This window comes from Nocardia sp. NPDC003482, assembly GCF_053588115.1.
This window is the reverse complement of sequence record NZ_JBSFPI010000007.1, coordinates 170,599-227,256: the sequence shown is the minus strand read 5'-3', so window position 1 is coordinate 227,256 and position 56,658 is coordinate 170,599. Positions and strand designations below refer to the sequence as shown.

Annotated in this window: 50 protein-coding genes, 1 pseudogene and 1 riboswitch (1 of these 52 only partly in view); of the genes and pseudogenes, 22 read left to right on the top strand and 29 right to left on the bottom strand. The window is 70.5% G+C overall.

Annotation, left to right across the window (positions count from 1 at the left end; genetic code table 11):
• A riboswitch (SAM riboswitch) is annotated at window positions 1–56 on the bottom strand (it extends 59 nt beyond the left edge of the window).
• 34 nt (window positions 57–90) lie between these two features.
• Window positions 91–525 (bottom strand): Rv0361 family membrane protein, encoded by a 435-nt coding sequence (locus tag ACWDSJ_RS13410; protein ID WP_450031837.1) that lies wholly within the window; start codon window positions 523–525, stop codon window positions 91–93.
• Between the two features lie 227 nt (window positions 526–752).
• On the opposite strand from ACWDSJ_RS13410, the gene ACWDSJ_RS13405 reads away from it, so the two are divergent.
• The 5 genes from ACWDSJ_RS13405 (at window position 753) to ACWDSJ_RS13385 (ending at window position 7,419) form a co-directional block, all read left to right on the top strand.
• Window positions 753–2,144: an FAD-dependent oxidoreductase gene (locus ACWDSJ_RS13405; RefSeq protein ID WP_450031835.1), complete on the top strand. Its 1,392-nt coding sequence runs from the start codon at window positions 753–755 to the stop codon at window positions 2,142–2,144.
• A 29-nt stretch (window positions 2,145–2,173) separates the two neighbouring features.
• Window positions 2,174–3,007 carry an amidohydrolase family protein gene (locus tag ACWDSJ_RS13400; protein WP_450031834.1) on the top strand — a complete coding sequence of 278 codons (834 nt, stop codon included), beginning with the start codon at window positions 2,174–2,176 and terminating at the stop codon, window positions 3,005–3,007.
• Between the two features lie 74 nt (window positions 3,008–3,081).
• Window positions 3,082–4,182 (top strand): CaiB/BaiF CoA transferase family protein, encoded by a 1,101-nt coding sequence (locus ACWDSJ_RS13395; RefSeq protein ID WP_387369314.1) that lies wholly within the window; start codon window positions 3,082–3,084, stop codon window positions 4,180–4,182.
• 66 nt (window positions 4,183–4,248) lie between these two features.
• Entirely contained in the window at window positions 4,249–6,864 is a 2,616-nt protein-coding gene (locus tag ACWDSJ_RS13390; protein ID WP_387369312.1) for a LuxR C-terminal-related transcriptional regulator, read from the top strand.
• 189 nt (window positions 6,865–7,053) lie between these two features.
• Window positions 7,054–7,419 (top strand): hypothetical protein, encoded by a 366-nt coding sequence (locus ACWDSJ_RS13385; protein ID WP_450031833.1) that lies wholly within the window; start codon window positions 7,054–7,056, stop codon window positions 7,417–7,419.
• 26 nt (window positions 7,420–7,445) lie between these two features.
• Here ACWDSJ_RS13385 and ACWDSJ_RS13380 read toward each other — a convergent pair whose 3' ends face one another.
• Window positions 7,446–8,006, bottom strand: a complete 561-nt coding sequence (locus tag ACWDSJ_RS13380; RefSeq protein ID WP_387369309.1) for a methylated-DNA--[protein]-cysteine S-methyltransferase — start codon at window positions 8,004–8,006, stop codon at window positions 7,446–7,448.
• A gap of 37 nt (window positions 8,007–8,043) precedes the next feature.
• Window positions 8,044–8,277 (bottom strand): hypothetical protein, encoded by a 234-nt coding sequence (locus tag ACWDSJ_RS13375; protein ID WP_387369307.1) that lies wholly within the window; start codon window positions 8,275–8,277, stop codon window positions 8,044–8,046.
• A gap of 62 nt (window positions 8,278–8,339) precedes the next feature.
• On the opposite strand from ACWDSJ_RS13375, the gene yczR reads away from it, so the two are divergent.
• Window positions 8,340–9,836 (top strand): MocR-like transcription factor YczR, encoded by a 1,497-nt coding sequence (yczR, locus tag ACWDSJ_RS13370; RefSeq protein WP_387369305.1) that lies wholly within the window; start codon window positions 8,340–8,342, stop codon window positions 9,834–9,836.
• Between the two features lie 148 nt (window positions 9,837–9,984).
• Here the strand turns inward: yczR and ACWDSJ_RS13365 are convergent, their stop codons facing one another.
• Window positions 9,985–11,274 (bottom strand): adenylosuccinate synthase, encoded by a 1,290-nt coding sequence (locus ACWDSJ_RS13365; protein ID WP_387369303.1) that lies wholly within the window; start codon window positions 11,272–11,274, stop codon window positions 9,985–9,987.
• 386 nt (window positions 11,275–11,660) lie between these two features.
• On the opposite strand from ACWDSJ_RS13365, the gene ACWDSJ_RS13360 reads away from it, so the two are divergent.
• The gene (locus ACWDSJ_RS13360; RefSeq protein ID WP_387369301.1) at window positions 11,661–12,284 is read left to right on the top strand and encodes a hypothetical protein; all 624 of its coding nucleotides are present in this window, start codon (window positions 11,661–11,663) and stop codon (window positions 12,282–12,284) included.
• A 70-nt stretch (window positions 12,285–12,354) separates the two neighbouring features.
• Window positions 12,355–13,146: a site-2 protease family protein gene (locus tag ACWDSJ_RS13355; RefSeq protein ID WP_450031829.1), complete on the top strand. Its 792-nt coding sequence runs from the start codon at window positions 12,355–12,357 to the stop codon at window positions 13,144–13,146.
• 145 nt (window positions 13,147–13,291) lie between these two features.
• On the opposite strand, the gene ACWDSJ_RS13350 is transcribed toward ACWDSJ_RS13355, so the two are convergent.
• Window positions 13,292–14,443, bottom strand: a complete 1,152-nt coding sequence (locus tag ACWDSJ_RS13350; protein ID WP_387369297.1) for an FUSC family protein — start codon at window positions 14,441–14,443, stop codon at window positions 13,292–13,294.
• 11 nt (window positions 14,444–14,454) lie between these two features.
• The gene (locus tag ACWDSJ_RS13345; protein ID WP_387369295.1) at window positions 14,455–14,910 is read right to left on the bottom strand and encodes a DUF3151 domain-containing protein; all 456 of its coding nucleotides are present in this window, start codon (window positions 14,908–14,910) and stop codon (window positions 14,455–14,457) included.
• A gap of 1,447 nt (window positions 14,911–16,357) precedes the next feature.
• On the opposite strand from ACWDSJ_RS13345, the gene ACWDSJ_RS13340 reads away from it, so the two are divergent.
• On the top strand, window positions 16,358–17,509 hold the full coding sequence (locus ACWDSJ_RS13340; RefSeq protein WP_450031826.1) for an Rv0361 family membrane protein: 1,152 nt from the start codon (window positions 16,358–16,360) through the stop codon (window positions 17,507–17,509).
• A gap of 96 nt (window positions 17,510–17,605) precedes the next feature.
• The gene (locus ACWDSJ_RS13335; RefSeq protein WP_450031824.1) at window positions 17,606–18,646 is read left to right on the top strand and encodes a fused (3R)-hydroxyacyl-ACP dehydratase subunits HadA/HadB; all 1,041 of its coding nucleotides are present in this window, start codon (window positions 17,606–17,608) and stop codon (window positions 18,644–18,646) included.
• On the opposite strand, the gene ACWDSJ_RS13330 is transcribed toward ACWDSJ_RS13335, so the two are convergent.
• A complete protein-coding gene (locus ACWDSJ_RS13330) occupies window positions 18,643–20,109 on the bottom strand; it encodes a DUF4185 domain-containing protein (RefSeq protein ID WP_450031822.1) in 1,467 nt (488 codons plus the stop codon). The genes ACWDSJ_RS13335 and ACWDSJ_RS13330 overlap by 4 nt on opposite strands.
• A 185-nt stretch (window positions 20,110–20,294) precedes the next feature.
• Between ACWDSJ_RS13330 and ACWDSJ_RS13325 the strand changes: the two genes are divergently transcribed.
• Window positions 20,295–20,627, top strand: a complete 333-nt coding sequence (locus ACWDSJ_RS13325; protein ID WP_387369287.1) for an excalibur calcium-binding domain-containing protein — start codon at window positions 20,295–20,297, stop codon at window positions 20,625–20,627.
• On the opposite strand, the gene ACWDSJ_RS13320 is transcribed toward ACWDSJ_RS13325, so the two are convergent.
• Both ACWDSJ_RS13320 and fbaA read right to left on the bottom strand, forming a co-directional pair.
• Window positions 20,624–21,760, bottom strand: a complete 1,137-nt coding sequence (locus ACWDSJ_RS13320) for a BTAD domain-containing putative transcriptional regulator (protein WP_387369285.1) — start codon at window positions 21,758–21,760, stop codon at window positions 20,624–20,626. The genes ACWDSJ_RS13325 and ACWDSJ_RS13320 overlap by 4 nt on opposite strands.
• An 87-nt stretch (window positions 21,761–21,847) precedes the next feature.
• Window positions 21,848–22,885, bottom strand: a complete 1,038-nt coding sequence (fbaA, locus tag ACWDSJ_RS13315; RefSeq protein ID WP_387369283.1) for a class II fructose-bisphosphate aldolase — start codon at window positions 22,883–22,885, stop codon at window positions 21,848–21,850.
• A 292-nt stretch (window positions 22,886–23,177) separates the two neighbouring features.
• Here fbaA and ACWDSJ_RS13310 point away from each other — a divergent pair, with 292 nt between their 5' ends.
• Together ACWDSJ_RS13310 and ACWDSJ_RS13305 are read left to right on the top strand one after the other, a co-directional pair.
• On the top strand, window positions 23,178–23,876 hold the full coding sequence (locus tag ACWDSJ_RS13310) for a DedA family protein (protein ID WP_450031970.1): 699 nt from the start codon (window positions 23,178–23,180) through the stop codon (window positions 23,874–23,876).
• 13 nt (window positions 23,877–23,889) lie between these two features.
• Complete coding sequence (locus ACWDSJ_RS13305) at window positions 23,890–24,627, top strand: DedA family protein (RefSeq protein ID WP_387369281.1); 738 nt, start codon at window positions 23,890–23,892, stop codon at window positions 24,625–24,627.
• Between the two features lie 9 nt (window positions 24,628–24,636).
• On the opposite strand, the gene ACWDSJ_RS13300 is transcribed toward ACWDSJ_RS13305, so the two are convergent.
• Window positions 24,637–25,782, bottom strand: a complete 1,146-nt coding sequence (locus ACWDSJ_RS13300; protein WP_450031820.1) for a glycoside hydrolase family 76 protein — start codon at window positions 25,780–25,782, stop codon at window positions 24,637–24,639.
• A 56-nt stretch (window positions 25,783–25,838) separates the two neighbouring features.
• Window positions 25,839–26,795 (bottom strand): helix-turn-helix transcriptional regulator, encoded by a 957-nt coding sequence (locus ACWDSJ_RS13295; RefSeq protein WP_450031818.1) that lies wholly within the window; start codon window positions 26,793–26,795, stop codon window positions 25,839–25,841.
• 62 nt (window positions 26,796–26,857) lie between these two features.
• Here ACWDSJ_RS13295 and ACWDSJ_RS13290 point away from each other — a divergent pair, with 62 nt between their 5' ends.
• Window positions 26,858–29,149 carry an ATP-binding cassette domain-containing protein gene (locus tag ACWDSJ_RS13290; protein WP_450031816.1) on the top strand — a complete coding sequence of 764 codons (2,292 nt, stop codon included), beginning with the start codon at window positions 26,858–26,860 and terminating at the stop codon, window positions 29,147–29,149.
• Here the strand turns inward: ACWDSJ_RS13290 and ACWDSJ_RS13285 are convergent.
• Window positions 29,133–29,849 (bottom strand): TrmH family RNA methyltransferase, encoded by a 717-nt coding sequence (locus ACWDSJ_RS13285; protein ID WP_450031814.1) that lies wholly within the window; start codon window positions 29,847–29,849, stop codon window positions 29,133–29,135. The genes ACWDSJ_RS13290 and ACWDSJ_RS13285 overlap by 17 nt on opposite strands.
• Window positions 29,850–29,952: 103 nt before the next feature.
• Between ACWDSJ_RS13285 and ACWDSJ_RS13280 the strand changes: the two genes are divergently transcribed.
• Genes ACWDSJ_RS13280 through ACWDSJ_RS13270 form a run of 3 tightly spaced genes read left to right on the top strand, consistent with a single transcriptional unit; the run spans window position 29,953 to window position 32,471 of the window.
• The gene (locus tag ACWDSJ_RS13280; protein ID WP_450031812.1) at window positions 29,953–31,320 is read left to right on the top strand and encodes a sensor histidine kinase; all 1,368 of its coding nucleotides are present in this window, start codon (window positions 29,953–29,955) and stop codon (window positions 31,318–31,320) included.
• Entirely contained in the window at window positions 31,317–31,970 is a 654-nt protein-coding gene (locus ACWDSJ_RS13275; RefSeq protein WP_450031810.1) for a LuxR C-terminal-related transcriptional regulator, read from the top strand. The genes ACWDSJ_RS13280 and ACWDSJ_RS13275 overlap by 4 nt, the downstream gene beginning before the upstream one ends.
• 54 nt (window positions 31,971–32,024) lie before the next feature.
• Complete coding sequence (locus tag ACWDSJ_RS13270; protein WP_387369267.1) at window positions 32,025–32,471, top strand: hypothetical protein; 447 nt, start codon at window positions 32,025–32,027, stop codon at window positions 32,469–32,471.
• Here the strand turns inward: ACWDSJ_RS13270 and ACWDSJ_RS13265 are convergent.
• The 6 genes from ACWDSJ_RS13265 to clpB form a co-directional block, all read right to left on the bottom strand.
• The gene (locus tag ACWDSJ_RS13265; RefSeq protein WP_450031808.1) at window positions 32,455–33,159 is read right to left on the bottom strand and encodes a lysoplasmalogenase; all 705 of its coding nucleotides are present in this window, start codon (window positions 33,157–33,159) and stop codon (window positions 32,455–32,457) included. The genes ACWDSJ_RS13270 and ACWDSJ_RS13265 overlap by 17 nt on opposite strands.
• A gap of 4 nt (window positions 33,160–33,163) precedes the next feature.
• Window positions 33,164–34,222 carry a beta-ketoacyl-ACP synthase 3 gene (locus ACWDSJ_RS13260; protein WP_387369263.1) on the bottom strand — a complete coding sequence of 353 codons (1,059 nt, stop codon included), beginning with the start codon at window positions 34,220–34,222 and terminating at the stop codon, window positions 33,164–33,166.
• Window positions 34,223–34,320: 98 nt separating this feature from the next.
• Window positions 34,321–34,866, bottom strand: coding sequence for an orotate phosphoribosyltransferase (gene pyrE / locus ACWDSJ_RS13255; RefSeq protein WP_387369261.1), 546 nt, complete (start codon window positions 34,864–34,866; stop codon window positions 34,321–34,323).
• A 116-nt stretch (window positions 34,867–34,982) separates the two neighbouring features.
• The gene (locus tag ACWDSJ_RS13250) at window positions 34,983–35,996 is read right to left on the bottom strand and encodes a hypothetical protein (protein WP_450031805.1); all 1,014 of its coding nucleotides are present in this window, start codon (window positions 35,994–35,996) and stop codon (window positions 34,983–34,985) included.
• Between the two features lie 65 nt (window positions 35,997–36,061).
• Window positions 36,062–36,862, bottom strand: coding sequence for a DUF5666 domain-containing protein (locus ACWDSJ_RS13245; RefSeq protein ID WP_450031804.1), 801 nt, complete (start codon window positions 36,860–36,862; stop codon window positions 36,062–36,064).
• A gap of 26 nt (window positions 36,863–36,888) precedes the next feature.
• Complete coding sequence (clpB, locus tag ACWDSJ_RS13240; RefSeq protein WP_450031802.1) at window positions 36,889–39,444, bottom strand: ATP-dependent chaperone ClpB; 2,556 nt, start codon at window positions 39,442–39,444, stop codon at window positions 36,889–36,891.
• A gap of 103 nt (window positions 39,445–39,547) precedes the next feature.
• Between clpB and ACWDSJ_RS13235 the strand changes: the two genes are divergently transcribed.
• The 3 genes from ACWDSJ_RS13235 (at window position 39,548) to ACWDSJ_RS13225 (ending at window position 42,700) form a co-directional block, all read left to right on the top strand.
• On the top strand, window positions 39,548–40,570 hold the full coding sequence (locus ACWDSJ_RS13235) for an NADP-dependent oxidoreductase (RefSeq protein ID WP_450031800.1): 1,023 nt from the start codon (window positions 39,548–39,550) through the stop codon (window positions 40,568–40,570).
• 167 nt (window positions 40,571–40,737) lie between these two features.
• Window positions 40,738–41,898 carry an FAD-binding oxidoreductase gene (locus ACWDSJ_RS13230; protein WP_387369250.1) on the top strand — a complete coding sequence of 387 codons (1,161 nt, stop codon included), beginning with the start codon at window positions 40,738–40,740 and terminating at the stop codon, window positions 41,896–41,898.
• A gap of 19 nt (window positions 41,899–41,917) precedes the next feature.
• Window positions 41,918–42,700 (top strand): FAD-binding oxidoreductase, encoded by a 783-nt coding sequence (locus ACWDSJ_RS13225; RefSeq protein WP_387369248.1) that lies wholly within the window; start codon window positions 41,918–41,920, stop codon window positions 42,698–42,700.
• Here ACWDSJ_RS13225 and ACWDSJ_RS13220 read toward each other — a convergent pair whose 3' ends face one another.
• The 8 genes from ACWDSJ_RS13220 to ACWDSJ_RS13185 form a co-directional block, all read right to left on the bottom strand.
• The gene (locus tag ACWDSJ_RS13220; protein ID WP_450031797.1) at window positions 42,701–43,870 is read right to left on the bottom strand and encodes a globin domain-containing protein; all 1,170 of its coding nucleotides are present in this window, start codon (window positions 43,868–43,870) and stop codon (window positions 42,701–42,703) included. It lies immediately after the preceding gene.
• A gap of 493 nt (window positions 43,871–44,363) precedes the next feature.
• Entirely contained in the window at window positions 44,364–44,753 is a 390-nt protein-coding gene (locus ACWDSJ_RS13215; protein ID WP_450031795.1) for a heat shock protein transcriptional repressor HspR, read from the bottom strand.
• The gene (dnaJ, locus tag ACWDSJ_RS13210) at window positions 44,753–45,925 is read right to left on the bottom strand and encodes a molecular chaperone DnaJ (RefSeq protein WP_387369242.1); all 1,173 of its coding nucleotides are present in this window, start codon (window positions 45,923–45,925) and stop codon (window positions 44,753–44,755) included. The genes ACWDSJ_RS13215 and dnaJ overlap by 1 nt, the downstream gene beginning before the upstream one ends.
• Window positions 45,926–45,946: 21 nt before the next feature.
• Window positions 45,947–46,612 carry a nucleotide exchange factor GrpE gene (gene grpE / locus ACWDSJ_RS13205; RefSeq protein ID WP_387369240.1) on the bottom strand — a complete coding sequence of 222 codons (666 nt, stop codon included), beginning with the start codon at window positions 46,610–46,612 and terminating at the stop codon, window positions 45,947–45,949.
• Window positions 46,609–48,453 (bottom strand): molecular chaperone DnaK, encoded by a 1,845-nt coding sequence (gene dnaK, locus ACWDSJ_RS13200; RefSeq protein WP_450031793.1) that lies wholly within the window; start codon window positions 48,451–48,453, stop codon window positions 46,609–46,611. Before dnaK ends, grpE begins: the two co-directional genes overlap by 4 nt.
• A 198-nt stretch (window positions 48,454–48,651) precedes the next feature.
• Window positions 48,652–49,302: an endonuclease gene (locus ACWDSJ_RS13195; protein WP_450031791.1), complete on the bottom strand. Its 651-nt coding sequence runs from the start codon at window positions 49,300–49,302 to the stop codon at window positions 48,652–48,654.
• Between the two features lie 56 nt (window positions 49,303–49,358).
• A complete protein-coding gene (locus ACWDSJ_RS13190; RefSeq protein ID WP_450031789.1) occupies window positions 49,359–50,174 on the bottom strand; it encodes an RNA polymerase sigma factor in 816 nt (271 codons plus the stop codon).
• A 41-nt stretch (window positions 50,175–50,215) separates the two neighbouring features.
• Window positions 50,216–51,076: a haloalkane dehalogenase gene (locus tag ACWDSJ_RS13185; protein WP_450031787.1), complete on the bottom strand. Its 861-nt coding sequence runs from the start codon at window positions 51,074–51,076 to the stop codon at window positions 50,216–50,218.
• 112 nt (window positions 51,077–51,188) lie between these two features.
• Here ACWDSJ_RS13185 and ACWDSJ_RS13180 point away from each other — a divergent pair, with 112 nt between their 5' ends.
• Window positions 51,189–52,337 carry a zinc-binding dehydrogenase gene (locus ACWDSJ_RS13180; protein ID WP_450031785.1) on the top strand — a complete coding sequence of 383 codons (1,149 nt, stop codon included), beginning with the start codon at window positions 51,189–51,191 and terminating at the stop codon, window positions 52,335–52,337.
• A 138-nt stretch (window positions 52,338–52,475) separates the two neighbouring features.
• On the opposite strand, the gene ACWDSJ_RS13175 is transcribed toward ACWDSJ_RS13180, so the two are convergent.
• From ACWDSJ_RS13175 to ACWDSJ_RS13165, 3 genes are read right to left on the bottom strand one after another with little or no spacing between them, the layout of a single operon-like run.
• Window positions 52,476–54,047 carry a dynamin family protein gene (locus ACWDSJ_RS13175; RefSeq protein ID WP_450031783.1) on the bottom strand — a complete coding sequence of 524 codons (1,572 nt, stop codon included), beginning with the start codon at window positions 54,045–54,047 and terminating at the stop codon, window positions 52,476–52,478.
• 39 nt (window positions 54,048–54,086) lie between these two features.
• Window positions 54,087–55,916 (bottom strand): dynamin family protein, encoded by a 1,830-nt coding sequence (locus ACWDSJ_RS13170; RefSeq protein WP_387357986.1) that lies wholly within the window; start codon window positions 55,914–55,916, stop codon window positions 54,087–54,089.
• 24 nt (window positions 55,917–55,940) lie between these two features.
• Window positions 55,941–56,156, bottom strand: coding sequence for a hypothetical protein (locus tag ACWDSJ_RS13165; RefSeq protein WP_450031781.1), 216 nt, complete (start codon window positions 56,154–56,156; stop codon window positions 55,941–55,943).
• Between the two features lie 78 nt (window positions 56,157–56,234).
• Here ACWDSJ_RS13165 and ACWDSJ_RS13160 point away from each other — a divergent pair.
• Window positions 56,235–56,658 (top strand): annotated as a pseudogene (locus ACWDSJ_RS13160) (hypothetical protein); the annotation flags it as partial.

Genomic DNA, 56,658 nt, shown 5'->3' with positions numbered 1-56,658 from the left:
CCGCGGAGGAGGGTTGCCGGCCAGCGAGCCGGGGCTTGGCGCTGGCGCTCATGACCTCCGAAGCAGAGTGCCTGGTCAGCGGGTCGCATGTCAAACGTTGCAGACGAGCCAATGATCGCCCGCGCGGACCAGGTTCCAGGTCACGGTCCGCTCCCGGCCGTCGACGCGGCTGGTCACCGTGGCCCGCGCGCGGTCGCCGTCGATGACGGTGTCGCGCACGCCCGCGATCTCCACGTGCTTGCCCACCGCGTCCGGTCCGAGCGGCGACTTGGCGGCGTCGAATTCGGCGCAGGCCGTGGTGGCCCGGCGTTTCGCGTCCGAATCCGCTTGCGCGGTCGCGAAATTGCGCGCCGCGATCGCGACCCGGTCGGAATCTGTGACATTGTTCTCAGCCGGGCGCAGCACGGCCAGCAGCACGATGCCGACGATCACCAGCACCGCGAGCACGGCCGCGGCGATGAACGGGACCGGCGAGCGAGTGGTCTCGCGCTGGTCGATCGGAGTCGGCTCGACGGCATCGGTCATGCGCCCATCATCGCCGGTCGCCCCCAGTGTCCGGAATCACACTCGAATTACCCGACGCGGACCGGGAATATCGGCCATAGCTGCCACCGATAGAATCGCTGGAACCCCGAGGCAGCAACGCCGGGGACGCAGGGGCAGGATCCCGGACCGCACGTCAACTTAGCCTAAGCTAAGAAAGACGGCTAAGACATGACGACAGAGTTCTCGACCAGAGGGTGCGCGTAGATATGACCGAACACAGTGCAGCGAACCGCCCACTGCGCATCGCGATCGTGGGCGCCGGACCGGCCGGAATCTACGCCGCCGACGCGTTGATGAAGTCCGACGCCGAGGTGAGCATCGACCTGTTCGAACGGATGCCCGCGCCGTTCGGGCTGATCCGCTACGGCGTGGCGCCGGACCACCCGCGAATCAAGGGGATCATCACCGCCCTGCACAAGGTGCTCGACAAGGAGCAGGTGCGGCTGCTGGGCAACATCGACTACGGCAGCGACATCACCCTCGAGGAGTTGCGCCGGTTCTACGACGCGGTGATCTTCTCCACCGGCGCCAACGCCGACCGCGATCTGCGCGTCCCGGGCATCGAGCTGGACGGCTCCTACGGCGCCGCGGACTTCGTGTCCTGGTACGACGGGCATCCCGACGTGCCGCGCGAGTGGCCGCTGGACGCGGAGAAGGTCGCGGTCCTCGGCGTCGGCAACGTGGCCCTGGACGTGGCGCGCGTGCTGGCCAAGACCGGCGACGAACTGCTGCCCACCGAGATCCCGCCGAACGTGTACGAGGGTCTGCGCGCCAACAAGGCGATCGAGGTGCACGTGTTCGGCCGCCGCGGTCCGGCGCAGGCCAAGTTCACCCCGCTCGAACTGCGCGAACTCGACCACTCCCCGACCATCGAGGTGATCGTCGACCCCGAGGACATCGACTACGACGAGGGTTCCGAGGCGGCGCGGCGGCACTCCAAGCAGGTCGACATGGTCTGCAACACGTTGGAGCAGTGGGCGATCCGCGATGTCGGCGACCGCCCGCACAAGCTGTTCCTGCACTTCTTCGAGGCGCCCGCCGAGGTGCTCGGCGACGAGTCGGGCAAGGTCGTGGGCCTGCGCACCGAGCGCACCCAGCTCGACGGCACCGGCAACTGCAAGCCCACGGGCAAGTTCACCGAGTGGGACGTGCAGGCGGTGTACCGGGCGGTGGGCTACCTGTCGCAGAACATCCCGCAGCTGCCCTTCGACGAACAGGCCGGGACCGTGCCGAACGAGGCGGGCCGGGTGCTGTCGAACGAGGACGCCGACGGCGACGGCCGCTACCTGCCCGCGACCTACGTGACGGGCTGGATCAAGCGCGGCCCGGTCGGCCTCATCGGCCACACCAAGGGCGACGCCAACGAGACCATCGCCTGCCTGCTCGACGACGCCCCGAACTTCACCCCGGCCCCCGAGCCGGATCCGGAGGCGGTCACGAAGTGGCTGGAGGACAAGGGAATTCCGTTCACCACCTGGGCGGGCTGGTACCGCCTGGACGCGCACGAGCGCTCGCTGGGCGAACCGCAGGGCCGCGAACGGGTCAAGGTCGTCGAACGCGAGGACATGCTGCGCGCCAGCGAGCCGCACAAGGTGTGACCCCGTGACCGCCGAGGCATGCTGAGCACGTGTTCGACACCCACCTCCACATCATCGATCCGCGCTTCCCGCTGATCGAGAACGAGGGCTACCTGCCTCGGCCGTACACCATCGCCGACTATCGAAAACGCATGGCGCGCTTCGAGATCGACGGCGGCGCCGTGGTCAGCGCCTCGTTCCAGGGCGCCGACACCGCGTTCATGATCGCGGCGCTGGCCGAACTCGGGCCGAACTGGGTCGGGGTGATCAACCTGCACCCCGACGCCACCGACGAGCAGATCGTGGAGCTCGATCGGGCGGGCGTGCGCGCGCTGCGGTTCAACCTCAAGCGGGCCGCGGGCGATATCGTCGCGCTGACCCGGCAGGCGCTGCGCGCGCACGCGCTGGTGGGCTGGCATGTGGAGCTGTACATCGACGGGTCCATGCTGGGCTCGCTCGAACCGGTCATCTCGAAGCTGCCCGCGCTGTCGATCGATCACCTGGGTATGTCCGACGTCTGCCTGCCCTACCTGCTGGACCTGGTCGATCGCGGGGCGCGGGTCAAGGCGTCGGGGTTCGGCCGGGTCGCGATGGATGTGCCGAACGCGTTGCGGCGCATCCACACCGTGAATCCGGACGCGCTGATGTTCGGCTCCGACCTGCCCGGCAACCGGGCCGGGCGGCCGTTCCGGGACGCCGATGTGGCGATCATCGCCGACGCGGTCGGGACCGATATGTACAAGGTGCTCGACGACAACGCCCGCGCGTTCTATCGGCTGCCGCGCAAAGCCCGCCCGGTCCACGGGGATTCGGCCCCCACCCTGCGGTTGGACCGTTCCCAGCTGCCGCCGGGCGACACCCGACCGCTCCCGGTGATCGAATAGGGCCGGTGCCGAACCGGCCGGGCACCCCTTATTGTCGTACTGACAACAGGATCGACGACGAACCGAGGTAGGGCGTGAGCACTCCATCCACCGCCACCAAGCAGGGCCCGCTCGTGGGCATTCGGGTTGTTGAACTGGCGGGCATCGGGCCGGGGCCGCACGCGGCGCTGCTGCTCGCCGATCTGGGCGCCGACGTGGTGCGGGTGCAGCGGCCCGGCCTGTTGCCCGGCTTCATGGAACGCCCGCAGTGGCGGGGCCGGACCATCGTCGAGGCGAATCTGAAGGATCCGGCCGAGATCGAGCGCGTGCTCGGGCTGGTCGACAAGGCCGATGTGCTCATCGAGGGTTTCCGGCCGGGCGTCACCGAGCGCATGGGCCTGGGCCCGGACGTGGTCCTCGACCGCAATCCGCGCCTGGTGTACGGGCGGATGACGGGTTGGGGTCAGGACGGCCCGCTGGCCGACCGGGCCGGGCACGACATCAACTACATCTCGCTGACCGGTGTGCTCAACGCGATCGGGCACCGCGGCGAGCGGCCGGTGCCGCCGCTGAACATGGTCGGCGACTTCGGCGGCGGCTCGATGTTCCTGGTCTTCGGCATCCTGGCCGCGCTGGTGGAACGGCAGTACTCGGGCAAGGGCCAGGTCATCGATGCCGCGATGATCGATGGCGCGCTGGCGTTGTCGCACATGATCTGGGGCATGAAGGGCATGGGCCTGTGGTCCGACGAGCGCGGCAGCAACCTGCTCGACACCGGCATGGCCTTCTACGACACCTACGAGACCGCCGACGGCAAGTACATGGCCGTGGGCGCGATCGAACCGCAGTTCTACGCCGAACTGCTGAAGGGCCTCGAGATCGAGCCCGAGGGTCTGCCGCACCAGATCGACCCGAACGGTCAGGAGCAGCTGCGCAAACTGTTCGCCGAACGGTTCAAGACCCGTACCCGGGACGAGTGGGCGGCCGTGTTCGAGGGCACCGACGCCTGCTGCACGCCGGTGCTCACCCTGTCCGAGGCCGAGCGGAACGCGCACATCGTCGCCCGCACGGGGCTGATCGAGATCGACGGCGTCGTACAGCACGCGCCCGCGCCGCGGTTCTCCCGCACCCCGGGCGGCGTGCCGACCCCGCCGCCGTCCGAGGCCACCCCGATCGACCAGGTCTGGGCCTCGTAAGCGCTTGTTACCCATCGGTGTTGGTTCGCGCGGCCGGCGCTCACCGGGGCCACTAGAGTGAGTCGTATGGCTCGCAACTGGCCGATGATCGAGCGCGCGGGGCACCTCGAGTCGATTCGGGCGGCCCTCACCGGTCCCGAATTCGTCGGCGCGGTCCTCACCGGGGACGCCGGGGTGGGCAAGACCACCCTGGCACGGCAGGCCACCGCCGCGCTGGGCGCGAATGTGCGCTGGGTGGCGGGCACCGAATCGGCGCGCAGCATTCCGCTCGGGGTGTTCGCGCACATGGTCGGGGTCTACACCGCGCACGATCCGGTCACGTTCATGGCGGCCGCGCGCGAGGCGCTGCTCGCCGACGGCGAGGTGATCATCGGCGTCGACGACGCGCATCTGCTGGATCAGTTGTCGGCGACGCTGCTGTTGCAGCTGGCGATCGACAAGGCCGCCCGGATCGTGTGCACGGTCCGCAGCGGGGTCTCGGTGCCCGACGCGGTGACCTCGCTGTGGAAGGACGGTCATCTGCTGCGCATCGACCTGCGGCCGTTCACCGAACGGCAGAGCGTCGAACTCGTCGAATCCATGCTGGGCGGGCAGTTGGAGGGCTTCACCGCCAATCTGATGTGGGAGTCCTCCGGCGGCAACGCGCTGTTCCTGCGGCATCTGGTCGAGGGCGCGCTGGAGGCGGGCACGCTGCGGCAGGTCAACGGGGTGTGGCAGCTGCGCGGGCGGGCCGCGGTCACCTCGGAACTGGCCGCGCTGCTGGAGGATCGGGTCGAGCAGCTGCCGGAGGCGGTGCTGCGGGTGCTGGAGCTGCTGACCTTCTGCGAGCCGATCGATCTGGACGTGCTGGCCGAGTTGGCCGGTGAGGAGGCGGTCGAGTCGGCCGAATCGCGCGGCGTGGTGCGGATCGTGGAGAACGGGCATCAGCTGCTGGTGCGCTACAACCATCCGCTGTTCGGGGAGGTCATCCGCCGCAGGCTGGGCATCGCGTCGGCGCGGCGGCTGCGCGGGCGGCTGTACTCCTCGCTCAAGGAGCGGCCGGTGCGGTCGGCGTCGGATCGCATCCGGTTGGCCGAATTGGCTTTGGACAGCGACAAATCCGCGGATCTGGAACTGTTCGTGGCGGCGTCGGAGGACGCGATCGGGCTGGCGAACATTCCGCTGGGCGAGCGGTTCGCGCGGGCGGCGGTGGAGCGGCGCGGCGGGGTGGAGGCGGCGGATCTGCTGGCCCGCGCGCTGCTGTGGCAGGGGCATCGGATCGAGGCCGAGCGCACCCTCGCCAGTTTCGATCCCGATCAGCTCAACGAGGTGCAGCTGGCCCGCTGGGGCAGCACCCGGGTGGCGAATCTGTTGTGGGCCATGGGCGACGCGGACCGGGCCGACGAGGTGCTGGCGCTGGTGCGCGGCCGGGTCACCCATCCGAAGATCGCGCTGACCCTGACCGGACTGGCGTCGGCGTGCGCGGTCAACGAGAACCGGGTCGACGACGCGATCGCCGACGCCGAACAGGTCATGTCGAGCGCGGACGCGCCGCCGTGGGCGGTGTGGTGGGCCTCGTTCGGCGGCGGGCTGGCCCTGGCGCTGACCGGGCGCGCCGAACGGGCGCGGGCCTACGCCGACCGCGGGCACGAGGTCGAGTCGCACATCGACGGGCTCAACCGCTTCATGTCCACCCACGCCGAGGTGCTGGCCCTGACCTTCACCGGCGATCTGGCCGCCGCTCGCCGGTGCGCCAGTGGCTATTTCGGCTACTCCGCGCCGGGACAGTATCTGGCCTGGGGCTTTTCGCGCATTCTCCAGGGCACGGTGGACGTGGCGCAGGGGCGGTTCCCCGACGGCATCGAGAATCTGGAGCAGGCGCTGGCCGCGCTGCACGCCGAGGGCGCGGCGGCCTGGATGTTCCCCGCGAGAATCCGCCTGGCCGAGGCGTATTCGGCCCTGGGGCGCGCGGCGGAGGCCGCCGAGTCCATCGCCGAGGCGGTGGCGCGCGGCGGCCGGCACAGCGCGGTGTACGAACCGCAGTTGCAGATCGCGCGGGCCTGGCAGGCCGCCGCCGAGGGCACCGTCAGCCCCGCCGTGCGCACGGCGCTCGAGGCCGCCGACGCGGCGGGCGCGGCGCATCAGCACGCGATCGAGGCGATGGCCCTGCACAGCGCGGCGCGCTTCGGCGAGCACGGCGTGGCGGATCGGCTCCGCGACTTGGCCTCCCGGGTCGACGGGCGGCTGGTGCAGCTCCAGGCCCGGCACGCGGTCGCGCTGGCCGCGGGCGACGGTGGCGAATTGGATTCCGTCGCAAGCGAATTCGAGGAGATCGGCGTCCTGTTGTCGGCCGCGGACGCGGCGGCCCAGGCGGCGTCGGCCCACGACCGTTCGGGAGATCGCCGCCGATTACTCGAGTCGGCCGCCACCGCCAGCCGCCTGGCCGCGGCCTGCGGCGGCGCGAGCACCCCCGCCCTGCGCCAATCCGCCCAACCATTGCCACTCACCGCCCGCGAACGCGAGATCGCGAACCTGGTCGCGGCCGGGCTGAGCAACCGGCAGATCGCCGACCGCCTCACGGTATCGGTGCGGACGGTGGAGGGGCATCTGTATCGCGCCTGCATCAAGCTCGATGTCACGGATCGGGAGGCGTTGGCGGAGCTCATGCGGGGCGGGTCGGCGGGCGGAAAGGCCCGGGGCTGAGGGGCGGTCGGGCCGACGGAGCGCTGGAAGGCTCCGGTTCTCGGGACCGCTGGATCGAATGCGCCTGCGGGGCATCGCGAGTGGCGGGAGGGGATGGCTGTGGGGAGGATCGCCGACTACGATGCAGTCGGGCGGCGGACCGTCGCCGTTGCTGTTCTGCGGATCCCCAGGGAGGGTGGTGGTCTCGACATGAGGCGTCGGAGTCGGAGCACGCGGGGCGGGATTCGCGTCGGCCTGATCGCGGTTCCCTTCGCGATCGCGTTGGGCTGCACGGGGATCGCGCTGGCCGAACCCGGTCCGGTTCAGCCCGGTGTCACGGCACCGGCCACGCCCGACAACGAGGAACACGCCGAACTGCGGGCCGCCACTCCGCCTGCGCCCGCCCAGGCGCCGCGACCGCGGCCGTCCACGCCGGAGAAGACCGAGACGCCGCCCCCGCCGAATCCGCACAGCATCCGCATCGGGGATTCCGAGGTGCCGGTGCCGGAGTTCGTGCCGGACGCGGTGGTCGACGGGTTGCAGAACGCCATTCCGGGGAATCCGCCCAAGCAGTAGGCGAATCCGCGGGCTCGGAGGGCGGATCAGAACAGCGTCGGCTCGCCGAAGCCCGGGGTGCGCTCGATCTCGAGCAGGCGTTCCTTGGTGGTCAGGCCGCCCGGAGCGGAGAAGCCGTGCAGGGCGTGGTCGGCGGCCAGGACGCGGTGGCACGGCACGATCAACGGAATCGGATTGCGGCCCAAGGTCTGTCCGACCGCCTGGGCGGCGTGCGGATGGCCGATGCGGGCCGCGACCTGACCGTAGCTGAGGGTGCGGCCGGGGTCGATGGCTCGGGTGACGCGGTAGACGGCACGGTCGAATTCGGGAATTCCGCTGTGGTCCAAGGGAATCGCGCGCAGATCGTGCAGGGCGCCGGTCAGGTGGGCGCGGGCCTGCGCGACGGCGTCGGCGATGACGCCGGTCGGCTCGGTCTCCCGGACCGCGCGGCCGCGGTGGCGGCGCAGCGCGGCGGCGCGGGTGGCCTCGGGCGTGGACTCGGGCAGCAGGAACCGCACCACACCGGCATCGGTCCAGACCAGGGCGCAGGGGCCGATGGCGGTGTCGAAGAGGGCGGCCGAGAGGTCCGGCCGGTCCGGTTCGGGCATGAGGCCAGTGTGCACCACGGGACCGACAAGTTCGGAATCAACGGTCCAGTTTCGCGAAAGTGGACTCCTCCGCCAGTCGGGCACTGACCGCCGACAGATCCGAATACTGGCGTTGCCGTTCGTAGTACGACATCGACCAGTCCGCCATCGGCGCATGTGGACGGTATTTTTCCAGGAGTTCCGCGACCCGCTCACCCCGCTTCGGGGCGTAGCGGTGCACGAGCACGGCGAAGGTCACGACGACGATGAGGGCGGCGAGGAAGGACAGCATGGCTCCCACGATGCGCCGGATTGGACTTGAAATACATATCCAGCACCCCGATACTGGACCGCATGGCTACACGAGTGATCAGCGCCGCCACCCTCACCCGGGATCTGGGCCGCTGGCGGCACGACGACGCGGACGAGTCGAACGCCCGGCGTTCGGCCCGGCCCGCGTATCTGGCGCTGGCCGAGGGCATTCGGCTGCTGATCCACGACGGACGCGCCCCGCTGGGTGTCGCGCTGCCCAGCGAGCGTGATCTGGCCGGGACGCTGGGCGTCAGCCGGACCACCGTGACCTCGGCCTATGCCCTGCTACGCGAGCACGGCTATCTGGTGAGCAGGCAGGGTTCGCGCAGTACGGTCGCGCTGCCCGCGACGGTCAGCCACGACGGGACCAAGCCGACCCGCGGCATTCTCGCCATGATGCCGCCGAGCGAGCTGCCCACGATCGATCTCACCTACGCCGCCATGTCCGCGCCGCCGGAGATGACCGAGGCGTATACCGCCGCGCTGCAAGGACTTCCGATCTATCTCGGCACGCACGGCATGGATCCGGTGGGGGTGCTGACGCTGCGGGAGGCCGTCGCGCGGCGCTACACCGAACGCGGGCTGCCGACCGAGCCGGATCAGATCCTGATCACCCTCGGCGCGCAGCACGGTCTGCGGCTGCTGCTCAATGTGCTCACCGCCCCGGCCGAACGGGTGCTGATCGATCATCCGACGTATCCCAACGCCATCGAGGCCATTCGCGATGTCGGCGCGCGCCCGGTGCCGGTGCCGCTGCGGCCCGAACATCCCGAGGCCGGGTGGGATCTCGACGGAATCCGCAGTGCCGCACGGCAAACCGCGGCCAGCACCGCCTATCTCGTGCCCGACTTCAACAATCCGACCGGGCTGCTGATGGACGCCGAGTCCCGCGCCGAACTGGCCGCCATCGCCCGGGAGACGCGGATGACGGTGATCGTGGACGAGTCCATGGTCGATCAGCAGCTCGACGGCGAGGCGCCGCCGCCCGCGGCCGCGTTCGCGCGCGGGTCGGAGATCGTCACCATCGGTTCGGCGTCCAAGTCGTTCTGGGGCGGGCTGCGGGTGGGCTGGATCCGTACCAATCCCGCACTGATCACGAAGCTGCTCGGCACCCGCTCGAGCATGGACCTCGGCACCCCAGTCATGGACCAGCTGGCCACGGGTCATCTCCTCGCCCACGCCGACACCATCCTGGCCCGCCGCCGCGACCAATTGCGTTCGCGCCGAACGGCTCTGCTCGACGCGCTCGCCGAGGAACTGCCGGACTGGCGCGCCGTCGAGGGCGCGGGCGGCATGTCCCTGTGGGTCCAACTCCCCGCCCCCGTCTCCACCTCCCTCGCCGCCACCGCCCCCAACCACGGCGTCCTGCTCGCCGCGGGCCCCCGCTTCGGCGTCCAGGGCGCCTTCGAACGCTTCCTCCGCCTCCCCTTCACCCACGAGGAATCCGACCTCCGCCTCGCGGTCAAATCCATAGCCACCACCTACGCGGCCCTCTCCCCCCACACCACCGACCCCCTCACCCCCCTCACCTGCTACTGACCCCCAGGCGCGGCAGCCCAGCCGCACCCCCTCACCCTGCTACCGACCCCCAGGCAAAGCAGCCCAGCCGCACCCTTTATCGGGATCCGCACCCCCTGCAAGGGGTGCGACGGCGAATAAAGGGTGCGGCTGGGTTGGTGTAGCTGGGTCAGGTGAGGACGTCGTGGCGGACGATGGTTTCGTCGCGGCCGGGGCCTACGCCGATGCAGGAGATGCGGGCGCCGGAGAGTTCCTCGAGGCGGTGGACGTAGGCGCGGGCGTTGGGGGGGAGGTCTTCGAAGGTGCGGGCGTGGGAGATGTCCTCCCACCAACCGGGCATCTCCTCGTAGATTGGGCGGGCGTGGTGGAATTCGGTTTGGGTGGTGGGCATCTGCTCGACGCGGCGGCCGTCGATCTCGTAGGCGACGCAGATCGGGACGCGGTCGAGGCTGGAGAGCACGTCGAGTTTGGTGAGGAAGTAGTCGGTGATGCCGTTGACGCGGGTGGCGTAGCGGGCGATCACGGCGTCGAACCAGCCGGTGCGGCGGGCGCGGCCGGTGGTGACGCCGACCTCGCCGCCGGTCTTGGCGAGGTATTCGCCGGACTGGTCGAACAATTCGGTCGGGAACGGGCCCGAGCCGACGCGGGTGGTGTACGCCTTGAGGATGCCGAGCACGGTGCCGATCTTGTTGGGGCCGATGCCGGATCCGACGGCCGCGCCGCCCGAGGTCGGATTCGACGACGTCACATAGGGATATGTGCCGTGGTCGACGTCGAGCAGGGTGCCCTGCGAACCCTCCAGCAGGAGGATCTCGCCGCGTTCGAGGGCCTGGTTGAGCAGCAGGCGGGTGTCGCTGATGCGGTGCGCGAAACCCTCGGCCTTGGTGAGCACCTCGTCGACGACCTGCTGCGGGTCCAGCGCGCGGCGGTTGTAGATCTTGACCAGCACCTGGTTCTTGAATTCCAGTGCGGCCTCGACCTTCTGGGTGAGGATCTTCTCGTCCAGCAGATCGGCCACGCGCACGCCGACGCGGGCGACCTTGTCCTGATAGCAGGGTCCGATGCCGCGGCCGGTGGTGCCGATCTTCTTGTTGCCCAGGAAGCGTTCGGTGACCTTATCGATGGCCACGTGGTACGGCATGATCAGATGCGCGTCGGCGGACAGCAGCAGCCGCGAGGTGTCCACGTCGCGCTGCTCGAGCCCGGCCAATTCCTCCAGCAGCACACCGGGATCCACCACCACGCCGTTGCCGATGACATTGGTCACGCCGGGGGTGAGGATGCCCGAGGGGATCAGATGCAGCGCGAAGTTGTCGCCGTTGGGCAGGACCACGGTATGCCCGGCATTGTTGCCGCCCTGATAGCGCACCACCCATTGGACTCGCCCGCCCAGCAGATCGGTAGCTTTGCCCTTACCCTCGTCGCCCCATTGGGCGCCGATCAGGACGATTGCCGGCATGTGGAGTCTCCTACGGTTCGACGCGCAACACCCAACGTGCTGCAGCTACCTGCCGTTTCCGAGGCGGTGGCCGGGAGCACAGTCTAATGGATAGCCCAACCAAGGTTGGGAGTGCGGCGCGCGGGCGGGCGAAGCGGGGTGATGGATAGCCCGACCAAGGTCGGGAGTGCGGAGCAGGGGCGGGCGAAGCGGGTCATGGATGGCCCAGCGGACGCGGTGCGGCGGGGAGCGCGGACGAGCGGAGCGGGGTTCGGGGATCGCGGGCTATGGTGGCAGCCGGAGGTGGACCGGTTCGGTTCGCCGGGCAGCGAGGACGATCAGGTGTCAGGTCCGAGGAGGGTGTACCGCAGTTGAGTACTCATGTTCTCCGCTGCAGCGGTGCACCCGTGCCGATCGCGCTCGCGTCGCTGCCGATGACGCAGACCGCGGCGATCCCGGACGCGACGGCGATCGATGAGTTGCTGCCGGTGCTGGCGGCGGACAGCCTGCCCAGGCTGATCGTGCTCGGGGAGGACGCGGGACTCGCGGCGGTGCTCACCCATCTCATGCGAACCGAGCGGCTGCACGTGGAGATCGGCTACGTGCCGGTGGATCGGACCTACGGTTCGCGGGCCTATCAGACCGGAACCGGCTCGGCCGCGGCGAAGCGCGCGCTGGACGGCACGCCGACCAAGACGCCGCTGATCCGCGACGACGCGGGCAAGGTGCTGGTCGGGCGGGCCACGCTCACCGGCCGCGACGGCGGCCGACTGGAGGGGGAGGCGTACGTGGACGACGTGCGATTGTTCACGGGAAGGGTTACGGCCCTGCATGTTTCGCCGACCCTCGACGAACCCGGCCTGCGCGCCTCGGCCCAGCGCGGAATTCGCAAGCGGCGCTGGATCTCCGGCCGCGCCGTGCAACTGGGCACCCCGGGCGCCCTGGTGACCCGCGACGGCGTCGCCACCGACCGGACCGTCCCGCGCGCGAGTTTCTATCGCCACCACGAGCCCTGGATACTCGTGCGATGAGCCGTTCGTTCGGGGAGCGCCGCGTCTCCGGGGCGGTTGCGACGGGCGCGACGGGCCCGAAGGAGGCAGCTTGCGTAACCACGTAGGGCCCCGCGCCCGTCGCCATCAGATACTGCCCAGCCCTGTATTCCTGTTGATCGTCGCCGCGACGGTGGCCGGTGGGGTGTTGGCGTGGCTCGCCGAACCCTGGTCGTCCACGCAGGCTCGGATCGGCGTGTTCGTCATGGTCGTGTTCGGCTGGATCGTGTCGGTGTGCCTGCACGAATTCGGGCACGCCTACACCGCGTTCCGGGCCGGGGACCGCGAGGTGGAACTGCGCGGATATCTGACGCTGAACCCGTTGAAATACAGCCATCCGCTGCTGTCGATCGGCCTGCCGATCCTGTTCATCGCGGTGGGCGGATTCGCGCTGCCCGGCGGCGCGGTGTACGTGCACTCGCATCTGTTCTCCCCGCGCACGCAGCGCATCATCAGCGGATCCGGTCCCGCGGTCAACGCGGTGTGCGCGGTGATGCTGCTGATCGTCGTGCGGCTGTTCGGGTCGGCCCACGAGCACGCGGCGTTCTGGTTCGGGCTCAGCTTCCTGGCGTTCCTCCAGGTGACCGCGACCGTGTTGAATCTGCTGCCGATTCCGGGCACCGACGGGTACGGGATTCTGGAACCGTCGCTGAGTTATCAGACCCGGCAATCGCTGGATCAGGTCAAGCCGTTCGGCGTGCTGCTGCTGTTCGCGGTGCTGTGGGGGTTGAAGCCCGCGGCGGACGCGTTCTTCGGAGTGGTGAACGCCCTGTTCGACCTGTCGGGTGTGCCGCCGGGCTGGCACGATCTCGGGCTGTATCTGGTGACGTTCTGGAACTTCTGAGAACCTGCCGTCGGCGGCCCCCTTGCTCCGCCGACGGCAGATCCGGCCGCACCACCCCTCGTCGGCGCGGCCATCACCCAAGTTACGAGCGCGCCGGTGCGGGGACACGAGTAGTGAACTACCCGAAGATTTTTCGCGCGCCTACTCAGTCCTGCGGAGTCACATAGGGATTCGCGACCGTGGGCGGTAGCAGGGCGATCGCTGACAGCCGCTTGACCCCGCACACCTGCATCAGATCCACCACGATCGAGCGCAGCTGGGCGAAGACGACGTGCGCCGAGAGTCCCGCGCCGTCGACCAGATCCTTGGTGGCGCCCTTGGCGACTCGGCGCAGCACCCGGGTCGCCTCGGCGGCGTCGGGCTGTTCGTCCGGATCGGCGAGCACGTAGCGGCGCACCACGTCGACGGCCTTGCCGAGTTCCTCGACCTCCTCGACCAGGCGCGGGTCGAGAATCTCGTCGTCGCGGACGAGGGTCAGGGCGCGGCGCAGCAGGACGCGGGTGTTGCGGACGGCGTTGTCGAGCGGGTCGGCGGCGGCGCGGATCGCCTCGAGGCGGCGGCGAGAGTTCCAGTACAGCGGGGAGATTCGGCTGACCTCGCGGCCACCCTCGAGCGCGCTGCGCAGGCCCTCGATCTGGGATTGGGTGCCGCGCACGGATTCCAGTGCGAGCCGGATCTTTTCGGCGTCCTGTTCGTGCAGGCCGTCGGCGCAGTCGGTGAGCGCGCGACCCGTCACGCCGAGGATGTCCGCGGCCTGCTGCCGGGCGCGCCGAACCGGATGCAGCGGGATGACCGCGACGACCACGATGCCGACGAGTCCGCCGACCAGCGCGTCGACCATCCGGTTCGTGCCGCCGCCGGAACTCGGCGGCATGAGCGTGGCCACCAGCACCGCGGAACTGGCGGCCTGCATGGGGATGACCGCGCCGCGATCGAGGAAGACCGCGATGCCCATCGCCACCGCCACCACGAGCGCGATCTGCCAGGGCCCGGTGCCCACCCGCGAGATGAACAGGTCGCCGATGCCGATGCCGACGGCCACCCCGGCGACCAGTTCCACCGAGCGCCGCAGCCGGGCCCCGAACGACACACCGATCGAGATGATGGCGGCCATCGGCGCGAAGAACGGCTGCGGATGGCCGATGAGCCGGTGCGCGACGAACCAGGAGATCGCAGCCCCGACCGCGCACTGCACGATCGGCAGGGCCGATTTGCCCAGCCGTTGCAGGCCGTTGCGCAGGCGCTGTTGCCCGCTGGCGCGAACCGCGTCGACGGTGATCGGGGTGTCGAGTACCAACGGTGATGCGGTCAGTCGAGGCCGAGTTCGGCGGCGGCGCGGGGATCGCAATCCTCGAGCAGATCGAGGCAGCGGGCGTACTCGTCGTTCTCGCCGATGGCCTTGGCCGCGCGGGCCAGGGCGCCGACCGCGCGCAGGAAGCCGCGGTTGGGTTCGTGACTCCAGGGCACCGGGCCGAAACCCTTCCAACCGTTGCGGCGCAACAGGTCGAGGCCGCGGTGGTAGCCGGTGCGGGCGAAGGCGTAGGCGGCGATGGTGTCCGCGGCGACGGTACCGTCGGGATCGGAACCGGCGGCCTCCGCCCGGGCGAGCGCGTCCTCGGCGAGCTGGGCCCAGGCGATGGATGCCGTCGGATGGGCGGCGGCCACCTGCACGGGGTCCTGGTTGTCGAGCAGCGCCTCCTCCGCGTCGGGAAGTTCGGGTAGCAGTACCGGCTGAGGTCCGAGCAGATCGCCGAAGGAGGTCATGGGCTCATTGTGCACCGCTGCCGGAAATGCTCGTTAGGCTGACCACCCGAGTGCACTGTTGACGTTGAGCGAGGGGTAGCGCGTGTCCGACCCGAACGACCAGAAGCCCGACCGGCAATCGCCTTCCGCCGGTGCGGAGCAGCGTCCCGCGACACCACCGGGCGACCGCCCGGACACGGACAAGACCGAGCGCATCACGCGCGCGGACGACACCGCCACACCCGAACCGCCCAAGCAAGGCACTCGCCCCTCCGTCGCGCCCTCCCCCGCCCCGCCGCGTCCGCGCGCCACACCCCCCGGCGTCCCCACGGGCCGCCCCGGCCCGACCCCGGCCAGCACTCGCCCGGCCCCCGCCACCGGCCGCCCGGGCCCCACGTCCACCCCACCCGGCCGCCCCAATCCCCCGGTCCCGGGCAACCCCACCCCTCCGGCCCGCCCGAATCAGCCCGGCGCACAAGGCGGCCCGCCGCCCGCCCCCGCAGGCCCCCCGAAAGCGGCACAGCCCACGCCCGCGGGACGCCCGAACGGACCGCGAGTCCCCGGCCGCCCCGGCCCGGCGGGCACCGGAAAGCCGACCCCCGCGCCGACACCGGCGGAACGCTCGAATCAGGCTGGGCCGCAAGTCCCGAACCGCCCCGGCCCGACCGGAGGACCGGCCCCCACGCCAGCGGAACGCTCGAACCGGCCTGGGCCCCAAGCGTCCCGCCCCGGTCCGACCGGACCAGGAAACGCCGCGCCCGCCCCGACAGCGGCAGAACGCTCGAATCAACCTGGGCCCCAAGCCCCCAACCGACCCGGCCCGACCGGAGCGGGAAACCCGGCCCCCGCGCCGACACCGGCAGGACGCTCGAATCAGCCTGAGCCCCAAGGACCCAACCACCCCGGCCCGACGGGACCAGGAAACTCCGCTCCCGCATCGGCTGGGCGCTCGAATAAACCTGAACCCCAAGCAACCGACCGCCCCGGCCCGTCCGGAGAAGGAAACTCCGCTCCCGCACCGGCCGAGCGCTCGAATCAGTCTGGCCCAGCGCAGGATTCGGCCCCCGCGCCGACACCGGCCGGGCGCTCGGAGGAGCCCCGTGCGGCGGAGCAGCCGAGTCAGCCCGCGGCACAAGCGCCGAACGGCCCGAGTGGGGCAGGGAATTCCGCTCCCGCATCGGCGGACGGCCCTGGTACCCAAGGCGGCGATCAGCCGGGTGCGGCGGGCGAACGGCCGGATCAGGCTGGCGCGGAACGGTCCTCGCAGACGCCGAGCGACAAGAAGGCGACGGAGGGCGGGAAGCCGGGCACGGTGACGCCACCGACTCGCTCGGATCAGGGTGCGGCGCAGCCATCCGGTGGGACCGACGCCGAACAGCCGAAGCCGAAGGATGACGGCGCACAGCCCGCGAGCGACCAGGGCTCGAATCAACCCGGTGCGCCTGCCGCGAAAGGCCCTGCGGCGCCGATGAATCTGCCGCGGCGGGGGACGGCGCCCACGCCGGTGCCGATTCAGGGGACTCCGGCCGCCCAGCAGCAGGCGGAATCCGAATCCGATGAGACCGTGCGATTCGAGGCGGCCACGCCGGGCGGATCGGGGACCGATGCGGACCGGACCGAGAAACTCGGGACGGCGAAAGTGCCCGCGCCGCAGGGTAAGCCGGACACCGACGATTCCGGCGATCCCGGTGCCGACACCACCGTGCGCTTCGGCGCCGCGAAAGCGCCCGCGCCGCAAGGCGAGCCGGGCGAACCCGCGAAGGACGCGGCAACCGAGGCGATTCCGAAACCAGGGAAGCGGGACGACCGGCCGCAGCCGGGGGATGACGACTCCAAGACCGTCGCGCTGCCGATCGTGTCGAATCCGTCCGACGCGGCGACGACCATTCTGCCGGTGCAGCAGCCGGGGGCGCGGCGGCCGGGCGGGCCGGGGCCGGTGGCCAAACCGCCCGTGACGCCGCGGCCGGGCGCGGGGCCGAAGAACGCTGGGCCGCAAGGGCCTTCGGGGCCGTCGCAGGGCGCGGGGCCGGGGCGGCAGGGCGCGGCGCCCTCGCCCGCCGATCTCAAGCCGACGGTGCCGTCGCAGCAGCGGCCGGTGACGCCGCGGCCGATCGCGCAGCCGCAGCACATTCCCCCGGCCGCCCCGCCGCCGGAGCCGGAGCAGAGCGCCGCGAAGGGCGGACTCGACAAGCGCTGGTTGATCATCGGCGGCGTGGCGATCGTGGTGGTGATCGCGATCGTCGCCGCGGTGCTCGGATTGAGCGGCGGCAAGGACAATTCGCCGCAGGCGCAGGTGCGCACCGCGATCGGCACCTACACCGACGCGCTCGCCGACGGCAGTCTGGACAAGTTGCGCGACAGCACCTGTGGCACGCTGCACGACTTCTACCAGAACATCGCCCCGGACCAGTACGCCGGAGTGCACAAACTGGCCGTGGACCAGAAGAAGATTCCCAAGATCGCCAGCGTCGACGCCGTGCAGATCACCGACGAGAAGGCCACCGCGCAGGCCAGCGTGTACACCGACGCCGATCCGAACAAGGCGGTGGCGCGCACCTTCGATCTCCAGCACACCCCGCAGGGCTGGAAGGTGTGCGATCCGCCGAACGCCGCGGGATGATTGTGAGAAATACGGCGCGCCCCTGTCACGTCCGCGCGGCTATGCGCGATGGACATGATAAGGATTTACGCAGTACGACTCGAGGGAGCGAGGGATATGCCGGAACTGGCACCCGATCCGACGACCCCCGCGGCAGGCGCCGGGCGGCACTACCGAATTCGCGATCATTACGAGGTCGGCCGGGAGAAGGTCCGCGAATTCGCGCGGGCCGTACAGAACAGCCACCCGGCCCACCGCTACGAGGCCGACGCGGGCAAGCTCGGCTACGACGGGGTCGTCGCGCCCGCGACATTCACCTCGGTGCTCGGCGGGATCACCACCCAGGCCCTGCTCGACCACGTCCTCACCGACTATGACCTGTCACAGATGTTGCAGACCGATCAGGTCTTCGAGATCCACCGCCCGATCCAGGCCGGCGACCGGCTGCGCATCGACGCCGAGATCGACTCGATCCGGCGGGTGCGCGGCAACGACTTCATCGTCGTCAAGACGATCATCGTCGACGAGGGCGATGTGGTCGTCCAGATCGGTACGACCACGATCGTCGCCCGGCTGGGCGCGGACATCGATCCCGATCTCGTGCGGCTGGTCGAGGGTGTGGTCATGCATCGCCGCGATGTCGGCGGCGATCCGGACGTGCTGATCCCGCTCGACGGCGAGCAGGCGACGAAGGCGCCCGCGCTGGCCGAATCCCGCGGCGCGCGACCGGTGAACACGCTGCCCGGCTTCGACGATCTGTCCGTCGGCGACGAACTGCCGACCGCGACCCGGCGCGTCACCCGCGGCGATCTGGTGAACTACGCGGGCGTTTCCGGCGACACCAACCCGATCCACTTCAGCGACCGCGCGGCCGAACTCGCGGGCCTGCCGTCGGTCGTGGCGCACGGCATGCTCACCATGGGTCTGGGCGCGGACTACCTGTCCGCCTGGCTGGGCGATCCGACCGCCATCGAGAGCTACAGCGTGCGCTTCTCGGGTTTCGTTCCGGTGCCGGCGCTTTCGCCCGCCGAGGTCGAATTCAGCGGCCGGATCAAGTCATTGGATCCCGAGCGCCGCACCGCGACCATCCTGCTGAGCGGAACCTGCCTGGGCAAGAAGCTGTTCGGCCGGGCGATGGCCCAGGTGCGACTGAGCTAGCTCCCGTCCAGGCGGGCGTGCATCAGGTAGACGTTGTAGTCGCTCCAGGTGCTCAGCGTGAAGTACAGGTCAGTGCCCGTGGACCACGGGTGGATGAAGCCGCCGTACAGCTCCGGGAACTGCACCGCCGACACCAAGGGCGCGGACTCCGACCAGACGCCCTGCGGTGAATCCGCTTCGCGCACAACGATGGCCGCCTTCGCGGTGTCGAGATAGCTCATCTGCCAGCGGTCCCGCGCGGCGTCGTAGCGCACCGAGAGTTCACCCGCGGGGGCGTCCACGATCGGTTCGGCCGAATCCGCGCCGCCCACCGGGGTCCAGGTGCCGCCCCGCCAGTACTGGTAGGCGGTGGTGTTGAGGACCTGGTCCTTGGGCACGCGGGCCAGGCCGACCGAACCCAACCGGGTGCTCGGGGTGCCGAACAGGTAGACGTAGTCGCCCTGCGGAACCATCGCGCCGACCTGGAACTGGGAGACGCCGAAGATGTTGTCCCAGTGCGCGTACGGGTCCTTGGTCCAGGTCTGGCCGTGATCGTCGGAGTAGGCGATGCCGCCGTAGTTGGTGAAGAAGGTGCCGGGCACGCTGTTCCAGGTACGGATCGACATATAGCTCAGGTACTGCCGCTCCCCGATCGCGAAGCCGGAGGTCGGGATCGTGGTGATCTCGATGTTGTCCTTCTTGCGGCTGGTCAGTATCTCGGCGGCGTGGCAGCGGGCGTCGGTCACCATGCGGTCGAAGATCACGCCGCGGTCCAGATCGCGATTGCTGCTGAACGCCAACAGGTTACTGCGCCAGTCGCCGCCCATCCCGCCCGGCGGATGGAAGCCGAGGCCGACGGTGTCGCCGAAGGCCATGGCGATCTCGTCGGGCGCGCTCTCCCACATGATGCCGAGATCGGTGCCGTAGACCTGCCAGCGTTTGTCGGTGCGGTTCACCGAATTCGCGCCGGTCACCTTGGCCACCTCGGTCACCTCCCGCACCCGGGGCGCGGGCCGGGCGGCCACCCGGGCGGCGGGTTCGGTCGGCGGATGGACCGCGGCCGGGCGCGGGGTGGGCGGTTCGGGCGGCGGGCCCGCGGGCACGGCGAGATAGAACGGCCCGGGACTGATCTTGACCTCGGGCAGGCCCAGCTGCTGGAGCAGGCTCTGCGGCTCGGGCCGGTCGGTCAGATCCGGGCACGGGTTGACGCACGGGTCGGGCGGGAGATCCACCGGCACCCGCACGGGCGTGGTCGGCGGCGGCGGACCCGGATCGACGGTGACCACCGGATACGGGATCGGGATCTCGGTGTTCCGGCTCACCACCGGCGCGTGCACCGGCACCGGATCGGTCGCGCACGGTCCGATGCCCGGAACGCGCGGGCCCGCACCGTCTTCCGCGGCGGCGACCGACTGCTGCGCGCCCACCAGCGTTCCGGCACCCACGACGACCGCTCCCACGGCGGCCAGCAGCCGCATGGCCATGTTCCAACCCCTCGCCTCGGTCCACCCGGACGCGCTTCTCACCGAGGCAGAACCCTACCGGGGTGAACCCGACATTCGGGGGCAATCCACGCCGACGGATCACATCGGGGGCCGAACTTTCCTGGGAACATCCACAGGTTTCGCGCCTACAGTGGGAGGAAACCTCGCTGAACAGGATTGCCGCCGTGAAGATCTCGAGCCCCGGGCGTTCCGCCCTCCCGATCCTGGCCGCCGGTCTGCTCGCCGCCGGTGTCGTGTCGGCGCCGCTGGCCGCGGCCGGATCCGATTCCAGCGCCGCGCCCAGCGCGGGCGGCTCCGGCTGGTCGACCGGCCACGACGGGACGCTGCACCGCCCCGATCCCGCGCCCCGGGACGACGCGCCCGAGACCCGGTACTTCGTCGACTGCGCCCAGGTCATCGCCGAGGGCCGCGCCCCGCTGCTGGCCGGGCAGCCCGGCTACGACCGGCGGTTGGACTCCGACGGCGACGGCGTGGCCTGCACGGCCGCCGACCACTAGGCCGACGCGGCCCGGTCCGCCTCGAAGCGCAGCACGGTCGCGCCGATGCGCAGCACGTCGCCGTCGGAAAGCATGGTGCCGCTCTCGATCTGGTAGTCGTTGACGTAGATTCCGTTGGCGGAGTGCAGGTCCCGGATCAGCAGGCCCGCGCGGCCGGACTGGATGTGCGCGTGATAGCGGCTGACCTTCGGGTCGTCGAGCACCAGATCGTTGTCGGTCATGCGGCCGATCGTCAAGCCGCCCTTGGGAATCGGGACCGTCCGGCCGTCCGGCAGTCGCAGCAGCCCGCCGCGCGCCTTGCGCGGCACCTCGGTGACGGTCTCGGTCATGGCCTTGGCGAGGCGTTCGGCGGCGGTGATCTCGCCCAGATCGAGCGTCTCCTGGCGCAGCACCCGCTGCTCGAGCTGGATCAGCGCCGGGCCCGGATCGATGCCGAGTTCGTCGGCGAGCACCGCGCGCACCCGGCGGCACGCCTCCAGCGCGTCGGCCTGACGGCCGGAGAGGTACAGCGCCGTGATGAGCTGCGCCCACAGCGGTTCGCGCAGGGGGTGGGCGTTGGTCATGGCCAGCAGTTCGCCGATCACCGAAGCCGGTCGGCCGCAAGCGATCTCGGCGTCGATGCGGGCGGAGGCGGCGAGCAGCCATTCCTCGTCCATGGCGGTGGCGAAGCTGTCGGCGAACTGCAGCCCGGCCAGATCGCCGAGGGCCTTGCCGCTCCACTGTTCGAGCGCGGTGCCGTACAGCCGGGCCGCGCGTTCGTGCGCACCGGCCGCGGCGGCCTCCGCGCCCGCGCGCCGGGCCGCCTCGAACCGGCCCAGATCGCACGCCTCGTCGGGGATGTCGAGGCGGTAGCCGGACGCCTCGGTGCGCAGCACCTCCGCCGGATCCACGCCCGAATTGCGCAGCGCCTTGCGGATATTGGAGACGAACACCTGGAGGCTGGCCGAATACGCGTCGGGCGGTTGCTCGTTCCACACCAGATCGGCCAGCGCCTGCGAGGCCACCGCGCGACGGCGGTTCACGGTGAGCGAGGCCAGCAGGGCCCGCGGTTTGGGACCGCCGACCGCCACCGGCACGCCGTCGACGAGCAAACGCACCGGGCCGAGCACCCGGATGTCCACGACGCCAGTCATATGTCCACGAAATCAGTCGTTGCGCGCGGCGGCAAGGCGAGGGCGACGCGGCCGGCGCCGAGACCGGCCGCTGCCCGGTTCACGAAACTACTTCGCGCTGACGGACTTGCCCGCCGACCTCAGGTCGTTGCACGCCTCGACCACGCGCGCGGCCATATTGGTCTCGGCCTTCTTCAGGTAGCTGCGCGGGTCGTAGACCTTCTTGTTGCCGACCTCGCCGTCGATCTTCAGCACGCCGTCGTAATTGCTGAACATGTGCGCGGCGATCGGGCGGGTGAACGCGTACTGGGTGTCGGTGTCGACGTTCATCTTCACCACGCCGTAGCGCAGCGAATCCTCGATCTCCGACTTCAGCGAGCCCGAACCGCCGTGGAAGACGAAATCGAACGGCTTGGCGCCGTCGCCGAGGCCGAGCTTGGCCGCGGCCACCCGCTGTCCCTCGGCGAGCACCTCCGGGCGCAGCTTCACATTGCCCGGCTTGTACACACCGTGCACGTTGCCGAAGGTGGCGGCGAGCAGGTACTTGCCGTTCTCGCCCGCGCCCAGCGCGTCGAGGGTCTTCTCGAAGTCCTCGGGCGAGGTGTAGAGCTTGTCGTTGATGGCGTTCTCGACGCCGTCCTCCTCGCCGCCGACCACGCCGATCTCGACCTCGAGGATGATGTTCGCCGCGGCGGTCTGCTTCAGCAGTTCCTTCGCGATCTCGAGGTTCTCGTCGATCGGGATCGCCGAACCGTCCCACATATGGGACTGGAACAGCGGCTGCTGCCCGGCCTTGACACGTTCCTGCGAGATGGCCAGCAGCGGACGCACGAAACCGTCCAGCTTGTCCTTGGGGCAGTGGTCGGTGTGCAGCGCGATGGTGACGTCGTACTTCGCGGCCACCACGTGCGCGAACTCCGCGAGCGCGACCGCGCCGGTCACCATGTCCTTGACGCCCTGGCCCGAGCCGAATTCCGCTCCGCCCGTGGAGAATTGGATGATCCCGTCGCTGCCCGCCTCGGCGAAGCCGCGGATCGCCGCATTGATCGTCTCCGACGACGTGCAGTTGATCGCCGGGAAGGCGAAGGAGTTCTCTTTGGCCCGACCGAGCATCTCGGCGTAGACCTCCGGAGTCGCGATGGGCACAGCAGTGACCTCCGTATCGGCGATGAACGTTCTGTCAGGTCATACCCTAATTTCCGGGGGGCACCGGGGGAAACCCCGCCCCGGCGAAGGGCGTGCCGGGGACAGGGGTTCGGCGGGGCGGCCGGGGAACAGGGGGTCGGTGGGCGCGGGGGACAAGGGTCGTGGGGCGCCGGGGACAGGGGGCGTGCCGTAGTGGGGACAGGCGGGAGGGCCGGAAAACCTGTGAGCTTGCCCTGAGGTTCTGTGCGATAGCGGGGTCACCGGTACTGTGGTGCCCGTGACCTTGCTGGCCATATCTGATGCTGTCGCGAGTAGCTCCGGAATCAAAGCGCTGCTCGATCCCATGCACCTGTTGACGGAGACATGGCTGAAAAACGCCGTGCTCCCGGCCATTCTGGTCATCGTCTTCATCGAGACGGGTCTGCTGTTCCCGATCCTGCCGGGCGACTCGCTGCTGTTCACCGGTGGCATGCTGGCCGCGTACACCCATCCGCCGGTATCGATCTGGGTGCTGGTGCCCGCGGTGGCGGTCACCGCGGTGGCGGGTGACCAGTGCGCGTACTGGATCGGGCGGGCCATCGGTCCGGCGCTGTTCCATCGGGAGGACGGGCGTTTCTTCAAACAGCGCTACGTCACCGAGACGCACGCCTTCTTCGAGAAGTACGGGCCGAAGACGATCATCCTGGGCCGGTTCGTGCCGGTCGTGCGCACCTTCATGCCGGTGCTCGCGGGTGTGTCGCGGATGGACTACCGCAAGTTCGTCACCTTCGACATCATCGGCGGCGTGCTGTGGGGCGGCGGGGTGACCGTGCTCGGCTACTTCCTCGGCAACGTGGGCTTCATCCGCGATCACGTCGAGGCGATCTTCCTGCTCATCGTGTTCGTCTCGATCCTGCCGGGCATCATCTCGGTGGTGCAGAAGCTGCGCAACCACGAGCCGGTCCTCGACGCCGAGGCCGAACCGGTCGCGACGAACGAACCCACGCGCTGACGGATTGCCCACCATGCCGCTACCCCTCGCACTGGGCGAACTGGATTCGCTGCAGTCCGCCGGGCCGGTGCTCGTCTGGACCGTCGTCCTCGTCTTCGTGTTCCTCGAGTGCGCCCTGATCATCGGCCTGTTCCTGCCCGGCGATTCGATGTTGCTGACCGCCGGAATCGTGCTGGCCTCGCACGCGACCGGCCACACCCAGGTCTGGGCGCTGGCCGTCGCGACCATGGTCGCGGCGATCGCCGGTAATCAGGTCGGTTACGTGATCGGGCATCGCACCGGTCATCGCCTGGTGGCCCGGAAGAACGGGCGCTACATCAACACCCGCAACCTGGAGAAGGTCAGCGATCTGCTGCACCGGCACGGATTCCTCGCCGTACTGGTCGCGCGCTGGATCCCGTGGGTGCGCACGCTGTGCCCGCTGGTGGCCGGGGCCGCGCGGATGGACCATCGCCGGTACACCGTGGCCAGTTCCATCGGCGCGGTGATCTGGGCGCCGGTGCTGCTGCTGATCGGCTTCTACGCGGGCGGGTTCCTGCGGCGGGTGTCGTGGCTGCTGCCCACGGTCATCGGCACGCTGGTGGTGGCGCTGGTCGCCGGGACGATCATCGGGATTCGGCAGTATCGGGTCGAGATGTCGCGTCCCGCGGAGGATTTCGAGGTCGACGACGTGACCCAGCCGCTGCCGGTCGCCGTCCGGCACGCGCACGAATTCCGGGTGCGCAACCGCTGGATCCAGACCCCGGACTGACGGCGGGCCTCAGAGCCCGGCGGCCGTCACCAGATGCGCGGCCTCCATCAACATCCAGCCCGACAGCTGCACCGACAGATCGCGCTCGGGAACGCGGGACGAGGTGACCGAGCCGCCCACGGTGAACACGCCCGCGCCCGCGCTGCCGGTGGGCAGCCGGGCGGGTTCGGCCCAGTTGTGGCCGAACAGCGGTTCGCCCTCGACGTCGAGACGATGCTCCCAGGCCGCGCGGGCGGAGCATTTGACGATCATGGCCGCGGCACGGCGGGCCGCGGCCTGTTCGGGTTCGTCGCCGGGCAGCATCACCGCGACGAGCGCGAGGTAGCGGATCAGGATGCCGTTGAACAGGCCGCCGTCCCCGCCCCCGCCGCCGGAGACGATGCCGCGTACGGTCATTCGGTCCTCCACCGCGCGCAGCAGCCGCCGCACCCGCTCGACATGCTGGACATCGCCGGTGTGCACGGCCAATTCGGTCTCGAGCCCGAGCACCACGCCCTGGCAGTAGCTGTACACCGGCCGTTCGAGTTCGCCGCCGGGTAGGTGGACGCCGTCGAGGATCAGGGCGGTCTCCGGATCGCGCAGCGTCTTGTCCAGCCAGTCGGCCAGTTCGGCGGCGCGGTCGTAGTGGCCGAGCCGGGCCAGCACGATCGCGGCCGGGCCGTTGGCGGGGGCGTTGAAGAAGTCCGACGCCTTGCGCCACGGCAGCGCCCCGAATCGCTCATCCCAGCCGGAGACCAGTTCCTTCTCCAGTGCCAGCAGCCCGCCGCGCAGTTCGGTGAGGCCCTGGGTGCGTTCGGCGCGCTCCAAAGCCAGTGCGAGCCAAGCCATATCGTCGTAGTAGTTGTTGGTCCAGCCGTCGAGATTGCGGAGCCGGTGGGTGCGCGCGAGCGTGGCGATGCGGTCGCGGCGCTGCGGGGTGGGGGCGCGGTTCGCGGCGTCGATCGCGCAGTCGATCAGATGCGCCTGCCACCAGTAGTGCCAGGTCGCGAAGACCCGTTCGGGGCGGGTCGGGGGCCAGCCCACCACGCCGAGTTCGGTGCCGGGCAGCCCCCACAGCCGGCGCAGGTGCCGGGACACGATCGCGGATTCGGCCTTGTCGGCTCGCTCTGCCCACACCTCGGCCGTGGGTTCGGCATGATCGCTCCGCGAAATCATGGCTCAATGGTGCCAGGCCATTTCTCGACTCGCCGCCGATTTGTTATCCGTATGTGTCACACCCGCGATTTTCCCGCTCGATTCAGGCGTGACCCCAGTTCACGGCATCGTTTCCGAAAGGCTTCGGGGTGCTCTATCACGAAGTCGGCGTCGAGAAAGGTGAGATTGAGGACGAGCCATTCGAAGGAATCGACCCATGTGGTAATCGAACAGCGATCGGGGCCGAGCGGCATCACGACGCACTCCTGAAATTTCAGCGCGTCGAGCACGGCGGCCGCGGGCGCGCCGACGGTGACGACCGCCCGATGCCGGGGCGCGGTCTGCTCGGCGTGCAGATAGGCCGCCGCCGATTCCGCGGGCAGCGGGCGCGGCGGGAAAGTCGTTCCGCCGCTGGACAATTCGGTGATGCGGTCGATGCGGAACGCGCGCCAATCCGCGCGATCGCGATCCCAGGCCAGCAGATACCACCGCAGATGCCGATACACCTGCCGATACGGCTCGACCCGGCGACGGCTGGTCGCGCCGGAACGCGCGGTGTAGGTGAAGCTCACGTGCTCGTGCCGGGTCGCCGCCGACGCCAGCCGGGCCAGCAGGTCGGGATCGATGGGCGGGACGGTGGTCGCGGCCGCCTCGAGGGTGGTGCGCAGCGCGGTCGCCTCGGCGCGCAGGCGTTTCGGCAGCAGCTGGTCGATCTTGCCGTAGGCGCGTTCGGCCGCGCCGCCGAGGCCCGCGTCCTGCGCGGCGGCCAGCATTCCCAGTCCGACGACCGTGGCGACCGCCTCGTCGTCGTCGAAGACCATGGGCGGCAACGTGGTTCCGGCGGCGAGCCGGTAGTACCCGCCGGGGCCCGGCTGGGTGGTCACCGGATAGCCGTAGGCGCGCAGCCGCTCGACATCGCGGCGCACGGTGCGCGGGCTGGTGCCCAGGCGGTCGGCCAGCTCGGCGCCGGTGAAGCGGCGGCCGGTCTGGAGCGAGGCCAGCAGTTCGAGCATGCGGCGGGTGACATCGGGCACGTCTGCCATTGTCGTCGAATCGCGGTCGGAATCCGGCCACATCTGCTCGTAGCGTCGAGATCATGACTGCGATCGACGAGACGACCTCCCGGAACGCCGCGGTGCGGGCCGCCGCGAGCGGGGCGACGATCCGAATCCGGGGCGCACGCACCAACAATCTGCGCGGGGTGGATATCGACATCCCGCGCGGACGGCTGGTGGTCTTCGCCGGGGTGTCCGGGTCGGGGAAGTCCTCGCTGGTGTTCGACACCATCGCGGCGGAGGCGGGGTATCAGGTCAACGAGACGTTCCCCCCGTTCGTGCGCAACCGCCTGCCGCGGTGGGAACGGCCGGAGGTGGAGCTGATCGAGGGGTTGTCGCCGGTGGTCGTGATCGATCAGCGACGGCTGGGCGGCAACGCGCGCTCGACGGTGGGCACGATCACCGACGCGTACACCTATCTGCGCCTGCTGTTCTCGCGGATCGGCGAACCGTACGTCGGCGAATCGAACCACTTCTCGTTCAACGATCCCGCCGGAATGTGCCCGACGTGCGGCGGGCTCGGCGAGACCCTCACCACCGACGACGACAGCCTGGTCGATCTCGATCGGACGCTGCCCGACGGCGCGATCCGGCTGCCGGGCTTCGCGCCGGGCAAGTACTGGCTGGAACGCTACCTCGGCCACGACCGGTTCGACACCCGGAAACCGTTGCGCGAGTGGCCCGCCCACGAACGGGAGGCCCTGTTGCGCGGGGGCGCGGCGGCCCGGCGGCTGGGCCTGCCCGCGGACTACGAGAGCGTGGTCGAGCTGTTCGAACGCGTCTACCTGCACACCTCCGACACCCTCTCGGACCGCAAACAGGCCGTGCTGGAACGGTTCACCCGCTCGGGGACGTGCCCGGACTGTCACGGCGAACGACTCGAACCGGCGGCGCGATCGGCGCGGGTGCTCGACCACACGATCGGCGAGATGAGCCGACTCGAGGTGAGCGAACTCGCGGAAGTCGTCGCGCGCGTGCGGGATTCCCGCGTCGAGCCCGTGGTCTCCGCGCTGCGCGACAAGCTGACCGCCCTGACCGCGATCGGGCTCGGCTACCTGTCGCTGGCGCGGCCGACGACCACGCTGTCGGGCGGCGAATCGCAGCGCATCAAGACCGTGCGGCATCTGGGCAGCAGCCTGATCGAGATGCTCTACATCTTCGACGAGCCGACGGTGGGGCTGCATCCGCACGATGTCGCCGCCACCGTCGAACTGCTGAAGTCGTTGCGCGACAAGGGCAATACGGTGCTGGTCGTGGAGCACGACCCGGACGTGCTGCGGGCGGCGGATCACATCGTGGAGGTCGGCCCGGCGGCCGGGGCGGCGGGCGGCCGGATCGTCTACGAGGGCGCGTTCGACGGCCTGACCACCGCCGACACGCCGACCGGGCGAGCGCTGCGCTCCCGCCGCGCCGAACGCTCGCCGCGGCGGCCGACCGGGCGGCTGCGGGTATCCGATGCCACCCGCAACAATCTGCGCGGGGTGAGCGTGGACGTCCCGGCCGGGGTGCTGACCGTGCTGACCGGCGTGGCGGGATCGGGGAAGTCGAGCCTGGCGGCCGAACTGGTGGCGCGGCATCCGGCCACGGTCGTGGATCAGCGGCCGGTGTCGACCAATCGGCGGTCCACGCCGCTCACCTACTCCGGCGTGGCCCCGGCCATCCGGAAGCTGTTCGCGCGCACCAACTCCGTGAGCGACGGGCTGTTCAGCGCGAACTCCGCGGGCGCGTGCCCGGTGTGCAAGGGCGTCGGGGTGATCTACACCGATCTGGCGTTCATGGACGGTCAGGAGACGATCTGCGAGGCGTGCGGCGGGCGGCGCTTCACCCCCGAGGTGCTCGGCTACACCGTCGACGGCCTGAGCATCGCCGACGTCGACGACCTGACCATCGCCGAGGCGGTGTCGCGGCTGCCCGATCCGGCCGTCGCGCGGGCGCTGCGCCGGCTCGACGAGGTGGGCCTGGGGTATCTGCGGCTGGGGCAGTCGCTGACCAGCCTGTCCGGCGGCGAATGTCAGCGGTTGAAGATCGCCAAGGAGCTGGCCCGCTCCGACGGTCACCGGCTCTACGTCCTCGACGAACCCACCACCGGCCTGCATCTGTCCGATATCGACACGCTGCTCGGCGTGCTGGACGCGCTTGTGGCACAGGGCAATACGCTCGTGGTCATCGAACACGACCTGGACGTCATCCGCGCCGCCGACCGGGTGATCGACCTCGGCCCCGGGCCGGGGCGGCGCGGCGGGCGGATCATGTTCGAGGGCACCCCGGCCCAGCTCGCGCGGCGGGACTCGCCGACCGGCCGGGCGCTGCGAGCGGCTACCAGGACGTCGTGAGATCCGCGTGCTGCCGGATCCAGGCGTGCATCGCGATACCCGCGGCCACCCCGGCGTTGATGCTGCGGGTGGAACCGAACTGGGCGATCGAAACGGTCATCACCGCCGCCTGTTTCGCGTCGTCGGTGACGCCCGGCCCCTCCTGACCGAACAGCAGCAGGCAGTTGCGGGGCAGGCGGGCGCTCTCCAGCGGGACCGAGCCGGGCACGTTGTCGACCGCGACCACCATGAGCTCCTCGCGCTCGGCGAACGCCGACAGTCCGGCCATGTCGGCGTGATGCTCGATGCGCTGATAGCGGTCGGTGACCATGGCGCCCCGGCGATTCCAGCGGCGTCGCCCGACGATGTGCACCGCGGCCGCCGCGAACGCGTTCGCCGTCCGCACGACCGTGCCGATATTGGCGTCGTGCCCGAAGTTCTCGATGGCCACGTGGAACGGGTGCCGACGACGATCGATGTCCGCGACGATCGCCTCCCGCCGCCAGTAGCGGTAGGCGTCGACGACATTGCGGCGGTCGCCGTGCGCGAGCAGATCGGGATCCAGCCGCGGATCGTCCGGCGGCGGGGTGCCGAACTCGTCGCGCCACGGGCCCACGCCGTGCGGATGTTCACCCCATTCGGTCGGCCCGGCTGCCCGGTCCTCCGGCTCGGGCACGCCGGGTCGCGACGGCAGGGGCTGGGCATGACTCACGGGCGTCATCGTAGCGGCGGGCTAGGCTCGGGCCCGGGGTGTGGCTGGCCCCACCACCGATCCGGTGGGCGGCTCCCTCGTGCGCGGGCCGCCCCGCGACCAGCATGGAACCATGACCGAGACCTACGCCGAACCCACCGCCGCGCTCGCGGCCGCCGAACCCGCGCCCGCCCGGCGCGCGGCCCGGGCCTTCCTGCGCGCGCCGATCGAGGTGCGGACCTGGAAGGAACTGGCGTACCTGCTCGTGGCCGCGGTGCTCGGCGGGGTCGCCATGCTCTTTCTGCTGGTGGGGTATCCGCTGGCGGCCGTGGCCTCGATCTTCCTGCTGGGCACGCCGCTGGCGGTGCTGCTGCTGAGCGGGCGGGTGTGGGGCCGGGTGTATCGCGCGCTCGGGGCGACGCTGCTGGACACGCCGATGCCCGCCCCGCCGCCGTTCGCCCCGAAACCCGGTCTGCTGGGCTGGTTCCGCGCGGTCGTCACCGATCTCACCTCGTGGCGGGCGTTGGCGTTCCTGGTCGCGGAGGTCGCGCTCGGTTTCTTCGGCGGCTACTTCGTGCTGGTGGCCATCGCCATGACGGTGTTCACCGCGATCTCGCCGATCCCGTGGGTGCTGTTCCGCCCGATCAACGTCGACGACCAAGGGCGCGAACACCATTCGCTGGCGCAGTTCGGCGACTACTACATCGACACCTGGCCGCGCGTGCTCGGCCTGGCCGCCGTCGGGGTGATCGGCTGTTTCCTGCTGCCGTGGCTGATCCGGGGCGTGTGCGCGCTGCACCGGCTGCTCGCGCTGGCGCTGCTGACCCCGACCGGCCGCGACCGCCGCCTGACCGAACTCCAGGAGAGCCGCCGCGCCGCCGTCGACGACTCCGCGGCCACCCTGCGGCGGCTCGAGCGGGATCTGCACGACGGCACCCAGGCGCGGCTGGTCACCATCGCCATGACGCTGGGCCGCGCCGAGGAGCGGCTCGCCGCGGGCGGCGACGCCACCGATCTGATCGCCGACGCCCGCACCAGCTCCAAGGAGGCGCTCACCGAACTGCGCGAACTCGTGCGCGGAATCCATCCGCCCGCACTGGAACTCGGCCTGGAACCCGCGCTGGAGACCCTCGCCGCGCGCTGCGCGGTGCCGGTCGAACTGCGGGTGCACCTGCCGGTCCGGCCCACGCCCGCGATCGAGGCCATCGCCTACTTCTCGGTGGCCGAACTGCTCACCAATGTCGTCAAACACGCCGGGGCCGATCGGGCCTGGGTCACGGTGCCGCCCGCGGGCGCCGACGAGCTGGCGATCACCGTGCGCGACAACGGCCGCGGCGGCGTCCTCCAGCCGACCGCGCCGAGCGGGGAAACGGTTGTGGCAGGCGGACTCTCGGGCCTCGCCGCGCGCGCCCGCGCGGTCGACGGCGCGCTGACCGTGGACAGTCCGGTGGGCGGCCCGACCGTCGTCACCCTCGTGCTGCCGCTGGCCGGACCGCGATGACGGCCCCGCTGCGGATCGTGATCGCCGAGGACAGCGCGATCCTGCGGGACGGGCTCGCGAGCCTGCTCGTCGAGCGCGGGCACGAGGTGGTGGCGATGGTCGGCGACGCCACCCGGCTGAGCGAGGTCGTCGCCGCGCACGGGCCGGACGTGGCCGTGGTCGACGTGCGGATGCCGCCCTCGTTCACCGACGAGGGCCTGCTCGCGGCCATCGAGCTGCGGCGCAAGTTCCCCGGCACCGGGGTGCTGGTGTTCTCGCAGTGGGTCGAGACCCGGTACGCCACCGAACTGCTCGCGAGCGGGGCGAGCGGCGTCGGCTATCTGCTCAAGGACCGGGTCGCCGATGTCCGCGACTTCGTCGACGCGTTGCACCGGGTCGCCACCGGCGGCACGGCCCTCGATCCGGAGGTGGTGAGTCAATTGATGGGCGCCGCACGGCAGCAGGATTCGCTGACCCGGCTGACCCCGCGCGAACGCGAGGTGCTCGAGTTGATGGCGCAGGGCCTGTCCAACGCCGCGATCGCGCGGGCGCTGACCGTCACCGAGCGGGCGGTCGAGAAGCACATCGGCAATATCTTCCTGAAGCTGGAGCTGCCGCCCTCGGATATGCATCACCGCAGGGTGCTGGCGGTGCTGAGGCTCAAGTCCTGAACACCGTCCGTCCCGCGGCCTATCCTGGAATACCGGGCTCGAGGGGCGGCGGACATGGACCACGCGCGCATACTTCGCACCGTGCTCGGCGTGACCGCCGGGTACCTGATCCTCCTCGGCCTCTGGCTGGGCTGGATCGTGCGGCACACGCCGCCGGGCACGCTGCCGTTCCAGCTGATCGCGCTGGTCGGCATGTTCGGCTCCTGCGCCGGGCTGGGAATGCTGCTGGCGCAACGGCCTTCGCGCGCCGACCGCCGCCTGCTGCGGCACGGACTGGAGGGCTGGGCGACCATCGAGGCCGTGCATCCGCTGGCGCCCACCGATCATCACACCGAACTGGCCGAACTCGACCTGAGCCTGACCGTACCCGGATCCGAACCCTACCGGGGCACCATCGTCTTCGACGTGGCCCCGATCGACCGGCCCAGAATCGTTGTGGGCGAGACGATCTCGATCCGCGTCGACCCGGCCGACCGCGACCGCATCATGCTCTGCCTGTAGTCCCGGCGTGCGCGCGCGGATCGGTGAGCAGGTACTGGGCCGCGGCGTAGGTCGCCAGCACGGCGCCCTCGCTCACCCGGCGCGCCCGCTCGCCGCGGGCGAACAGGCGGCGCAGGACGATCGTCCCGTCCGAGACGGTGAACAGCAGTGCGCCCAGACCGAGCCGACTGCGGGGATCGCGACCCGGAACAGCCGTTCCCGCAACGACTTTCGCCCCGGGAGCCAGCGCCGGATCCGAGGCCAGCACCGCCGCCGCGCCCAGCGTGAGGCCGTAGGCCGACAGCGGCACAACCAGATTCGGGGCCTTCGCCCGCAACAGCGCCGCCGCGCCCAGCCACGCCGCCAGTCGCGGCCCGAGCACCGCTCCGCGCGGGCGCGCCCCGCGCCGCCACCACAGCGCCGCGTACCCGGTCTGCGCGACCGCGAAAGACGATGCGCCCGCGACCAATCGACGATCGTCGTCGGGATCGATGAGCAGGACGTCGCCGATCGTGGCGGCAGCCAGCGAACCGAGCAGCAGCCCGCGGTCGGCCGGGGCGAGCCCGCGGCCGCCGTGCAGCGCGTCGGCGGCCAGCAGCGGCATCAGCAGCGGCTTGGCCGCCCACTGCCACCGGTCCCGGCCGGCGACCGCACCGGCGACGGTGACCGCCGCGGCGGCGACGTAGGCGGCGCGGAAGGGACGGGGCATCGGCTCAGAAGCTCGGCTCGATCGGCTTGGGCGGCAACGTGACCACCTGCCCCGCGTAGCTGAGGCCCGCGCCGAAACCGAGCAGCAACGCCAGCTGACCGCCCTTGGCCTTGCCCGACACCAGCATCTCCTCGATGGCCAGCGGGATCGAGGCGGCGGAGGTGTTGCCGGTGTTCTCGATGTCGTTGGCCATGGGGATGTCGTCGGCGAGGCCGAGGTTCTTCTTCATCAGCTCGTTGATGCGGGAGTTCGCCTGATGCGGGACGAACACCTCGATGTCCTCCTTGGCGACGCCCGACACCGCGAGCGCGGTGGACAGCGCGCGCGGGAGAGTGACCGCCGCCCAACGGAATACGCGCTGCCCCTCCATCCGCAGCGACATCCGCCCGACGGGTTCGACCGCCGGATCGGTGCCCTGCAACGCCTGGGCCTTGTTCATGAACTCGAGGAAGTCGACGTCCTGGGCGATGGCCTCGGCGTTCTCACCGTCGCTGCCCCACACCGTCGGGGAGATGCCGTTCTCCTCGCTCGGGCCGACCACGACCGCGCCCGCGCCGTCGCCGAAGATCATGGCGGTGCCGCGGTCGGTCGGGTCGAGGCCGACCGTCATCGTCTCCGCGCCGATCACCAGCACGTACTCCGCCGAACCCGCGCGGATCAGATCGGCCGCCACCCCGAGCCCGTAGCCGAAACCGCCGCAGCCGGAGGTCAGATCGAAGGCGGGGATGCCGTTCATGCCCAGGTCGTAGGCGACCGAGGGGGCGCCGTGCGGGGTCAGCTTGAGCCAGCTCGAGGTGGCCAGGATCAGCGTGCCGATCCGGGAGCGATCGATGCCGCTGTTGGCGATCGCGCGCTCGCCCGCGGCCGCCGCGATCGAGCGCAGCGTCTCGTCACCGCTGATCCAGCGGCGATTGCGCACGCCGGTGCGTTCGAAGATCCACTCCGGCGTGGAGTCCAGCACCTCGCACACCTCGGCGTTGCTGACGATGCGCTTGGGACGGTAGGCGCCGATGCCGAGCATCGCTACATTCTCGCGACCCCTGTTGACTGCAATGCTCACCACGGTGCCTCACACGACCCTTCACCACTGACCGGACCAACGAATCCAGGCTAGCCCAGGCGAGCAGGCAGGCCCAGATTCAGCCCAGGAGAGGGGGACCTTCAGCCCAGCGCGAGGTCCTTCAGGCTCAGGATGGACCGGTACTGGAGGCCCTCGGCGGCGATGACCTCGGCCGCACCGGTCTCGCGGTCGACGACGGTGGCCACCCCGACCACGGTTGCTCCGGCGTTGCGGAGCGCGCGGACGGCGGTCAGGGGGGAGTTGCCGGTGGTCGTGGTGTCCTCCACCACGAGCACCCGCTCACCGGCCACGTCCGGGCCCTCGATCTGGCGTTGCATGCCGTGCGTCTTGGCGGCCTTGCGCACCACGAACGCGTCGAGCGGTCGGCCGGGCGCGTGCAGCATGGCCAGCGCCACCGGGTCCGCGCCCATCGTGAGCCCGCCCACGGCGTCGAACTCCCAGTCCGACACCAGCTCTCGCAGCAGTTTGCCGATGAGCGGGGCGGCCTGATGCTGGAGGGTGGCTCGGCGCAGGTCCACGTAGTAGTCGGCCTCCTTGCCCGACGACAGGATGACCTTGCCGTGCACGACGGCGAGCTCCCGCACGAGCTCGGCCAATCTGTCCCGGTCCGTGGTCGACTCGATCATTTCCGTGTGTCCTTCCGCCTGCGTTGAACATGCCTGGTGAGCGCGACCCGAACGGGCCGCGGAGGTGCGATCGACGACGAGTCAGGATATGCCGGGCGGCGGCGCGGCGCGCAGGATCACCGGGGTGCGGGACCCTGGTACGGACGGAAACCCGGGTGGAAGGGCCCACCGGGACGTTCGGGCAGCTCGTCCTCGGCGAAGGTGTCCGCGGGCTCGGCCGCGGGCGGCTCGTCGTCCGCGGGCTCGTCGGGGACCTCCTCGGCGGGCGGCCAGTTGCGCCGGACGCGGTTGCGCGGATCGGGCACGACGGCCAGCGCCGGGCGGCGCGGGGGTTCGGCGGGTTCGGAATCCGATTCGCCCGCAATGTCTTTCACGAGGGGTGCGTAGTCCTCGGCGTCCTCGTCGCGGTACTCGTAGCGGTAGGTCCGGTCGTCGTCGTCCGGTTCGTCGTCCTCGGACGGGCGCGGGCGATCCGGTTTCGGCGCGGCGTCGGGCCGGGCGGGCTGCTCGCCCCCGGCGACGGGCGGCAGCACGTGCAGCAGGCCGGACAGCCGCAGCACGGCGTCGATCGCGGCCTCCCAGTCCTTGGCGGAGGTGCCGACGGGCAGCATGCCCAGGGTCCAGTTGCCCTCGCTCCACAGCTGCTGCACGGTCTCGGGCAGCGTCTCGATGAAGGCGACCATGCGCTGGTCGACGGCGTGCCGGGCGATATCGGGGTTGGTGGCGAAGACGACCCGGTCGCCGATCGCGCCGAGCAGTTCCAGATCGGCGTCCTTGGGCGGCGAGGCGGTTTTGAGGCGTAGGTCGATGTCGATGTCGGAACCGATCTGGCGACGGACCGCGACCAGGGTCGCCGCGTCCTCCAGATCGAACAGCACGAACTTCTCGCCGCGCCGGTTACCGGAGACCACGTCGACCGCGGACAGGTATCCGAGTTTCGCCATCGCGCCCCGACGCCAGGTCGAGGCGAGCGACGGCTCGACCGAGACGTAGGTGTAGCCCTGCGATTTCGCCCACACCTGACGCACGTGACCGGTCCGCTGCCGCTGGAGCCGATCGAAATACAGCAGCACGATCGCACCCACCAGTGCGACCGCCGCCAGCCCGAACCACATCGCCGTCATCGCCATCGATGTCGAGTCTAAGGCCCGCGTCCACGCCGGGGGCGCGGCGGCACGTCGTGTTCGGGCGCGAGCTAGCGCGGGCCCGACAGCGCGGTGCTGATGATGATCTTGGCGAGGATGGAACCGTCGGGGCCCTTGTCGCCCTGGACCACCACCATATCGCCGGGGTGCAGGTCGGCCACCTTGCCCGAACCCGACGAGATCACTTGGGTTTTCGCGTCGGTGCGCACGGTGACGTTCGCGCCGAGCAGCGATTCGATGGTGAGCGTGGCGCCGTCGTTGGCGCTGATCGTGCCCATGGTCGCGCCGAGGTTGTCGATGTCGCCCAGACCCGGCAGCGCCGGAATGCTCGGATTGGGTCCGCGGGAGGCGCCCGGCGGCGCCACCGGCACGCGGCTGGTCGGCGCCGAGCGGGTGGTGGTGCCCGCGGCCGCGCTGGAATCGGAGTCGTTACCGCCCGCGAGGAGCATGCCCACCGCCACGCCGCCGAGCACGACGAGCACGAAGATGCCCAGGGTCAGCCCGATCCACAGCCCGGTGCGATTGCGCCGCGGCGGCTCGACGGGCAGCCCGGTCGGGCCGTAGGGCTGATCCGGGCCGCCCGGCGAATTCCACAGCGGCGCTTGGGTTCCCGAGCCGCCCTCGTAGCCGCCCCACTGCGCGTCGTAGGACGGCATCTCGCGGGTGGGCTGCGGGCCGGGCGGGCCGCCGTACTGGTACGGCTCGGTCGGATTCGTGCCGTACCCGTACGCCTCCGTGTACTCGGAGGTGTGCAACGGCGGCTCGCCCGCGGGGCCCGGACCGCCGACCCGCCGCGTCGGCGGCTCGGACGACTCCGGTCGCTGCGCCCACGGGTCGCTCGGATTCGTCATGCGAACCAGGGTAGGTGCAGATCCGCTCAGCGGCCGACAATCAACCCGTCGCCGTCGGGGGAGACGTTGACCTTCACCAGGTCACCGTCGCCCACCTCACCGGCCAGCAATTCCTTGGCCAGCGAGTCGCCGATCGCCTGCTGGATGAGCCGGCGCAGCGGCCGAGCCCCGTAGACGGGGTCGTAACCGCGCACGGCCAGCCAGAACCGGGCCGAATCGCTGACGTCCAGCTTCAGCCGCCGCTGCGACAGGCGCTTCTGCAACTGGGCCAGCTGGATGTCGACGATGTCCTCGAGCTGCTCCTCGTTGAGCGGGTGGAACATCACCACGTCGTCGAGGCGGTTGAGGAACTCCGGCTTGAAGGCCGAGCGGACCGCGTTCATGACGTGCTCCCTGTCCGCGCCCGCACCCAGATTGGAGGTCAGGATGAGGATGGTGTTGCGAAAGTCGACCGTGCGGCCCTGGCCGTCGGTCAACCGGCCCTCGTCGAGCACCTGCAACAGGATGTCGAACACGTCCGGGTGGGCCTTCTCGATCTCGTCGAACAGCACCACCGTGTACGGCCGCCGCCGCACCGCCTCGGTCAGCTGACCGCCCTGGTCGTAGCCGACGTAGCCGGGCGGGGCGCCGACCAGGCGGGCCACCGAGTGCTTCTCGGAGTACTCGCTCATATCGATGCGGATCATCGCCCGCTCGTCGTCGAACAGGAAGTCCGCCAACGCCTTCGCGAGCTCGGTCTTGCCGACTCCGGTCGGGCCGACGAACATGAACGAGCCGGTCGGCCGGTTGGGGTCGGCGACCCCGGCCCGCGCGCGGCGCACGGCGTCGGACACCGCCTCGACGGCCTCTTTCTGCCCGACCACGCGCTTGCCCAGTTCGTCCTCCATGCGCAGCAGCTTCTGGGTCTCGCCCTCGAGCATGCGGCCCACGGGAATCCCGGTCCACGACGAGACCACCTCGGCGATATCGTCCGGGCCGACCTCCTCCTTGAGCATGACCTGCCCGTCGGGCGCGGCGCCCGCCTTCTTCTCCGCCTCGGCGAGTTCCTTCTCCAGCTGGGGAATTCGGCCGTAGCGCAGTTCGGCGGCCTTGCCCAGATCGCCGTCGCGTTCGGCGCGCTCGGATTCGCCCTTGAGCGATTCGAGCTGCTCCTTGATGACGCGCACCGAGTCGATGGCCTGCTTCTCGTTCTGCCAGCGGGTCATCAGCTGGTTGAGCTTCTCGCGGTCGTCGGCGAGTTCGGAGCGCAGCTTCTCCAGCCGCTGCTTGCTGGCCTCGTCGGTCTCCTTGGCGAGGGCCATCTCCTCGATCTCCAGACGCCGTACCGCGCGCTCGATCTCGTCGATCTCCACCGGGCGGGAGTCGATCTCCATGCGCAGCCGCGAGGCCGACTCGTCGACCAGGTCGATCGCCTTGTCCGGCAGGAACCGGGAGGTGATGTAGCGATCCGACAGCGTGGCCGCGGCCACCAGGGCGGAGTCGGTGATGCGCACGCCGTGGTGCACCTCGTAGCGCTCCTTGAGCCCGCGCAGGATGCCGATGGAGTCCTCCACCGACGGCTCGCCGACCAGCACCTGCTGGAAGCGGCGTTCCAGGGCCGGATCCTTCTCGATGTGCTGGCGGTACTCGTCGAGCGTGGTCGCGCCGACCAGCCGCAGTTCGCCGCGGGCCAGCATGGGCTTGATCATGTTGCCCGCGTCCATGGCCGACTCGCCGGTCGCGCCCGCGCCGACGATGGTGTGCAGCTCGTCGATGAACGTGATGATCTGTCCCGCACTGGATTTGATCTCCTCGAGCACGGCCTTGAGCCGCTCCTCGAATTCGCCGCGGTACTTCGCGCCCGCGACCATCGCGCCCAGGTCGAGCGAAATCAGCTTCTTGCCGCGCAGCGACTCCGGCACGTCCCCGGCGACGATGCGCTGGGCCAGGCCCTCCACGATCGCGGTCTTGCCGACGCCGGGCTCGCCGATCAGCACCGGGTTGTTCTTGGTGCGGCGGCTCAGCACCTGCACGACGCGGCGGATCTCGGTGTCGCGCCCGATGACCGGGTCGAGCTTGCCCTCGCGGGCGGCGGCGGTGAGGTCGGTCGAGTACTTCTCGAGCGCCTGATAGGTGCCCTCGGGATCAGCGGTGGTGACGCGCGCGTTGCCGCGCACGGTCGTGAACGCCTCGCGCAGCGCGTCTTTCGTCGCGCCGTACTTCAGCAGCAACTGGGAGATGTCGGAATCGCCGTCGGCCAGCCCGACCATCAGATGTTCGGTGGAGACGTACTCGTCGCCGAGTTCGGTGGCGAGCCGCTGGGCGGCGGTGATGGCGGCCAGCGCCTCCCGGCCGAGTTGCGGGGAGGTGGTCGCCCCGGTCGCGCGGGGCAGTCGCTCCACGATGTCCTGGGCCTCGCGCCGGACCGTTGCCGGGTCGACGCCGACGGCCTTCAGCAGCGGGGCGGCGATGCCGTCGGTTTGATCCAGCAACGCCACCAGCAAGTGCCCGGGACGGATCTCCGGGTTACCGGCGGCCGAGGCCGCCTGCAGGGCGGCGGTCAGGGCCGCCTGGGTCTTGGTGGTGGGATTGAACGAGTCCACATTCACCTTCCTACGGGTCGGGACAGAGGGCTTTCGACAGATCCAACGCGCCAGAGGTTGAGTCTGTTCCGCTCAAGTTTGGAAAATTCGGTCCGGGAACGCAATGCCCGCTCGCCTCCCCGATGATCCGCCCGGGCCGTCCTACGATGGGCCGGACGTCCGAATTGTCCCCGAGTCCTCCGACCTGGTCACCCCGCCGGAAAGGATCACCGCGGCGATGCGCGCGATGGTGGTACGCGAATCGGGCGCGATCCCCGAACCGGTCGAACTCCCCACCCCCGCCGTGGGCGCGGGCGAGATCCTCGTGCGCCTGGCCGCCGCCGGGCTCACCGGCTACGACCGGATGCTGCTGACGGGCCCGCCCGCCGGATTCCCGCTCGTCCCGGGCGTCGACGGGGCGGGCACGGTCGCGGCGGTCGGCCCCGGGGTGCGCGGATTCGCGGTGGGCGATCGGGTCGTGGGCGCCTTCCGCACCCGGCCCGGCACCTGTGCCGAATTCGGGGCGAGTCCGGTCACCGGCACGATCGCCCGCCTGCCCGAGGGCATCGGCCTGGTCCAGGCCGCGGCCCTGCCCACCGCCGGGCTGATCGCCCAGCGCCTGGTCGACGCCGCCGAGCCGGGTCCGGGGCAACGGGTGCTGATCAACGGTGCGGTGAGCGAAATCGGTTCGCTGGCAACGCAATTGGCGAAGGCTTCGGGGGCGCACGTGCTCGCCGTCGCCCGCGCCGCGGACGCCGACCGCATGATCCGCCTGGGTGCGGACGAGGTGATCGATCCCGTGCGCGCGCCCGTGACGGAACAGCTCCGCCACGACCACCCGCGCGGCGTCGACGCGCTGTTCGATCCGGTGTCGCCGCCCGCGGTCCTGACCCACCTGTGCCGCCTCGTGCGTCCCGGCGGCCTGGTCCTGAGCACGCTCGGGGCCGCCGACGCGGACCGGCTGCGGGCGGCCGGACTGCGCGGCGGCAATATCGGACCGTCCGGCGACGCGGACGACCTGCGCCGACTCCTGCGCCGAGTGACCGCGGGCGACCTCGTGATCCCGGTCGACGTGGCCCGGCCGCTGACCGACCTGGGCGCGGTGCTCGCGGCCGCGGACGGCGGCAAGGCGGTTCTGGTCATCTGAGCGCCCCGAGGCGCCGGCACGTCGGCGTTTCGCCTCGGCGGGTGTGGGTCAGTCAATACCTCTATAACCGAGCGATCCCGCCGCGTTCGGGGATACTTGACTCCGAAGGACCGCCGATCCGGTGTGCGGTCCCCGGGCAGATACATGCAGAAAGGAAGCTCGTCGTCGTGGATGCGCGTTCGGCAGCGCTGGTCCGCGCCAACTTCCGGTCGATTCTCGAGGCGCCCAACGGGCCCGAACGGTTGATCAGCGCGTTCTTCGGTCATATGTTCGCCGAGAATCCCGCCCTGCGTGAACTCTTCCCGCCCGCGATGGACATGATGCCGAAGAAGGTGGCCACGGCCATCCAATTCGTGCTCGATCATCTCGAGGACTGGGACCGGGCGCAGCGGTTCCTGGAACAACTGGCCCGCGATCACCGCAAGTACGGTGTCGAGGCGGCGCACTACGACATCGCGGGCCGCGCGCTGGTCGCGGCGTTCCGGACCTATCACGGCGCGACGGGCTGGAGCCGTGAGCTCGAGGAGGGCTGGCGCGATATCGGCATCCTCATCTCGGCATCGATGGCGATCGGCGCGAATTCGGACAAATCCCAACCGTTTTGGGAGGCGACCGTGGTCGGGCACCGGCGGGTGCTCGACGATCTGGCCATCGTGCGGTTGCAGTCCGACAGCCCGATCCCCTATCAGGCCGGGCAGTACGTGCCGGTGTCGATCCCGCAGCGGCCCAAGATGTGGCGCTACCTGTCCCCCGCGATCCCCACGAATCCGTACGGCGAGATCGAGTTCCACGTCCGCAAGGTGCGCACCGGCTGGGTGAGCCCGGCGATCGTGAACGAGACCCAGGTGGGCGACCGCTGGGCGATCGCGGGTCCGCTGGGCGGGCTGCACGTTCGGCGCGACACCCGCCGCGACGTGCTGATGATCGGCGCGGGCACCGGCGTGGCCCCGCTGCGCGCCCAGCTGATCGAGATGGGTCGGCGCGGCCAGAACCCGCGGGTGCACTTCTTCATCGGCGGCCGCTACCCGTGCGATCTCTACGATGTGGAGAACATGTGGCAGCTGTCGCTGAGCAATCCGTGGCTCACGGTGGTTCCGGTGTGCGAGAACGAGTCCAATCCGTGGTGGCATCCCTATCCCCCGGCCGATCCGCCGTTCGGCATGCACCGCCGATTGATCGGTAACCTGGGCGCGGTGGTGGCGAGTTTCGGCGCCTGGGCCGACCGGCAGATCCAGATCGCGGGCTCGGCGCGCATGATCGCCGACACCAAGCGGGCGCTGCTGGCGGTCGGCACGCCCGAGTCGATCATCATGACCGATCCCGTCTGATCGAAAGGCGATACCCCAGGTGACCATCGGCCCCGACGAGACCGGGGAGATCCGGCTCGACGCCCAGGAGTGGACCTCGACCGTGGTCGGCCATCACCGGCTGCGGCACGACCTCGCGGTGATCCGGCTCATCGGGGAGTTCGTGCCGTTCGCGGCGGGCCAGTCGGTCCAGGTGCAGGTGCCGCGGCATCCCGGGCTGCGGCGGCGGTTCTCCCCCGCGCTGCCGCCCTCGCTCGACGGCAAACTGGAATTCCACGTGCGCACGGTGCCGGGCGGCTGGTGCAGCGGTTCGATCGTGGCCGACACCCGACCCGGCGATCAGTGGCGGATCAGCGATCCGGCCGGGTGGCTGTCGGTCGACGACTGGGCCACCGACGTCGTATTGATCGCGGGCGGAACGGGTTTGGCGCCGCTGCGCGCGCTGCTGCTGGATCTGAGCCGCCGTCCCGAACCGCCGCGCACGCATCTGTTCGTCGGCGGCCGGTCCCCGCGCGACCTGTACGCCTCGGACATGCTCTACCTGCTGGCCGGTGAATTGCCCTGGCTCACCGTGGTTCCCGTGGTCGAGTCGGCCGACGATCCGGGCTGGGTCGACGAGTGGTACGAGCGCTGCCGGGTGGACGTCGGCTTCGATGTGGACGAGATGCTCGAGGGCACCCTGGCCGACGTGGTCGGCGATATGGGTCCGCTGCTGCATCACCAGGTCCTGGTGTGCGGCTCCCCCGCCATGACCCGGGCCACCGTGGACCGGCTCATCCTCACCGGCACCCCCGCGGAAGCCATTCGCTACGAAGGGGTTTGATCAGAACAGCGGGTCGTGGCGGATGTGCTCGGCGGGTGTGCCCGCGGCCATGAGCCGGAATTTGGTGGTCTGCACCATCGAGGGCGAACCCACGATCTGGACGTCGTGCTCGGGCCACGGCCCGGCGGCGGCCACCACCTTGCCGATCTGCCCCACCCGCCGCTCCGCCAGGCCCGGGTAGGCGGGCTCGGGTTCCCCGGATTCGCAATGCCACCAGGGGTTCTCGTCGCTCTCGACGACCGGGACGACGGTCAGCCACTTGTGCGCGAGCGCCAGATCGTTCAGCGCGGGCAGATCGTAGAGATCGCAGGGGTGGTGGCCGCCGACGAACAGGTGCACCTTGGGATTCGAGCGCCGCTGGGTCATGGCCATGAGTTGCGCTCGCAGCGGGGCGATTCCGGTGCCGCAGGCGACCATGAGCAGTTTGCGCCGGGTGTTGCGCGGCACGCCGAGTCCGCCCATCGGCGCGCCCAGCAGCCACTTGTCCCCCACCCGGGTGTGTCCGACGACGGCCGGGCTGACCCAGCCGCCGCTGACCGCGCGGATGTGGAACTCCACCTCGTGGTCGGCGGTGGGCGGGGTCGCCGGGGACAGATAGCGCCACATCCGCGGCCGGGCCGGGATCTGCACGCTCACATACTGTCCGGGCGCGAACCGCATGGCCTGGTCGAGGCGCACCCGGACCACCGACAGATTGCTCAGCACCGCGCGATGCTCGACGACCGTGCCGGTCCAGTACGGCGGCGTGTCCTCCTGCTCGGCGGCGCTCATCATGGTCTCGGCGATCAGGCCGATGCCCGCGCGCCAGGCTCGTTCCACCTCGTCTGTCCACAGTTCGGTGCCCGCGTAGCCGCGCAGCGCGGCCTGCAGCGACTCCCCCACGGCCGCATAGTGTTCGGCGGTCACGCCGTACTTGCGGTGGTCGCGCCCGAGCTGGGCCAGGAACGGCAGCAGCGCGCCGGGCTCCTCGAGCCGGTCGATGACGAAGCCGATGGCCTTGACCAGCCGGTCGCGCTGGGCGTCGAGGGCGGCGGGGAACAGGTCGCGGATGTGTGGATGGTCGGTGAACAGGATCGCGTAGAACGAGCGGGCGAGCCGCTCCGGTCCGTCCTCCTCCGCAGCAACCGCCTTGAACGTCGTTCTCATCAATGCGACGGTCCGCGAATCCATATGTCTCACAACCCCATTTCGCATGCGAACACGGGCCGCGCCGACGGGTGTAGGGTACCGCGCACTCGACGGCAGCCGATGTCGAACGAGTCTAAGCGAGGTTTGCCAGGTGCGGACCGAGTCGTCTGAAGAACACGTGTGTAATTCCCCCGAAACCAGGCCGAGGCGGGTGAAAACTCGACGAAACCGACCGTTTGCCTATGACACACCGGCGTTTTCGGCACCTGAATCACCCGTCTGGCACGGTTCTATCTGAAATACTCGGATTTACAGCGATCTTGGAGCAACCGTCAGGAGGTCGGCGAGCCCTCGCGCGCGAGGAATGAAACCGACCTTCCGGCAATGAATTTCCGGATGCCATTCACATTTCGAGACGAAATGCGGACCGACCCCGCCCGAGTACGCCGACGGAATTCCAGCACACCGCGCGCAAACGAAAACAGCGCCCCCGTCGCCGGAGGCGCTGTGCCACAGATGTTTTCCGTGCGCCGGATCAGTGGCGCTTGTTGCGCGGCTGCCAGACCACCAGGGCCGTGCTGCGCTGGGACAGCTCCGGCAGGTAGCGCGAGCGCAGCCGCTCGACCTCGGCCGACAGCTCGCGGACCCGCTCCTGGAGCGCCTCGACCTGGTTGGTGAGTTCGATGATCCGCTTGATGCCCGCGAGATTGACGCCCTCGTCCTGCGACAGCCGCTGCACCTCGCGCAGCAGCTCCACGTCGCGGGCCGAGTAGCGCCGCCCGCCGCCCGAGGTGCGTTGCGGCGTCACCAGTCCCAGCCGGTCGTAGGTGCGCAGGGTCTGCGCGTGCATACCGGCCAACTGCGCCGCCACCGAGATCATGAAGTACTCGGTGCCGCCCGTCCTCTTCTCGCGATCACCGTCCATCACGAACCTGCCCATCCCGCCCGGGGGTCGAACCCACCGGCCTTCTCCGCCTCCGCGTAGGCGCGCAACGCCTCGGAGGCATCGTCGTCCAGCTTCTGCGGAACCGCGACCTTCACCGTCACGAGCAGATCACCGGCGCCGCCACCGCGCTTGGGCACGCCGCGCCCGCGCACTCGCAGGGTACGCCCGTCGGCGGTGCCCGCGGGCACCTTCACCCCGACGCGGCCGTCCAGCGTGGGCACGGAAACCGTTGTGCCCAGCACCAATTCGGCGTAGCTGACCGGCAGTACCAGGGTCAGGTCGTCGCCGTTGCGGCCGAAGACCTTGTCCTGCCCGACGTGCACGGTGACGAACAGATCGCCCGCGGGCGCGCCGCGCAGGCCCGCCTCGCCCTGACCCGCCAACCGGATCCGCTGACCGTCGCGCACCCCCGGCGGGATCCGCACGGTGATCGTGCGGGTCCGGTTCTGGATGCCGGTGCCGCGGCAGTCGGGGCACGGGTCGTCGATGATCGACCCGGTCCCACGGCAGTCGTCGCACGGCTCGCTGAATCCGAACGCGCCCTGGTTGCGGCTGATCACGCCGGTTCCGTTGCAGTGCGGGCAGACTCGCGGGCTGGTGCCGGGCTTGGCGCCGCTGCCGTGACACGTGGTGCACGGCGACGGACTGGTCATCCGCAGCGGCACGGTCACGCCCTGGGCCGCCTCGCGGAAACCGAGCGTGGTCTCGGTCTCCACATCGCTGCCCCGCCGCGGCCGGGACGACGCGGTGCGCGCGCCCCCGCCGCGATTGAACAGGCCGCCCAGCAGGTCGCCCAGGCCACCGTCGCCCGCGGCCGCGCCGCCGCCGAAGATGTCACCCAGGTTGAATTCGCTGAAACCGCCCTGTCCGGCGTAGCCACCACCCGGCGAGAAGCCGCCGCGGCCGAAACCGCCGCTGGCGAACAGCCGCCGCGCCTCGTCGTACTCCTTGCGCTTCTCCGGATCCGACAGCACGGCGTGCGCCTCGCTGACGGCCTTGAACCGCTCCTCGGCCTTGACGTCCCCCGGATTCTTGTCCGGGTGCAGGTCACGCGCGAGTTTGCGGTAGGCCTTCTTGATCTCGTCCTGGGTGGCGCCGGAGGAAACACCCAGTTCTTTGTAGAAGTCCTTTTCCAGCCACTCCCGATTCACCGGGCATCTCCCCCTTTCGTGTTACTCGTCGCCTGTGCCGGCATCCGTGCCAGCGTTCGTCGTATCCGGCGTCGCCGGATCCGCTACCGCGTCGGTGACACCGACCAGGGCGTGCCGCAGCACGCGGTCACCGAAGCGATAACCCTTGCGCATCACCACACCGATCACCGGATCGTGGCCCTCGCCCTCGTGCTGCACGGCCTCGTGCAGGGTCGGGTCGAAGGACTCGCCCTCGACGCCGAACTCCTCGAGACCCTGCTTGCGCAGCGCGTCGGAGAGCTTGTCCGCCACCGACTTCAACGGTCCGGCCTCGAGATCGCCGTGCGCGCGGGCGCGATCGAGATCGTCGAGGACGCCGAGCAGTTCGGTGACCACCGCGGCCTTGGCGGCGTCGACGGCGGCCTTGCGGTCGCGCTCGACGCGGCGGCGGTAGTTCGCGTACTCGGCGGTGAGCCGCTGCAGATCCGCGGTGCGCTCGGCGAGCTCACCGCTGATGATCTCGGCGAGGGAATCCGCGCCGTTCTCCGAGGCGGCCCGGGGCGAATCCTGCTGCGCCCCAGCGGAATCGGCCGACCCCGCGGCGGCGCCGTCGGCCGCCGCGGGCTCGCGAACCTCGGACCCAGCCGGATCTACCTTGCGGTTGTCCACGATGGTGATTGGCTCCTGTTCCGGGTCCTTGTCGGTCACTTCTTCTCCGGCTCTTCCACGACCTCGGCGTCCACCACGGTGTCATCGGCGTCGGAGTTCGGGGCGGCGCCGTTGCCGGACGCCGCGCCCTCGGCCGCGCTGGACTCGTAGATCGCCTGGCCCAGGGCCTGCGACTCGGTGGCCAGCTTCTCCACCGCGGACTTGATGGCCGCGATGTCGGTACCCTTCAGCGCCTCGTTGGCGTCGGCGATGGCCGCCTCGACCTTGCCCTTGATGTCGGCCGGGACCTTGTCCTCGTTCTCCTTGATGAACTTCTCGGTCTGGTGGACCAGCGTCTCGGCCTGGTTGCGGGTCTCGGCCTCCTCGCGACGCTTGCGGTCCTCCTCCGCGTGCGCCTCGGCGTCGCGGACCATGCGGTCGATCTCCTCCTTGGACAGACCGGAGCCGTCCTGGATCTTGATCGTGTTCTCCTTGCCGGTGCCCTTGTCCTTGGCGGTCACGTGGACGATGCCGTTGGCGTCGATGTCGAAGGTGACCTCGATCTGCGGCACGCCGCGCGGGGCCGGCGGGATGCCGGTCAGCTCGAACGAGCCGAGCAACTTGTTGTGCGAGGCGATCTCGCGCTCACCCTGGAAGACCTGGATCTGCACCGAGGGCTGGTTGTCGTCGGCGGTGGTGAAGGTCTCCGACCGCTTGGTGGGGATGGTGGTGTTGCGCTCGATGAGCTTGGTCATCACCCCGCCCTTGGTCTCGATGCCCAGCGACAGCGGGGTCACGTCGAGCAGCAGGACGTCCTTGACCTCACCCTTGAGCACACCGGCCTGCAGGGCGGCGCCGACGGCGACGACCTCGTCCGGGTTCACGCCCTTGTTGGGCTCCTTGCCGCCGGTCAGCTCCTTGACCAGATCCGAGACGGCGGGCATACGGGTCGAACCACCCACCAGCACAACGTGATCGATGTCCTTGATGGAGATGCCCGCGTCCTTGATCACCTGCTGGAACGGCTGCCGGGTGCGGTCGAGCAGATCCGAGGTGATCTTCTGGAACTCCGAGCGGGTCAGCTGCTCGTCGAGGAACAGCGGGTTCTTCTCCGCGTCGACGGTGATGTAGGGCAGGTTGATCGAGGTGCTCTGCGAGGAGCTCAGCTCGATCTTGGCCTTCTCCGCGGCCTCGCGCAGGCGCTGCAGGGCCATCTTGTCCTTGGTCAGATCGATGCCCGAGCTGGCCTTGAACTTGTCGACCAGCCAGGTGACGATCCGGTTGTCCCAGTCGTCGCCGCCGAGGTGGTTGTCACCGGCGGTGGCGCGGACCTCGACCACACCCTCACCGATCTCGAGCAGCGAGACGTCGAAGGTGCCGCCGCCGAGGTCGAAGACCAGGATGGTCTGTTCCTTCTCGCCCTTGTCCAGGCCGTACGCCAGCGCGGCCGCGGTGGGCTCGTTGACGATGCGCAGCACGTTGAGGCCCGCGATCTGCCCGGCCTCCTTGGTGGCCTGCCGCTGGGCGTCCTCGAAGTAGGCGGGAACGGTGATGACCGCGTCGGTGATCTCCTCACCGAGGTAGGACTCGGCGTCGCGCTTGAGCTTCATCAGCACGCGCGCGCTGATCTCCTGCGGGGTGTACTTCTTGCCATCGATGTCGATGTTCCAGTCGTTCTCACCCATGTGCCGCTTGACCGACTTCACGGTCCGGTCCACATTGGTGACGGCCTGGTTCTTGGCGGGCTGGCCGACCAGCACCTCACCGTTCTTGGCGAAGGCGACGATCGACGGTGTCGTCCGCGCGCCTTCCGAGTTGGCGACGACGACCGGCTCACCGCCCTCGAGGACGGCGATAACCGAGTTCGTGGTCCCGAGGTCGATACCGACCGCACGAGCCATGGTGGATTCCTCCTAGTTGACGTACATTCTCAGCAACACTGAGCGTGGTCGGCTCAATCCTGCCCCTCGACTCCGGCGGAGTCAACCACAGACTTGAGTGTCACTCGCTCAACCTTGCTTCGATCTGCTCAACGACCACCCCGGACGGATGATTCCCGTCGGGGCGAGATTTTTTCGGAGCGGCTCAGCGGGAGCGGATCAGCGGGCCGCCGCGAGCACCTCGTCGGCGAGGTCGTCGTCGCGGGCCACCCGGGTGAGGGCGGCGGCCAGGTCGGCCTCGTGACCGGCGGGTCCGAGGCGGGCCAGTTCGTCGGCGTCGGTGGGCAGCCGCAGTTTGCGGGCGCCCGCGCGGGCCCGATCGTCGAATTGCGGTCGCGCCCAGGTCCAGACGTCCTGGATCTCGCGCAGGAAGATGTGCGCCCCGACCGGGCCGATGCCCTTGAAGCGCTGGAGCAGTTCGGCCGCGCGGCCGGGGTCCCGCCCGGCCTGCTCGGCCAGGCGGCGCAGATCGCCGTCGTAACGGTCGAGCAGTTCCGCGGCGTTGGCCAGCAACTGATCGGCGGTGGATTCGTCGTAGCGTTTGTAGTGGCCCCGGCCCAGCGCGTCGACGAGATCCTGCCACTCGGCCTCGGCGACGTGCCGCGGCGTGGTGTACCCGGACCGGATCAGCTCCCGCACCGCCGCCGCGGCGATCTTCGCCGAGATCGGCGCGCTCGACAGCTGCGCCAGCACGAGCAGCTGGAACAGCGGAGCGGGCTTGTCCCGCAGGGTGATTCCGGCCTCGGCGGCATAGCTCGTCCCCGCCCGCTCCAGCAGTGCGCGCACGACCCGTTCGGGTGCTGGACTCATCGCGCCTCCCTTCGTCGAGCCGGGCATACCCGGGTGAGTGGGAGTCACACGGGCGCTCACCCGTCCAGCAGGGGGAAGCGGTTCGAGCGCAGGATTCGGGCGATGGCGGCGCGGCGGGCCTCGGGGAGGGTGTAGTCGGGGTGGGCGCGCAGGACGGCGGCGGCGTCGTGGAGGTGGGCCATCTGTCGTTCGGCCGCGCTCGCGGGGTGGGCGGCCAGGACCGGGCGGCGGGGATCGATCCGTCCGGCGGCGATCGCGGCGTCCACCCGGCGCGAGCAGCGGCACCACGCGGCCGGATTCGCCACGCCGCACGTCGCGGTCAGGAATCTGCCGAGCCGGGACTTGGCCCGCTCCAAGCGCTTTCGATACGCGGCCGGGGTGATGTCGAGGATCCAGGCGGCGTCGGCGGAGCCGAGTTCGAACACGTCGCCCAGCACGAAGGCCACCCGCTCCTCCCGCGAAAGGCATTGCAGCATGGCCTGACTGCACGTGAGCCGCACCTCGCGGGTGAGCACCGCGGCCTCGGGACCGCGGTACTCCTCCTCGGCCAGCCCGTCGCGCAGTCCCCCGGCGAAGTCGTCGAGGGACAGGCCCACGGCCTCCTGCGGGCTCGCGCGACGCAGATTCAGCAGATAGTTGACGCCGATCCGGTAGGCCCAGGTGGACAGCTTCGCCTCGCCCCGCCAGGTGTCGAGATGGCCGAGCACGCGCAGCAGGATCTCCTGAGCGGCGTCCTCGGCGTCGGCGACGTTCCCGGTCATCCGCAACGCGAGCCGGTACATCGGATCCCGCAGCAGCCGAACGACCTCCGCGAGCGCGTCGGCCTCCCCCGCCGCCGCCCGCCCGACCAACTCCGCGTCCTCGTGCTCCACGGGTTCATCGTCGGCGCGGCGGGGCGGATGGGCAAGGGCCGCTAGGGCGCGAGCAGGGCGTGCCGGTCGGTCCAGGCGGCGACGGCCTTGCCGATGGCGTCGGGTTGGTCCTCGGGGGCGTGGTGGCCCGCGGGGCCGATCGAGGCGGTCTCGGCGGACGCGAAGGTTCTCGCCGCCCACTCGACGGCCGTGCCCGCGCCGAGGCCGACGCCGTTGTCCACAGCCATGATCAGCTTGGGGATGGCCGGGGTGGCGGCCATCGCGCGGCCGTAGTCCTCGACGACGGCGACCACATCGGCGGGTTCGCCGCCGAGCGGGATCTCGCGGGGCCACACGAGCATCGAGCGGCGGGATTCGGGGGTGGGGTACGGGCGGCGGTAGACGTCGAGGTCGGCCTCGGTGAGCGATTTGGCGCCGAACGGGAGGTTGAACTCGATGAACATGTTCTCCTCGAGGATCATGCGCTCCCCCTCGGGCGAGCGGAACCGGCGGAACAGCTCCGCACCCTGCGGCGGCATCTCCGACCAGTCCAGCGGGCGCAGGAACGTCTCGATCAGCGCGATCCCCGCGACTCGCTCGGGATACCTTGCCGCCCAATGCATTCCGAGCGCGCCGCCCCAGTCGTGGCCGACGAGCACGACGCGGTCCAGGCCCAGCCCGTCGAACCAGGCGTCGAGATAGCGGGCGTGATCGGCGAAGCGATAGGCGATATCGGGCTTACCGGACTCGCCCATGCCGACGAGATCCGGCGCGAGGGCGCGGGTGCGGTCGGCGACGTGCGGAATCACGTTGCGCCACAGGTACGACGAGGTGGGGTTGCCGTGCAGGAACACGATCGGGATCGCGCCGCTGCCGGTGTCGGTGTAGTGCAGGTAGGAATCGAGAACGTCGAGGGTGGGCATCGGAGGGTCCTTCCGTGAGGTGATGACATTCGGTTGGACACGGCCGATGTGCGGCCCGTGACCGGCCCGGGAAGTGACCTCCGTCACCCGGCTGTCGGGGTACGGTGCCCGTATGAAGGCCGTGGTCTGTTCCGAGGGCAAGCTGGACGTCGCCGATATCGAGACCCCGAGGCCCGGGCCCGGACAGTTGCTCATCACCGTCGAGCGGTGCGGGATCTGCGGTTCGGATCTGCACGCGCGGGTGCACTGCGACGAACTCGCCGAGCTGGCGCGGGCGACCGGGTACGAGCACTTCATGCGCTCGCATCAGCGCGTCGTCCTGGGGCACGAATTCGTCGGGCGGGTGGCCGAATACGGGCCCGGCTGCCGGGAGCGCTGGAAGTCCGGCACGCGGGTGGTGGCCCTGCCGATCCTGCGCACGGACGGGGAACCCCAGCTGACCGGGTTGTCCGAGCAGGCGCCCGGCGGTTACGCCGAACAGGTCGTGGTGCAGGAATCCATGACCTTCCCCGTACCCAACGGCCTGTCCGCCGACCACGCCGCGCTCACCGAGCCGATGGCGGTGGCCTGGCACGCGGTGCGGCGCGGGCGGGTCGGCGCCCGGCAGACGGCCTTCGTCATCGGCTGCGGTCCGATCGGCCTCGCGGTGATCACCATGTTGAAGGCCGCCGGGGTGAAAACCGTTGTGGCGAGCGATCTTTCACCGCGCCGTCGCGAACTCGCCGCCCGCTGCGGGGCCGACGTCGTGGTCGATCCCGCCGTCGAGGAGCCCTGGACCGCCACCCCGCGCAAGCCCCGCATCACCGGCGCCGCCGATATCTTGAATCTCGGCTTCGACGCCATGGACCGCCTGCGCGCCGTGCCGAAACTGCCCTGGTGGCTGGCCTTCCGCCTGGCCCACACCCTCGACGCGGGCCCCACCGGCCCCGCCGTCTTCGAATGTGTCGGCGTCCCCGGCATTCTCGACCAAATCCTCACGGCCGCGCCCCCACGCTCCCGCGTCATCGTCGTCGGCGTCTGCATGCAACCCGACACCATCCGCCCCGCCATGGCCATCAACAAGGAACTGGACCTCCGCTTCGTCTTCGGCTACGACCCGGGCGAATTCCGCGACACCCTCCACATGCTCGCCTCCGGCAAAATCGACCCCACCCCCCTCATCACCGGCACGGTCGGCCTCCCCGGCGTCCCCACCGCCTTCACCACCCTCGCCACCCCCGACCACCACGCCAAAATCCTCATAGACCCCACCGCCCCCTAACCCCAGGTACGGCAACCCAGCCGCACCCTTTATTCGAATCCGCACCCTGTACAGGGCCATGAAACGGGTGCAGATCCGAATAAGGGGTGCGGCTGTGCTGCCGTACCTGGGGGTGCCCGGCTGCTTGGGTCGCCGGGGTCAGGGGTGGAGGTGGGTGAGGGGGGTGGTCGGGGGGTCGTGGAGGAGGTCGAGGATGCCTTCGGCGCTGCGGGCGGCGGTGCGGCAGGCGGTGGCGGTGAAGCGGTCGGCGAGGGGGTGGGTGGCGCGGGAGCGCCATTTGCGGACGGCGGCGAGGGCGTGGTCGCGGAGGGTGGTGGGGTCGGTGTGTGGGGGGAGGGCCAGGCGGAGGTGGGGGGCGACGCCGGAGCCGCCGATGAGGCGGTGGAGTTCGGCGAGGTCCTCGGGCGGGAGGGGGAGTTCGTCGGTGCGGAGGCGGCCGAGGAGGCGGAGTTCGGCGAAACCGTGGACGTCGGCCAGGAGGGTGCGCACGCGGGGGAGGAGCTGGTCGGCGGTCGGGCCGGGGTGGGCGGTGAGGGTGCGCGCGAGGGCGGTGAGGGCAGAATGGGCCTTCAATTGGTCGGCGCGCTGGGCGAATTGGACGTCGAGGACGGTGCGCAGCTCGTCGAGTCCGCTGCGCTCGGTCAATTCGGCGGCGAGCGTGGCGGAGTCGCGGACACCGAGGCGAATCAGCGTGACCGCCATGCGAATTCCGAACAGGCCGAAGCGGGCCGCGAGGTGGGCGCGCAGCTCGGGGGACACCGGCAACGGCAGATCCGGCCGGGCGAACCGGTCGGCCGAGAGCAGGGCGACGCTCAGATCCTCCGCCGGAACCACCGCCAGCGCCTCGAACGCGTCGTATTCGCGCTGCCGCAGGGTCGCCGCGGCGAACGCGAGCAATCCCGCCACCGGAATCACGGCCTGGCACAGGCCCGTTCGCTCGAGTTCCCCGGCGAACCGCGCGGCCACGTCCCGCGCCGAGTGCAGCGCGTCGATCCGCCCCGCCCCGATCTCGTCGGCCCGCGACACCACGCCGATCACACCGAGCGGCCCGGACTGTCCCGCCGCCGCACCGATCCGCTCCAGAAATCCGACATCGGCGGCGTCGAGACGCCGCAGCAGATACACGATGGCATCCGCCCCCGGCAACGCACCGGCGGCCGGATCGTCGGGCGTCAACAGCCGTGTCGTGCGCATCGACACCTCCCGCGACAGCGACGAGGTGCCGGGCGTATCGATGATCGTGGTGCGCGCCAATGTCTCCGCGGGCCATTCCACCTCGAGATGCGCGACCTCCCGCGGCGCCCCCGCGTTCCAGCGCAACCCGGACAGATCGAAGGTCAACCCGTGCGCGCCCGGCAAACCGTCGGCCCCGGGGTGCCGCCGCACGACGACGTCCGCCCGCGCCCCGTCCCCGACGACGGCCCGCACGCGCGGCGCGGAACCGTTGCGATACCAGGTGACCACGCGCGTGCACTCGGTCGCGTCGGTGGGCGCGATGTCCTGTCCCACCAGCGCGTTCAGCAATGTCGACTTACCGGCCTTCAGCTGACCCGCGAGCGCGACCCGCAGCGGCTGGTCGAGCCGTCGCGCGCAATCGTCGAGCAGCGCCGCCGGGCGCGACCGCGGCGCGAACCCCCGCCGGGCCGCCGCAACCAGCCGGCGCGCCTCGGGAACGATGCCCTGGCCTGCGCCGGTGACCTCGAAACTCACGCGGTCACCGTACCGGAGCGGGCTGGGAGCTTCCTGGCACTACCCGGGCGGCAGCAGCGCGTCGGCGTGCCGCCGCAATTCGGCCACCACGCGCAGCTGACGTTCGAGTTCGGCGCCGCGCTCGGCGCGCCGGGCGCTCTCCACCCCGGCCGCGTCCTGGGCGGCCTGCAACGAGTCGTTGATCGAGCGCAGGCTGCGATCGGCGATGCCGGTGAAGTGGTCGCGCAGCACGCGGTGCACCCGATGCAGCCGATCCCGGGACTCCTTGCTCGCCTCGAAGCTGACATCGTCGAGGTAGCGCCGCACCGCCATCTTCGCCTCGTTCCGGCGGCGCGTCAGGCGTTCCCGCTTGTCGTCGCGGAAGGCCTTGCCGCCCAACAGCAGTCCCGCGCCGAGCGAGATCGGATTGACCAGCGCCAGCCCCGCGACGGTGCTCGCCAGGCCGATCATCACCATGCCGCCGTAGGAACCGCGCATGCCGACGAGCAGTTTGTGCCCGAGGCCCAGATCCGGTTCCAGATCGGTGAGCGACACCGACTCGACGCGCGAACCGCCCGGATCGAGCCGGGAACCGACATTGGGCAGGTCGACCGCGCCGAATTCGAGGAAGTGCTCGGAGACGCGTTCGGCCAGATTCAGCGCGCGGGCATGGGTCCACAGCAGGTTGTCGCCCACCGCGCTGTCGACGGTCGCGGTGAGCCATTCCGCCATGGTGTCCCACAGCCGCCCGGGATCGTTGTCGTCGATCCACTCCTCGGCGGTACGGCCGATGGCGCGCAGGCGATCTCGCAGATCGTGGTCGATGTCGGCGACCAGATCGGTGATGCCGTCGCCGAGGGTCTGCTGCCAGGCGGCGGTGCGGCGGTGCAGATCCTCGGCCTGCGTCTTGGCGGTGCGCAGTTCGCGGATCGCGGCCGCGCCGCGTTCGGGATCGCGCAGGGCGACGAGTTCGCTGCCCAGGGCCAGCGCGAGATGTTCGGCGGCGGAGGAGATGTCGAGGGCGACGGCGCGGCGGGTGGCGGCCTGGTCGCGGGCCACGACCTGTTCGCGCAGGAAGTCGAACAGCGGGCCGAAGCCGGATTCGCGGCCGAGTTGTTCGTCGCGCAGGCGCATGGCGTGGGCGCGCAGCAGGGCCGAGACCGGGATGATGGGGAGTTGAATGTCGTTGCGGCGCAGATGGTTCGCGTCGGCCTCGTGCACCTGACGCCAGTGCGGATACAGGTCGATCTTGGTGAGCAGCAGGGCGACGACCGGGCAGAGCTGACGCACCTGCCGGAGGAAGTCCACCTCGGGTTCGGTGAGTTCGGTGGAGGCGTCCGACAGCACCAGCACGGCGTCGGCGGCGGGCGCGAGACCGAGCACTGCCGTGGCGCCCGGGTTGCCGTGGCCGCCGAGGGCCGGGGTGTCGACGAGCACGATGCCGTCGGCGAGCAGCGGGTTGGGCGCCTGGATGTCCAGCCGCAGGACGTGACCGTGCGGGGAATGCGTTGTCACCGAACCGATCTCGTCGACCGGAATCGGGACGCGGCGGCCGTCGGTCTCGTTTCCGGTGGGACCGGCGAGGACGAGTTCGGCCGCGGGTTCCGGGCCGTGGGCGAGGAGGACGGGCACCGTGGTGGTCGCGTCGTCGCCGACCGGGCAGACGTCGAGATTCAGCAGGGCGTTGACGAATTGGCTCTTGCCCTGATTTCCCAAGCCCGCCACCACGATTCGCCGCCGCGGATCGCGGACCCGGTCGGCCAGTCGTTCCAGCCGGCCGACCAGATCCCCGCGTTGCGCGGTGCGCGCGGCGGTGATGGTCTCCGCGAGCACCGTCTGCAAGGGCACAGCCGGTGCGTCGGTCGCGGTCGTGGCCACCACGGTTCCCATACCCGTCCTCACTCGCCTTCCCGATCAGTGCAGCAGGCCGCCGGTGATATCGCCGCCCGCGTGCGTGTCCAGCGCCCCGGAGGCGGTGCCGCTCGCATCCCCGAACAGCCCCGTCGACCCGTGCCCCGCCGACTCGAGCCCACCGCCCAGCGACCCGCCGCCACTCGCGCCGAGCGTGGAATCGATCCCACCCGACGCCCCCGTATCGAGCGAACTCCCGAACGCGTGCGAAACATCCACACTGGACCAGGTATTCGCCGCACCCCCGAGCGCCCCGTCCACATGCGACGACAGCCCGCTCTCGACCCCGGTCCCCGCATGCGCGGCCCCATCGATCCCCGAGGAGACACCCGTCCCCAGACCGGCCCCGGCCTGCGCGGCACCACCGATACCGGAGGAAAGGCCGGTCCCCAGATCGGCTCCGGCGTGCGCGGCACCACCGATACCGGAGGAGAGGCCGGTCCCCAAGTCCGCCCCGGTATGCGCGGCACCACCGAGCGAGCCGTCAATGCCGGACGAGACGCCTGTTCCCAGACCGGCACCCGCCTGCGCGGCACCGCCGAGCCCGGAGGAAAGCCCGGCCCCCAGATCAGCCCCGGCGTGCGCGGCACCACCGAGCGAGCCGTCGATACCGGACGAAATGCCCGTTCCCAGACCGGCACCCGCCTGCGCGGCACCGCCGAGCCCGGAGGAAAGCCCGGCCCCCAGATCAGCCCCGGCGTGCGCGGCACCACCGAGCGAG

What these genes read in the sequence shown, in the direction of transcription:
- ACWDSJ_RS13410 (WP_450031837.1), bottom strand. Translation starts at nt 525, where the DNA reads ATGACCGATGCCGTCGAGCCGACTCCGATCGACCAGCGCGAGACCACT.
- ACWDSJ_RS13405 (WP_450031835.1), top strand. Translation starts at nt 753, where the DNA reads ATGACCGAACACAGTGCAGCGAACCGCCCACTGCGCATCGCGATCGTG.
- ACWDSJ_RS13390 (WP_387369312.1), top strand. Translation starts at nt 4,249, where the DNA reads ATGGCTCGCAACTGGCCGATGATCGAGCGCGCGGGGCACCTCGAGTCG.
- ACWDSJ_RS13385 (WP_450031833.1), top strand. Translation starts at nt 7,054, where the DNA reads ATGAGGCGTCGGAGTCGGAGCACGCGGGGCGGGATTCGCGTCGGCCTG.
- ACWDSJ_RS13380 (WP_387369309.1), bottom strand. Translation starts at nt 8,006, where the DNA reads ATGCCCGAACCGGACCGGCCGGACCTCTCGGCCGCCCTCTTCGACACC.
- ACWDSJ_RS13375 (WP_387369307.1), bottom strand. Translation starts at nt 8,277, where the DNA reads ATGCTGTCCTTCCTCGCCGCCCTCATCGTCGTCGTGACCTTCGCCGTG.
- yczR (WP_387369305.1), top strand. Translation starts at nt 8,340, where the DNA reads ATGGCTACACGAGTGATCAGCGCCGCCACCCTCACCCGGGATCTGGGC.
- ACWDSJ_RS13365 (WP_387369303.1), bottom strand. Translation starts at nt 11,274, where the DNA reads ATGCCGGCAATCGTCCTGATCGGCGCCCAATGGGGCGACGAGGGTAAG.
- ACWDSJ_RS13345 (WP_387369295.1), bottom strand. Translation starts at nt 14,910, where the DNA reads ATGACCTCCTTCGGCGATCTGCTCGGACCTCAGCCGGTACTGCTACCC.
- ACWDSJ_RS13340 (WP_450031826.1), top strand. Translation starts at nt 16,358, where the DNA reads ATGAATCTGCCGCGGCGGGGGACGGCGCCCACGCCGGTGCCGATTCAG.
- ACWDSJ_RS13335 (WP_450031824.1), top strand. Translation starts at nt 17,606, where the DNA reads ATGCCGGAACTGGCACCCGATCCGACGACCCCCGCGGCAGGCGCCGGG.
- ACWDSJ_RS13330 (WP_450031822.1), bottom strand. Translation starts at nt 20,109, where the DNA reads ATGGCCATGCGGCTGCTGGCCGCCGTGGGAGCGGTCGTCGTGGGTGCC.
- ACWDSJ_RS13320 (WP_387369285.1), bottom strand. Translation starts at nt 21,760, where the DNA reads ATGACTGGCGTCGTGGACATCCGGGTGCTCGGCCCGGTGCGTTTGCTC.
- ACWDSJ_RS13305 (WP_387369281.1), top strand. Translation starts at nt 23,890, where the DNA reads ATGCCGCTACCCCTCGCACTGGGCGAACTGGATTCGCTGCAGTCCGCC.
- ACWDSJ_RS13300 (WP_450031820.1), bottom strand. Translation starts at nt 25,782, where the DNA reads ATGATTTCGCGGAGCGATCATGCCGAACCCACGGCCGAGGTGTGGGCA.
- ACWDSJ_RS13290 (WP_450031816.1), top strand. Translation starts at nt 26,858, where the DNA reads ATGACTGCGATCGACGAGACGACCTCCCGGAACGCCGCGGTGCGGGCC.
- ACWDSJ_RS13285 (WP_450031814.1), bottom strand. Translation starts at nt 29,849, where the DNA reads ATGACGCCCGTGAGTCATGCCCAGCCCCTGCCGTCGCGACCCGGCGTG.
- ACWDSJ_RS13280 (WP_450031812.1), top strand. Translation starts at nt 29,953, where the DNA reads ATGACCGAGACCTACGCCGAACCCACCGCCGCGCTCGCGGCCGCCGAA.
- ACWDSJ_RS13275 (WP_450031810.1), top strand. Translation starts at nt 31,317, where the DNA reads ATGACGGCCCCGCTGCGGATCGTGATCGCCGAGGACAGCGCGATCCTG.
- ACWDSJ_RS13270 (WP_387369267.1), top strand. Translation starts at nt 32,025, where the DNA reads ATGGACCACGCGCGCATACTTCGCACCGTGCTCGGCGTGACCGCCGGG.
- ACWDSJ_RS13265 (WP_450031808.1), bottom strand. Translation starts at nt 33,159, where the DNA reads ATGCCCCGTCCCTTCCGCGCCGCCTACGTCGCCGCCGCGGCGGTCACC.
- pyrE (WP_387369261.1), bottom strand. Translation starts at nt 34,866, where the DNA reads ATGATCGAGTCGACCACGGACCGGGACAGATTGGCCGAGCTCGTGCGG.
- ACWDSJ_RS13250 (WP_450031805.1), bottom strand. Translation starts at nt 35,996, where the DNA reads ATGGCGATGACGGCGATGTGGTTCGGGCTGGCGGCGGTCGCACTGGTG.
- ACWDSJ_RS13245 (WP_450031804.1), bottom strand. Translation starts at nt 36,862, where the DNA reads ATGACGAATCCGAGCGACCCGTGGGCGCAGCGACCGGAGTCGTCCGAG.
- ACWDSJ_RS13235 (WP_450031800.1), top strand. Translation starts at nt 39,548, where the DNA reads ATGCCCGCTCGCCTCCCCGATGATCCGCCCGGGCCGTCCTACGATGGG.
- ACWDSJ_RS13220 (WP_450031797.1), bottom strand. Translation starts at nt 43,870, where the DNA reads ATGGATTCGCGGACCGTCGCATTGATGAGAACGACGTTCAAGGCGGTT.
- ACWDSJ_RS13215 (WP_450031795.1), bottom strand. Translation starts at nt 44,753, where the DNA reads ATGGACGGTGATCGCGAGAAGAGGACGGGCGGCACCGAGTACTTCATG.
- dnaK (WP_450031793.1), bottom strand. Translation starts at nt 48,453, where the DNA reads ATGGCTCGTGCGGTCGGTATCGACCTCGGGACCACGAACTCGGTTATC.
- ACWDSJ_RS13195 (WP_450031791.1), bottom strand. Translation starts at nt 49,302, where the DNA reads ATGAGTCCAGCACCCGAACGGGTCGTGCGCGCACTGCTGGAGCGGGCG.
- ACWDSJ_RS13185 (WP_450031787.1), bottom strand. Translation starts at nt 51,076, where the DNA reads ATGCCCACCCTCGACGTTCTCGATTCCTACCTGCACTACACCGACACC.
- ACWDSJ_RS13180 (WP_450031785.1), top strand. Translation starts at nt 51,189, where the DNA reads ATGAAGGCCGTGGTCTGTTCCGAGGGCAAGCTGGACGTCGCCGATATC.
- ACWDSJ_RS13170 (WP_387357986.1), bottom strand. Translation starts at nt 55,916, where the DNA reads ATGGGAACCGTGGTGGCCACGACCGCGACCGACGCACCGGCTGTGCCC.